Genomic DNA, 55,255 nt, shown 5'->3' on the forward strand with positions numbered 1-55,255 from the left:
AGCAAATCCTCGCGAAACGCCCCCGCCTGCACCTGGCGGTGCAAATCGTGGTGCGTGGCGCAGACCAGCGCGAAATCGACCGGATAGGCACTGCGGCTGCCGAGCGGCGTGACCGTTTTCTCCTGTAACACCCGCAGCAGCCGCGTTTGCAGGCCCGCCGGCATGTCGCCGATTTCATCGAGGAACAGCACGCCACCGTCCGCCTCACGGATCTTGCCGATATACCCTTTTGGGTTGGCGCCGGTAAACGCCCCCGGCGCATAGCCGAACAGTTCGGACTCGATCAACGGTTCAGGCAGCGCCGCGCAGTTGATTGCCACGAAGTTGCCGTGGCGCCAGCGGCTCTCCTGAAACAGACGTCGGCTGAAGTGCTCTTTACCGCAGCCGGTTTCGCCGGTCACACACAGGGAAAGGCCGGCATTGAGAATGCGCAGCGCTTTTTGATGCGGCTCGTCCTGCCTTGGTGCCGGCGGCGCCGAACGCAGGGCGCTGACGCGGCGCTGCGGCGCCTCGAGCAGCGAATAATAATGCCGTTGATTGCCGGCCAGCGTCCGGTGCGGTGCGCCGGAGGGATGTCGCAGTAGGTCGGGGAACAGCTGGGCGAACTCAACCGAGCCGAATGCGGCCGGTGACAGCTGGAACTCCAGCATCGCCAGCCGATTGGCAGCGACCAGCACTTCATCGTGAAACACCAGCAGCAGTTCCTGCGCGCTGCCCAGGCTACCGGCATCGGCGTGCAGCCGCAGCGTCCAGTGACGATCGGCGATCGCACTTCTGACCCAGCGGTGTTCGATATGCCGCACCGCCTGCATGATCAGGCGCTGTGCATCGCGATACGGCCGCTGCGTGGGTGCGGAAAGATCCAGAATGCCGGCAATGTGGCCATCCGGCCGATAGATCGGCGCGGCGCTGCAGTTCAATCCGGCGTTTTGGTTGAGGAAATGCTGATCGCCGCGCACCTCGCAGAAAGCGCCCAGCGCCAGCGCGGTGCCGATGGCGTTGGTGCCCCGCTCCGCTTCGCCCCACGGGTTGCCCGGCGCCAGCGCAAAGCGCGACGCCTTGTGCAGAAAATCGGTATTGCCGCAGGTTTCCAATACCAGCCCATCGGCGTCGGCAATGACCACGATGGCCGGTTGGCGCGTAATTTGTGCGCCCAGCTGCTCGATCAGCGGCTGCACCCGTTGCGGCACCCAGTCGTTGCGGCTACGCCGCTCTTCGAGCAACCCGGCTTTGATAAGCGGGATATGCTGATCGGCGCGCGTCAGGCCGTAGCCCCGGCTGCGCTGCCAGGATTCCGCCAGCGGGTAGGTCAACAAACTGGCGCCCTCAGTGGGCAAGCGGTCGTCAGGCAACATGCGTTTTTCCCCCGTTCGCAAGTGTTGCAAATATGTATCACATGTATGTATCAAGCGTTGCGACGCGGGACACAAAAAATCATCGGCGGCGGCGGCACCCTCCGATTCACCCAGCCATATCCATTTCTAACGCACTAATAAATAAGCTTTTTTAATGAGCACCTTCGCCATTCATCAATCTGGCACGGAGCGTGCTTCTCCGTGCTGCGGCGGCCTGCCGCACTCACAGGCGCAGCCCAATAGCGCCGGTTATCATCTGCAGAGAGGTGCTCCACATGAAATATGTCCACCCCGGTTTGCCTGGCTCGCTGGTTTCGTTCCGCAAACGCTATGGCAACTACATTGGCGGCAAATTCGTCGAACCGGTATCCGGCAACTACTTCACCAACACCTCGCCGGTGACCGGCCAGCCGATCGCCGAATTCCCGCGTTCCGACGCCAAGGACATCGAGCTGGCGCTCGACGCGGCGCATGCGGCGGCGGACGCCTGGGGCAAAACCAGCGTGCAGGAGCGCTCCAACGTGCTGCTGGCGATCGCCGATCGCATCGAAGCGCGGCTGGAGATGCTGGCGCTGACCGAAACCTGGGACAACGGCAAACCAATCCGCGAAACCCTGAATGCCGATCTGCCGCTGGCGGTCGACCATTTCCGCTACTTCGCCGGCTGCCTGCGCGCGCAGGAAGGCACCGCGGCGGAGATCGACCAGAACACCGTGGCCTACCACATCTATGAACCGCTGGGCGTAGTCGGCCAGATCATTCCGTGGAACTTCCCGCTGCTGATGGCCGCCTGGAAACTGGCGCCGGCGCTGGCGGGGGGTAACTGCGTGGTGCTGAAACCGGCGGAACAGACCCCGCTCGGCATCAGCGTGCTGATGGAAGAGATCGGCGATCTGCTGCCGCCGGGCGTGCTCAACGTGGTACAAGGCTTCGGCGCCGAGGCCGGCGAAGCGCTGGCGCGCAGCAAACGCATCGAGAAGATCGCCTTTACCGGATCCACCCCGGTCGGCCGCCATATCCTCGCCTGCGCGGCGGAGAACATCATCCCCAGCACCGTCGAGCTGGGCGGCAAATCGCCGAACATCTATTTTGAAGACATCATGCAGGCAGAACCGGAATTTATCGATAAGGCGGTTGAAGGGCTGGTGCTCGGCTTCTTCAACCAGGGCGAGGTCTGCACCTGCCCTTCACGCGCGCTGATCCAGGAATCGATCTATCCGCAGTTTATGGAGAAAGTGCTGGCACGCATCGCCACCATCCGCCAGGGCGATCCCTTCGACACCGAGACCATGATCGGTGCCCAGGCGTCAAAACAGCAGTACGACAAGATCCTGTCCTACATCGATATCGCTAAAAACGAGGGCGGCAAAATCGTGGTGGGTGGCGAACCCGCCCAGCGTGGCGACGAAATGCAAAACGGTTTCTACCTGCAGCCGACGTTGATTACCGGCAACAACAGCATGCGCTTCTTCCGCGAGGAGATCTTCGGGCCGGTGATTGGCGTCACCACCTTCAAGGATGAGACTGAAGCCCTGGAGCTGGCCAACGACACCGAGTTCGGTCTGGGCGCCGGGCTGTGGACCCGCGACATCAACCGCGCTTACCGCATGGGCCGCGCGATCAAGGCGGGCCGCGTGTGGACCAACTGCTATCACCTGTATCCGGCGCACGCCGCGTTTGGCGGCTACAAGAACTCCGGCATCGGGCGCGAAACCCACAAGGCGGCGCTGTCGCACTATCAGCAGGTGAAAAACCTGCTGGTCAGCTATGACGCCAAACCGCTGGGCCTGTTCTGAACCGGGCGTAGCAACAACGAGGCCACCCGCAGGTGGCCTTTTTTCGCGTGGCTTACTTGGCCATGCCGAGATCGATCACCATGCGACCGCGAATGGTGCCCGCCTTCATCTCGTCGAAGATGGCGTTGATATCGCCCAGCGGCCGCTTGGTCACTTTCGGGGTCACTTTTCCTTCGGCGGCGAACTGGAACGCCTCTTTCAGATCTTCGCGCGTGCCCACCAGCGAGCCAATCACCTGAATGCCATCCAGCACCAGGCGCGGAATGCTCAGATCCATGCTCTCCGGCGGCAGCCCTACGGCCACCACTTTACCGCCGGCGCGCACCGCATTGACCGCCGAGTTGAAGGCCGCCTTCGCCACCGCCGTCACCACCGCCGCGTGAGCGCCGCCGGTTTGCTGCTGAATGATCTCCTCCGCGTTTTGCGTTTTGGAGTTGATGGTCAGATCGGCGCCGATCTGTTTGGCGAACTCCAGCTGGCCATCGTTGACGTCGATAGCGATCACTTTGGCGTTAAACACGTTCTTGGCATACTGCAACGCCAGGTTGCCCAGCCCGCCCAGGCCATAGATGGCGATCCACTGCCCCGGCTTGATATCGGAAATCTTCACCGCCTTGTAGGTGGTGACACCGGCGCAGGTGATGCTGCTGGCGGCGAAGGAATCGAGCCCGTCCGGCACTTTCACCGCATAGTCCGCCACCACGATGCACTCTTCCGCCATGCCGCCGTCAACGCTATAACCGGCATTTTTCACCGAACGGCACAGGGTTTCGTTGCCGCTGACGCAGTATTCGCAGTGGCCGCACCCCTGGTAGAACCAGGCGACGCTGGCGCGATCGCCTACCTTTAACGAGGTGACGCCCTCACCGACAGCGGAGACCACGCCGATGCCCTCATGCCCTAACGTAATGCCCGGCACCTCGCCGAAATCGCCGTTTTTCACGTGCAAATCGGTGTGGCACACCCCGCAACACTCCATTTTCAACGCCGCCTCGCCGTGCTTCAGCGGGCGCAACACTTTATCCTGAATGTCTACGGTATGGTTTTTCGTCACTACGGCAGCTTTCATGGTGTTTTCCTTAGCAGAGTGGAAAGTACAGTTGTTAATGTAGTGACTGTATTCAGTGAGGGCAAGCGTCACGTGTTTTGTGTAAAAACAAATAATTAAATTTGAATCAGTATGATTATTTCATAAAAAACAATTAACAGACGGCGCGCTTGCATGCACCTGTTCGGCGGCGCCGCCATCCTTTGACTCATCCCCTAAATCGATTCACGGGGATTTTCAGATAGTGTTGCCCATCGTCTTCGCAGTCAGGCAAAACGCCGCCACGAATATTGACCTGCAGCGCCATCAGCATGAGTTCCGGGTGCGGCAGCGTGGCGTCCCGCTGCTTTCTTTGCGCAATAAAGCGGGATTTATCCATGTTGACCACCCAGGGATTGTTCTCGCGCTGCTCTCTCACGGTGCTTTCCCAGCGAGCCTCACGCCCCGCCGGGCGGTAGTCATGGCCGGTAAACAGGCGGGTCTCCGCCGGCAGGCTCAAGATGCGCTGCAATGACTCCCACAGGGCCTCCGCATTGCCGCCAGGAAAGTCGGCCCTTGCGGTGCCGCTGTCCGGCATGAAGAACGTATCGTGGATAAACGCCGCATCCGCAATGTAATAAGAGACGGAAGCCAGCGTGTGCCCGGGAGACAGCAAGACTTCAGCACGCAGGTTGCCGATAAAAAAGACGTCCCCGTCCGCGAACAGCGCATCCCAGACGGTATTGGCCGCAGGCAGGTCTTTTAAATTATAGATCTCTTCCCACAGCCCCTGCACGGCGCTGATTTTTTCACCGATGCCGGTGAAGGCGCCGGTTTTCTGCGCCAGCCAGGTGGCGGCCGAAAAATGGTCGGCGTGCGGGTGCGTATCCAGCACCCAGGCCACTCCCCATCCCCGTTGCTGGATAAAATTCAAAATAGCGTTGGCCTGTTGATGCGACACCGTGCCCGATCGGCGGTCAAAATCCAGCACCGGGTCAATAATCGCACAACGGCGCGCCTCGGGATCGGCGACAACATACTGCAGGCTGCCGCTTTCCGGCTCATAAAACGCGTGAACTTCCGCAGTGGCCCGCACGCACCGATGCTTGCCATACCAGCCGAGCGCCTTATCGGCGTCCGCGCCGTATTCGTCGCATTGGCGGCGAAATTGCGCTTCATCTATCTGACCTTCGCGCAGCGCATACAGCAGGGAAAGGCTGGCAGAGCGAGCCCCGCTTCGGCAATGCGCCAGGGTTTTCTTGCCTTGCCGTAGCAAGTACTGGAAGGCATAAACGGTCTCCCAGGTCAGCGTCTCGAACGTATAAGGGAGATAGACGTAACGCATCCCCCCTTGTTCAGCCAGCGCTTGCTCTTGCTGATGGTCAAGATATTCCCCCGGCTCCTCATCCGGCCGGTTGTTGACGATAAGGCGGTAGCCCTGTTGCGACAGCGCCTTGAAATCACTCGCTTCAGGCGCGCCCGAAAAGGAGAGCTGATGATGGTAAGTGCGGATGCGCATGTTTTTTTCCTTCCGTTTCATAGGCTTTTAAATAACATATACAGGGCCAGCGCCAAGAGCATGACGGCGTAGAGCACGTTGATAATGTCTTCGCGTTTTTTCAGGCGCTCAGCGAGCGCCACCCCCACCACGCCCCCCAGGACACCGCCGACGATGAGCCAGCATGTAATGGCGACCGACACCTTTCCGGACAGGGCGTAGCTGGCGCTGGTCGATAACCCCATGGCAGACACCACAACCAGCGAGGTGGCCACCGCTTCAACCATTGAGAAGCGGAAAAACCAGACCAGCGCCGGCACCACCAGAAATCCGCCGCCGATGCCCAAAAAACCCGCCAACCCGCCCAGAGCCAGGACGCTGGGCCATACGATGGCGGGATGCACGACAGCATGAGAAGACGGCAAGGCGGGGGCGGCGAGGTAATTTCTTTTCACCGTTAATCCGGCGACCACCAGCATCAGCAGGGAAAAAGGCAAGGTTAAGTGGTGCCCGTCGGCGATTTTTCCCATTTGCGCTCCCGCCAGCGCCCCCACGACAGCGACCAGCGAAACCGCAAGCCCGGTCTGCCACCTGACATTGCCTTTGGCAGCGTGCGCAGCCAGGTTAATCAGCGCGTTAATGGCTACAGACAGGGCGCTGGTTCCTATAATTAAATGTGTATCCGGCACTTTCACCATATACAGCAATAATGGCACGCAGACGATTGATCCCCCCCCGCCGGTCAGCGCCAAGAGGAACCCCACAATTCCCCCGGTGACCACTAACAGCATCACGATATAAAAACTGAAATGGAAAAAATCCACTGCGCTAATCCCTTAATGATGCTCATGTCATTTATTAACGATCAGTTCACCGGCAATGTCAAATAACTTATTTCTATTTGTTATTACATATAGCAAAATGGAATATGTGATTTTTTATATAACCACAAGTTCTATGAATTCGCTTTCAATCTGGGCAACAACCCCCTACTTTCTTATGAAAGGAGGCCTGCATGAAACCTGAAAAAATAAATACCAAGAAAAAAATTGTTATTATCGGCGGCGGTTCGTCTGGAATAGGCGTCGCGGCAAGTATAAAAAAAAGAGTGAAAGATGCGGATATAACCCTGGTTGAGCCCAATGATTGTCACTATTATCAACCGGCATGGACGCTGGTGGGCGGCGGATTATTTGATATCAATAAAACGCAGCGCGCAATGCGCACTGTCATTCCGCCGGGCACCGCGTGGATTCAGGACGGCGCAGCCCGAATAGACCCCGTGGGCAAATATCTCGAAACCCGCCAGGGAAGAAAAATAAGCTATGATTTTCTTATTGTTGCCTGCGGCCTGGTTTTGCGCTGGGATAAAATAGCGGGTCTGAAAGAAACACTGGGATTAAACGGCGTCACCTCTAATTATCGTTTTGACCTTGCCGAATACACTTGGAAACTGGTGCGGGAAATGAAAGGCGGTCAGGCGATATTTTCTCAACCGGCGCTACCCATCAAGTGCGCCGGCGCACCGCAAAAAGCCTTGTATCTGTCATGCGACCACTGGCGCCGCCAAGGTACCCTGAATAATATCAACGTCAATTTCTGCCTTGCGGGCACGGCGGTTTTCGGCATACCGCAATTTGTCCCCCCGCTGACCGAATATTTAGGAAAATACCGTGCACAGGTCAATTTCAGTCATAGTTTAATCCGTGTTGATGGCGAGGCTCGGCAAGCGACATTTACCGTGGAGACAAATGAAGAAGGAAAACGCGAGTTAACCCTGCCCTTCGATATGCTGCACGTGGTGCCGCCTCAATCCGCCCCGGCGTTTATTTCGCAAAGCGGGCTCGCCGATGGTTCCGGCTGGTGCGATGTGGATAAATTGACGCTGCAACATCAGCTTTGGCCGGATATTTTTGCGGTAGGTGACTGTTGTTCCACGCCAAATGCCAAAACCTTAGCCGCAGCCCGAAAGCAGGTGGTGGTAGTGGCGGAAAATATCGCATCGCTTATTCATGGCGCTCCCCTCACCGCCCATTATGATGGCTATGGTTCCTGTCCATTGACGGTAGAGAAAGGCAAAGTGGTGCTGGCGGAGTTTGGCTATGACGGTAAATTGCTGCCCACGTTTCCGCTGCTCGACGCAACCCACCCCAGCCGCATGGCCTGGTGGCTGAAAGCCTGGTTTCTACCCCGATTTTATTGGGCAGGCATGCTGCGTGGGGTGGAATGGTTTGCCGGCAGCAAGCGGCCGTGACGCACATGCGGACGTTCTTATCGTTCTCGCCTCGGCAGGCGCTTGACTATTTAGCGAGACAAAGCCACCATCGCTTGCAGGTCCATCAGGCTGATTGCGAGCCGTCACCACTACCGGTCAATCATCAATGAAAAATGCCCCCGCCGTCACCATCCACTATTGTTCACAATGCAACTGGCTGTTGCGCGCCGGCTGGATGGCGCAAGAGCTACTGAATACCTTCGGCGACGAACTCGCCTCCGTCACCCTGATGCCGGGCACCGGCGGGGTGTATCAAATCAGCGTCGATGGCGTGATGATTTGGGATCGCCAGATCGACGGCGGCTTCCCCGATGCGGCGCAGCTGAAGCAGCGCCTGCGCGATCACAGCTTCCCCGATCGTTCTCTCGGCCACAACGACGGTAAAAAAGCCAGGCACTGAACGCCGTTCGCGGCTATCTGGCCCGATTCCATCGTTTATTGTCCGTCAGGCTACTCACCGGTGCTCTGAGCGGTTGCCTATACTGGCACCACCTTAACCGCTCAGGATCCACCGATGAAATTAACGCACATTCGCAACGCCACCCTGCTGATCGACTACGCCGGCAAATCGTTCTTGATAGACCCGTTCCTGGCGCCGTCTGGCACCTACCCAGGGTTTGAAGGCTCGCTGAACGCCCATCTGCGCAACCCGCTGGTCGATCTGCCGGTCGACGTCAACAGCCTGCTGCATCCCGACGCGGTGCTGGTCACTCACACTCACCTCGATCATTGGGATGAGGCTGCACAACGCCTGTTGCCCAAGGACACGCCAATATTTGCGCAGCACGAACAAGACGCCGCGCTGATCCGCGCAGCCGGCTTTCGGCGAGTGCGGGTATTGCAAGCGCAGACCGCGTTCGACGGGATCATGCTGTACAAGACCGCCGGTCAACACGGCAGCGATCGCGCCTATGCCGATGCGCAGCTGGCGGCAATTCTCGGCGAAGTCTGCGGCATTGTGTTTTCACACCCGGCGGAGCCGTGTGTCTATCTGGCCGGCGACACCGTGTGGCATCGGCACGTGGACGAGGCATTGCGCGCTTTCACGCCGGACGTCATTATTCTGAACGCCGGCGATGCGCAAATTCCGGGCATCGGTAACATCATCATGGGGAAGGCAGACCTGTTGCGCGCGCACCGGGCCATGCCGAACGCCACCCTCGTGGCCACCCACCTGGAAGCCGTCAACCACTGCGTTCTCAGCCGCGAGGCGCTGCGCCAGTTTATCGCGGAGCAGGCATTGAGCCCCTGGGTGCGCGTGCCGGAGGATGGCGAGAGTTATTATCTGTAATCAGAGGGAATTTATGGCCGTTCCATCCGTCTCCATCGTTGCGACCCCCGGTTTCAGCCCGTTTCATTTTTCGGTGCCCTGCATCATTTTTGGCGAGATGCTGGCCGATGAACCGCTGTTCGAGCTGCGAATTTGCGCGCTCCAGGCGGGCGTTATTCGCTCCGATCTCGGCATGTCGCTGGAGGTGCTCGACGATCTGACGGCGTTGCAGCGTGCGGATATCATCGTGATCCCCTTCTGGCCACATCCGGAGGAACGCCCCGCGGTGGCGCTGATCGACGCGTTGAATGCCGCCTATCGACGCGGCGCGCAGATCGTCGGGCTTTGCCTTGGCACCTACGTGCTGGCCTATGCCGGTCTGCTCGACCAGCGCCGCGCCGCCACCCATTGGGAAAGCGAAGCGGACTTTTCGGCGCGTTTTCCTCAGGTACAGTTGGACGCCAACGCGCTGTACGTCAGCGATGAACGGCTAATCACCTCCGCCGGCACCGCCGCCGGGCTGGATTGCTGTCTGCACGTGGTCAGGCAGCACCACGGCAGCGCCATCGCCAACCGTCTGGCCAGACGCATGGTGATCCCACCGCACCGGGACGGTGGACAGGCGCAGTTTATCGCCCGCCCGCTGCCGGCCACGACGCAGGATCAACGCATCAATCGCTTGTTGGTTCATCTGCGCGAGCGCCTGGCGCAGCCGCACGATCTGGATACGCTGGCCCGCTTTGTCGCCATGAGCCGCCGCACTTTTACCCGCCATTTTCAACAGGCCACCGGCATGAGCGTCGGCGAATGGCTGAATGCCGAACGCCTGCTATATAGCCAAACCCTGCTGGAAAGCACACGGCATCCCATTGCAACCATCGCCACTCTGGCGGGTTTTCAGTCCGAAGTCTCCTTCCGCCAGCGTTTTAAACAGCGTTTCGCCGTCAGCCCCAGCGAATGGCGCAGAACCTTCCAGCCGCCGGGCGTAAGCGGTTGATTTCGCCCGGGCCACCTGCGTTATACTGAGCGCCCTTTTAGCCACGCATTTAAAACCATTTTATGATTGAACGTTTGCTAGAAAACGCGATGTACGCCTCCCGCTGGCTGCTCGCGCCGGTTTATTTCGGCCTTTCACTGGCTCTGGTCGCCCTGTCGATCAAATTTTTCCAGGAGATCCTGCATGTCCTGCCCAATATTTTCTCCATCGCTGAAGCCGATTTGATCCTGACCCTGCTGTCGCTGGTCGATATGGCGTTGGTGGGTGGCCTGCTGGTGATGGTGATGTTCTCCGGGTATGAAAACTTCGTCTCGCAGCTGGATATCACCGAAGGAAAAGAAAAACTGAGCTGGCTGGGCAAAATGGACGCCACCTCGCTGAAAAACAAAGTCGCCGCGTCCATCGTCGCCATCTCCTCCATTCACCTGCTGCGGGTGTTCATGGATGCCAAGAACGTGTCGGACAATAAGCTGATGTGGTACGTGATCATCCACCTTACCTTCGTGCTATCCGCTTTCGTGATGGGCTATCTCGACAAAGTGACCCGCTCCAAGCACTAAACCTGCCGCCACACCCGATCGCCAGGATCGGGTGCTTTCGTCACGCCCCTCCTTCGTCCGCTTCTCCGCCGCCTTTTTTTCATCTGGCACATGTGATGATAATTTTATTATAATGTCATTACACTTATTCATGGATCGAACGCCGGGATTGCACCGGTTTCGCCGCAGACAGGATCACGCGCCCATGCCACTGAATGGTCACCCCCTGCAATTCAACGATATTGAGGCGATTTTGCCCCATCGCTATCCCTGCCTGCTGGTTGATCGCGTGCTGCCCGCCGGCACCTGCGTTGCCGAAGGGCGGTTGAGCGCCATCAAGAACATCACCGCCAATGAGCCGACGTTCTGGCGCGGCCACGCGCACTGCGCCGTTTTTCCCGGCGTGCTGTTGGTGGAAGCGCTGGCGCAAAGCACCGGTCTGCTGGCCCATTATTATCTGGGGGCGCTGAACGAAGGGGAGCATTACTATTTCGCCGCTATTCAGCGGGCGCGGTTTTATCGCGCCGCGCGCCCCGGCGATCGGGTGCTGATGGAGGTCGCCTTTGTGCGCCGACGCGGCGCGCTCGCCCGCTTTACCGGCCGCGCCAGCATTGATGGCCGGCGCATTTGCACCGCCGATTTCATGTGCGCCCGTAAATAGGCCGCTCGCCAAAGGAGCCCTGCGAATACCATGTCTCTGGTTGACAGCTTACTCAGAACCCTCGATTTTTCCCCGCGCGGCCAGGTGATCGCCCGCGAAGCCGATGCCTGGGGCGAAATCATCGTTTCCGATCACAAGGACTACCGCACGTTGCGGTTTGACGGCATCTGCGAGCAAAGCAAGATGAGCCTCAGCCATCCCGCACAGCCGATCCACAACTACATCAAAGCGATGCTGATGGCGGTGGCCTGGCAGCCGCCGGCGTCGGCGCTGATCCTGGGATTGGGCGGCGGCAGCCTGCTGCGCGCGCTGTATGCCCTCGATCCGGCGATGCGGCTGGAGGTGGTCGAACTGCGCGCCAGGGTGATCGCCGTCGCGCGCCGTTACTTTACGCTGCCGGTCGCCGACACCATCAGCCTGCGCACCGCCGACGCCATGGACTTCGTGCGCCCGCCCGCCGAGACGCGCTACGATCTGATTTTCTCCGATCTCTATTCGGCATTCACCATGGATCCGCAGCAAGGCACCCAGACCTTCCTGGAGAACTGCGCCGCCCGGCTGAACGACGGGGGCTGGCTGGTGCTGAATTACCACGATCTGCCCGACGAAAACAGCCTGCTATACCACAGCCTGCACCGGATATTCGGCACCGTGCTGTTTTGCACCGCCCCCAGCGGCAACGTGATCATCTACGCTACGCCGGCCCGGGTGGCGCTGCCGCTGAGCGCGCTGCGCCAGCTGGCCGCCGGCAGCGGTGAGCTGTTCAACTGCGAGCTCAGCTATCTGTCGCGCAAAATAGAGCGGCTGCATTTTCGTTGAAGGCGTAAGGCGCCACGGTCTGGCTGGCCGCTTCGCCCGCATGGTATTATCATTCAATTATCATTCTCTGGAGGATCCTGATGGAAAAGAAAACGGCGCGGCTAACGGTGCTGATTGACCCGGACAAGAAGAAAGCCCTGGAAGAGCTGTGCCTGCAGCAGGACGTTACCCCTTCCCAGGTCGTGCGCCAGCTGATCCGCGATTATTTGCACAAACATCAGGTGGACTACCCCAGCCAGCCGACGCACGCCAACCCGCGCGTCGAGAGCAATTGATCCGGTGCTTATTTCAGCGGCGCGTACAACAGCCCGCGCAAAAATAGCATCAGGATTTTCCCATACGGCTCACCGCCGTGCATCGATTTCTGCAATGACAGGCCGTGCGCCATTGCCATAAACGCCGCCGCCAACTCGTCCGGCGCCGCTGGCGGCGTCTTTTCCAGACGCTGGAACAACGTCGCCAGCACTGACGCAATCGCCGCCTGATGGTGCCGCCAGATTTTTTGATACTCTGCGGCAAACGCTGGGCTACGTTGCGCATGCAATTGCAGCTCAACCGACAGCATGCCCCAATCCACGTCCAGATTCAGCGTCGCCGCCCACGCATCCAACGCGGCCAACACCTGCGTCGGCGTTCGCGCATCGTGCTGCGTCAAGTTCGACAATTGGTCCGCCTCCGCCTGCATATGGCGCTGTAAAAGCAGCAACAGCAACGCTTCCTTGGAAGCGAAGTTAGAATAGAATGCGCCCTGCGAATAGCCGGCCTGGCCGGCGATATCCCGAATGGAAGTGGCGCCATAACCGTTGGCGATAAATAGCTGCCGGGCCGTTTCAATCAGCCGCTCGCGCGTTTGCCGTTGGCTTTCCTCACGCGTTAGTCGTTTTTTTGTCGTTTTCATAGCGATCGTTTTGTCTCTCGGCCAATAATTGCCGTTCAAGATATCACTTGATATTTTAAATGCCCACCACTAGTTTAAATATCAAGTGAACTTCCAATAACCAATGAGATTCCAGTATGAGCGACACAAAAACGGCTTTCGTTACCGGCGCCACGGGGCTGCTCGGCAACCATGTGGTACACGCGTTGTTGGCACAGGGCTGGCAGGTTCGGGCGCTGGTGCGCTCGGAGGAAAAAGGCCGCCGGCAGTTCGGTGACATCGCCGGTATTGAACGGGTCACCGGCGACATGAAAGACGTCGCCGCTTTCGCCGACCGACTGGCGGGATGCGACGTTCTTTTTCATACCGCCGCTTATTTTCGCGATAACTACAAAGGTGGCAACCATTGGCATGAGCTGAAAGCGATCAATATCGAAGGCACGGGACACCTGCTGGAACAGGCCCACCGGGCCGGCATTCGCCGTTTCGTCCACACCTCCTCCGTCGCCGTGTTGACCGGAGCGCCCGGGCAATTACTCGATGAAACTTGCCTGCGCCGGCCGGAAAACGCCGATGATTACTACCGCAGCAAAATCTTGGCCGACGACGTCGTGCTCGACTTTTTGCGACGTTATCCGGACATGCACGGCTGCATGGTGTTGCCGGGCTGGATGTGGGGGCCTGCCGATTTAGGCCCCACATCCTCAGGCCAGCTAGCCCGTGATATCCTGCACGGCAAGCTGCCAGGCCTGATCCCGGGCAGCTTTTCGCTGGTCGATGCCCGCGATGTGGCGCAGGCGCTGATCCTGGCCGCGCAACGCGGACAATGCGGCGGCCGCTACCTCGCGGCGGGCAGGCATATGACGATGCAAGAGCTGGTGCCGATGCTGGGAAGTATCGCCGGCGTCAAGACGCCGACGCGGGTTTTGCCCATGATTCTGCTGTACGCGCTGGCGGTATTGCAGGAGGCCTATTCCCGCCTCAGCGGCAAGCCGATCCTGCTGAGCCTGGCGACGGTAAGATTGATGATGCGGGAAGCCGACCGTTCACACTACAACCCGGCCAAAAGCGAACGCGAGTTGGGACTAAGCTTCAGACCGCTGGAACAAACGCTCGTCGACACGCTGAGCTGGCTCCGTGCCAACGCACCTTGATGTCGCCGGATCTGTCCATTCGGGGATATCGCTGCTACTGTTTTATGCGTTCATTCTCTCTCTTCGGAAAGGAAGCGTGCCATGTTCAGCCATATTACCGTCGGCGTCAGCAATCTGGACGCCGCCGCCGCGTTCTACGACGCTATTTTGTTGCCGCTGGGATTACAGCGGCGGGAAGTGACGCCGGACGGCGGGCCCGCCGCCCGCTGCTGGGTGATGCCGGGCCAAACGCTGCCGCGTTTTTATGCCTATCAACCCTTCGACGGGCAGCCCGCCAGCGCCGGCAACGGCAGCATGCTGGCCTTTCTCGCCGCCGATGAGCTGGCGGTCAAACGGGCCTACGCCGCCGGCCTGCTGGCGGGCGGCAGCAGCGAAGGCGAGCCCGGCGAGCGTGCGCACTACGGTAAAGGCTATTTTGGCGCTTACCTGCGCGATCCGGACGGCAACAAGATTCATGTGGTTTACCGGGGAGATCTCGCCTGTTGAAATGTCCGGTTTACCTGCGCTTCCCCTGAGCAGCGTCTGCCGCTGCCGGCCGCACGGGTTTCGTACAGGCACGCTACGCGTTTCAGCGCGCGTCGTAACCCAGCGCCCGTCGGCGGCCGCCGAAGGCGATGAGCAATGCCGCCAGCGCCAACAGCGCCGCCGCGCCGTAGGTTACGCGCATGCCGTAAGCCGCGGCCGCAGCGCCGCCGGCCACCTGCTGGGAGGCCAGATAAAATAGCGCCCCCATCGCCGAAGCGCCGGTGATCGCGCCGAGATTGCGCGACAGGTTCACCATCCCGGCGATAAGCCCACGTCGTTCAGGAAACAGATCTTTCATCAGCGCGGTGTTGTTGGCCACCTGAAACAGCGCATAGCCGGCGGTCAGCAGCGCGATCGGCGCGACATAGCCAAGCACGCCCCAGCGGTAAAGCAATGACAGCAATGCCGCGCCGGCCGTCACCGCCGCCAACCCAAACTGGGCGATGCGCTGCGAGCCAAAGCGATCCACCAGATAACCGGCCGGAATGCCGGTCAGGATCGCCACCGCCGGCCCTGCCGACATCACCAAGCCGACCTGCACGGCGCTCAGCCCCAACGCCCGCGACAAATAAAACGGCCCGACCACCAGCGTGGCGGTCATGACCGTCATCACCAGCGCGCTGGCCGTCAGCCCCGTCGTCAGGGCCGGATGGCGGAACATCGCCGGCGCCAACAGCGGCGCTGTGGCGCGGCGCTCCACGCGGATAAACAACGCCCCCGCCAGCAAAGCGCCCAATATCAACGCCAGGTTGAGCGCGCCGAAGTCGCCGCGCCCGAGTGTCATCGCCAGCGAATAGCAGAGCAATGCGCCGCCCAGCAACAGCGTACCGGCGCGATCGAACGGTTCCTGGCGCGCTGCCGCGCGCGGCCCATCCGGCAAGTATCGCCAGCCGAGCCACAGCGCCAGCAGCCCCAGCGGCAGGTTGATCAGGAACATCGCCCGCCAGCCGAAACCGGCGATCAGCGCGCCGCCCAATGACGGGCCCAGCGCAGTGCCCACCGCCGACATGGTGCCGAGCAGCCCCATCGCGCGGCCGATTTTTTCCGTGCCCAGCGTCTCGCCCGCCAGCGCCATGGCGATCGACATCATGGCCGCGCCTCCCAGCCCCTGCGCCATACGCGCCGCCAGCAGCAGCCAAAGCTGCGGGGCCAGCGCGCAAGCCAGCGAGGCGGCGGTAAACAGCGCGATGCCCGCCAGCAGCAGGCGACGGCGATTGAGGCGGTCGCCCAATCGGCCGATGCCGATGATGCAGGTGGTGACGGCCAACAGATAGCAGAGCAGTACCCACTGTACCGCCTGGAACGAGGCATCAAACGCGACGGCCAGCGCCGGCAGCCCGACGTTGGCGATGCTGATGCCGAGCGATGACAGCAGCATGCTCAGAGAAAGTGCGGCCAGTATGCCGCGAACGCCCTGCGGCGAAGGATGGGATAACATGATAAACACTCCTGACATAGACTGAGGGTTAGCCTATGCCAGAGGGTGGGATAGCGGAAGACGCACGATATGCACTTTATCAATGCGTCTGGCGCCTTATCTGACGCGTTCCATCACCAGGCGGCGATCTCCGCCGCGGTGAGCGGCAGCGGCTGAGTCACGCCGGTTTCCGCCGCGCGGGTCGCCGCCTCCAGCACCGCCATCACCGCCAGCGCCTGCGGGGCGGTAACCGGATTGTTGCCGACGCCGCGCAGCGCATCGCGCACCTGGACGTAATATTGACGCTGGTCGCCATCCGGCGTCGGCAGCGTGCGCACTGGCTCCGTGCCGATAAACAGGCTCATCGCGTCGTCGTCTTTGCCCCACTCCGTCGCCCCCGGCGTCACGCCGGCCAGCAGTTGGCTCTCCTGCCCGTCGGCGCGCGCTTTGACCACGCTGCCTTTCTCGCCATGCACGGTAAAGCGCGCCACTCCCCCTGCCACCAGCATGCTGCCGTGCAGGATCACGCGGTGCGTCGGGTAATTCAGCACCACGTGGGCCCAGTCGTTAATCTGCGCGTTGGGACGCAGCGTGGCGATGTTGGCCTGCACGCTGTACGGCAAACCGAACAGCTGCAGCGCCTGATCGACCATGTGCGGCCCCAGATCGAACCACAGCCCGCTGCCCGGCAGGTTCTGTTCGCGCCAGCGCACCCGCACTTCAGGGCGGTAGCGATCGATGTGCGACTCAAAGTGCGTCACCCTGCCGATCAGCCCCTGTTCGATCACCTGCTTCACGCCCAGGTAGTCGCTGTCCCAACGGCGGTTCTGGAACACCGACAGCAGGCGATCGTGCTTTTCCGCCGCCGCAATCAGCGTGCGCGCCTGCGCCAAATCCAGCGTAAACGGCTTATCCACCACCACGTGCTTGCCCGCCTCCAGCGCGGCCAGCGCCAGTGGCGCATGGGTATCGTTAGGCGAGGCGATCACCACCAAATCCACCTCCGGCCGACGAATGGCCGCCAGCGGATCGGCGATCACCTGCGCGTGCGGCAGATCGGCATGCACCTTGGCGGCATCGCGCGAAGCCACCACGCTCAGTTCCAGCCCCGGCACCGCGTTAATCAGCGGCGCGTGAAACGCCTTGCCGACAAAGCCGTAGCCAATCAGCGCCACCTGCAACGGTCGAGCAGTCTCGTTCATCAGTGTTCTCCTCTAGCGGTCGTCGGCGACGACACAAAGCTCAGTCAATGAGTGTTCGTCCAGGTTGTCCCACGGGCGATCGGTAAACAAGCGCTGGATCTGCGCCAGATCCGCCACGTGATGCGGCTCGCAGCGATCCAGCTTCATATGGTCGGCCACCAGCCAGCGCTCGCTGCTGTTGGCCAGCATGGCGCGTTTGATCTCTGCATCGGCCTCCTCGCCGGCGCTCAACCCCAGCTGCGCATGCACTGCGCAGGCGCCCAGCAAGGCGATGTCCGCACGGTAGCGTTCCAGCAACGCCAGGGTGGCGCTACCGGCGAACAGCCGCTGGTGCGCATCCCACTGGCCGCCAAGCAGAATCAGGTTGATCTCCCGTCTGTCGCTCAAGCACTGCGCGATATCCAGCGAGGCGGTGATCACCGTGGCCGGCCCACGCAGCGCCTGCGCCACCGCCAGCAGCGTACTGCCCGCATCCAGCATCAGGGTGCTGCCGGGCGGGATCTGCGCGGCCACCGCGCGGCCGAGCCGCTGCTTGACCTGCGGCAACAGCGCCGCACGCGCCTGGCGCGGCATGTCGGACGGTTCGAGCGCGATCGCCCCGCCGTGATGTTTCTGCGCCAGCCCTTGCCGCTCGAGATCGGCCAGATCGCGGCGCACGGTATCGACGGAAACGCCGATGGCGCCGGCCAATTCCGCCACCGCCGCCTGTCCGCGTTCGCTGAGCAAGTCCAGTAAATGGCGCTGTCGTGCCGCTTTGTGCATGGGATTACTCCGCAATAAAAGCATGAAACAGCAATATACAGCAAGAAACAGCAATCGAGAAGCCGCAATGAAGCGCACCGCAGATCAAACATCTTTTCGCCTGCGGGACGATGATGAAGGCATAACGCATCACAATCCGGAGAAATGATGAGCATCGACCTGACGTTTGAAGACCTGAGCGCGCGCGCCGTGCAATACAACGCCCGCGCTTCGGTGGAGGATTTTGACGCCTGCATGCTGGAATACGCCGCGCTGGCCCAGCGTGCCAGGGCGCAGACCCCCGGCATTTACGATCTGCGCTACGGCATGAGCACCGCCGAACGTCTCGATCTGTTCCCGGCTAGCGCTCAGCCCGCCCCGCTGCTGATCTTTATTCATGGTGGCTACTGGCATTCGCAGCGCAAAGAGGAGGCCTGTTCGATGGCCGCCGCATTTGCCCGCCGCGGCGTGGCGGTCGCCACGTTGGAATACACGCTGGCACCGGAGGCGACGCTGGCGGAGATCGTGCATGAGGTGCGCAGCGCCGTCGCCTGGCTTTACCACCACGGAGCCCCCTTCGGCATCGATCCGGCGCGCATTTTCGTCAGCGGCAGTTCGGCCGGCGGCCACCTGTGCGGCATGCTGATCGCCGACGGCTGGCAACAACGCTATCGCCTGCCGCCCGACGCGATCAAGGGCGCGCTGGCGCTGAGCGGCTTATACGATCTGCGCCCGCTGTGCGATATCTACATCAACGACTGGCTGCACCTGACGCCCGAACAGGCGCAAACCCTCAGCCCGCTGTTTTTGCTGCCGGCGAAAGAACATGCGCCGCAGATATTGCTCGACGTCGGCCAGCGGGAAACCCTGGGGTTCAAAAACCAGACGCAGGCCTATTATGACGCCTGCCTGGCACGCGGCCTCGACGTCCGGCTGCTGGCCGATCGCCACTGCAATCACTTTACGTTGGTCAATGAGCTGGCCGATGCGGAAAGCGCGATGTTTCGGCAGGTGATGGCGATGATTGACGCCACAGCGCAATCTTAAAGGGGAAAGGAGATAAGAGAGCCGGGGGCTGAGCGCCCCCTGCGTGCTATCAGCCTTTTTTGCGGCCGATAGCGGAAAAGACGTTGAACACTTCACCCAGACCGTAAATCGAGCCGAGCAAGACGGCCACCATTACCGGCACCAGGACCACCACGGTGGCCAAGCTTTCAATCATTTCTAACATCGTTTTCTCCTGGTTTTAAACACAGCAAATCTGCGCCGGAATAAACGGTTTCCGGCCAATCGGTCAATTATCGCGGGGAGGCAGTCTAAAACGTGAGCTACATCACACTTGATGCGAGCTAATGTAACTTACACAATTACATTAAATCAATGCAAAAAATGCTCTGCACGACAGCGGGTTGGGTGCGGTTTTTATTGCGTATCCGATTGATATTGCGGTGAACATGGGACGAAAGGATAGCCGGCGCGCAGCTCGACCTGCCCGGCCATTTCGGCGATGCTGGTTTGCGCCAGACTGGCTTCCAGCGCGACGCCAATGCGCGCAAACTCTTGCTCCAGCACCGGGGTTATCGCATGGCCGATATAGCACGCATCGTTAGGCCGGGTGCGGTGCAGCATGAAAAAAGGCTGATCCTCCACCGCGCGGTACACGTCCAGCAGCGAGATCGCTTCCGCCGGCCGCGCCAGCAGCGCCCCGCCGCCTTGCCCCATCTGCGAATAGGTCAACCCCGCCTCCGCCAGCGCGCCGAGGATGCGCCGCACCACCGTCGGGTTGGTATTGACGCTGCGCGCGATATCTTCGGAACGCACCGTTTGGCCACGGCACAGCGTGATGTTGGTGAGAATATGGATGGCAACGGCGAATCGCGTAGAGGTAGACACCTTGGCACCTGCTCAGAGTTTCGTTATGTCGGATTAAAACATAAGGAAAACGTATCAATTTCCGGTAATGCACATAATGAGTAGGGATAAAAGGAATGTCAACCGGCCGCCGTCCGATGGCGGCAGCGGCTCACGCTTCGCTGCGGATCTCCGCGACTTTGTCGGGATAAAATGCCAAATAATCCTTAATCGCCACCACGGCGTTATAGGGCATTTCATAACTCCAGGCCACATTGGCCTCCTGCTCGCCGTTAAGCACAAGGGAGAAATAACTGCAGTCGCCCTTATAAGGGCAGTAGCTGACGCGTTCGTTTTTTTGCAGCAGCGCCATACTCACCTCCTCGCGCGGAAAGTAAAACACCGGCGGATAATGGGCCTCCTGCAGGACGAGCGCATTGCGGCTGTCGGCCAGAACGTGGCCGGCGGCTCGCACGACGACCCGCACCGGATGGCAGGCCAGCGTGATCGGATGGTCCGGGCCGGGGATTTTCACCGGCTTGCCGGATGCGGAAACAAGATCGGACATGGCGGCCTCCCGCGTGAGCGCCCCGCACTCTGCGAGGCTTATTCCCAGTATAGTCGGGCGATTTTGCCGGCGGCTGCACATTCGGCGAGCAAACGCTTTTCGCCGCCGAAAAATTAAGAATTTTTACCTGTTCGATTTTCTTACGGCGGAATACATTCATCCCAACGTCTACCGGCGGGTTAATCGGATTATTTTTAATCCATTAACCGGTCAATTTACCAGGAACTCATTATGAATATTAAACGTGCCGCAGGTGTATTGGTGGTGGTCATGGCTACGCTTTCCGTTACCGCATGCGGGCATATGTCCAATCGCGATCGCAACACGGCGATCGGCGCAGGCGTGGGCGCGGTCGGCGGCGCAGTGCTGACCGACGGCAGCACGCTGGGCACCCTCGGCGGCGCGGCGATCGGCGGCATCATCGGCCACCAGACCAGCCGTTAATCCTCCCGTCAAAAAATACTCTCCGCAGGCCGGCTATTTTTTAACTCACCCGCGCCGGCCTGCTTTTTTATTTATCCCGATGGATTTCCTCAGGGGAGGAAAAAATAATAAACCGCGTTAAACGCCGATTTATTATTCATTAATCGGCACCGTGGTTATTATTATGCGGGCAACCTGAAGCGCGCCATCGCTTTTTCTAACCGTTCCGACTCGCCCTGCAGCAGCTGCGAAGCCTCGGCCACGGCGTTCACCACCGTGCCGGTTTGCCGCGCTACCTGATTCAGCGCCGCGATGCGCGCCGTCACGCCCTGAATGCTTTCTCCCTGATTGAGCGACGCCTGGGAAATATCCCCCATCAGCGCACTGCATTTGTTCACCAGATCGATAATCTGGCGCAGGTTGCCCGTCAGCAGATCCACCGCCTGCGAACCTTGATCGATTTGCTGCAGCGAACGGTTGATCAACTGCTGAATGTCGCGCGTCGAATGGCTGCTCTTTTGCGCCAACAGCCCCACCTCTTTGGCCACGATGGCAAAGCCGCGGCCATGAACGCCGGCGTGCGCCGCCTCGATTGCCGCATTCAGCGCCAGAATATTGGTCTGGAACGCCACGCTGTCGATCAGCGCAACGATGCCGCGCATTTCGGCCGATTGGTTGACGATCCCTTGCATCGAAACATTAACGGTTTCCATCATCTGCTCGCCGGCGCCGGCGCACTGTCGAGCCTGTTCGGTTCGTTGGCTGGCCTGCTGCGCGTATTGGCCGTTTTCCTCCACCCGCGCCGCCAACTGCTGCACGTGCTCGGTCGCCAGCTGCAATTCACCGTTCTGCTTCGCCGATTGCGCCGTCAACTGCAGATTGCCGTCCGCCAACCGCCCGACGCCGTTCAGGATCCCGCTCGCCGCATCGCGCACCTCGCTGACCAGGCGCTGCAGGCCGCCCTGCATGTGGCCAATGCTGGTCTGCAGCTGGCGCATCTCGCGGTTGAATGCCCGCTCAGGCGGCAGCGGCCGCGAAAGATCGCCGGCGGCCAGCACGTTGAGGTGCGCGATCGCCCGCTGCAGCGGTGCGATCACCCAGCGGGAGACGCCGAACCACACCCCCGCGGCGATCAGCGCCAGCGCGGCCAGCGCGCCGAGCGCAAAGCTCTTGGCCTGTTCCAGCGCCGCCAATTGCCGCACGTTGACGTCATCGCCGCGCCGTTCGTTCAGCGCCTGGTAAGCGAGATACTTGTCGTTGAAATCCGCCTGAAACGCCTGGATCGGCACGGCGAAAAACGCCTCGATGCTACTGCCCTGCAACCCTTGCGCCTGCTCTTTCAGGCCGTCATAGAACAGGCGATAGCTGTCTTTCAGGGCCGCTGCCGCCGCGGGCGCATCCGCGCTCAAGCGCTCAAACTGGGTGAAGGCCTGCTCTGAAGCCTGCAACGCCGCCAACGACTCATCCAGCAGGCTGTGCCAGCTGCCGTCGGAGCCGGTGGCTTTGTCCTGCAGATAATAAATCCCCGCGCGGTTGAGGGTATCGCTGGCCGTCAGCAGCGACAGCCTGGCGCGATCCATCGTCGCCTGCTGGCGATGCAACGCGTCGCCCGTCACCAGGTTGAGCCTGGCGTCGCGCAAAATATTGGAAATAAATACGGTGGAAAACAATTGCAGCAGAGAAAATAACGCGATAACGCAAATTACGCCGCTTAATAAGCCCATGCTCTTGCCGAAGCCAAACGCGCGCGGCAGCGCCGCCGCAGATTTTACCCTGCGGCCCAGTGTCAGTTTTATGTTCATGATTTTTAGTCAGTAATACCAAGATGCCGCGAGTCTAACGGGCATTGATGACAGAATTATTTCACCGCTATTGGCACACCGAACTACCGACTCTTCATCACCGTTGTCTTTACCCTCCTGCGGCTAAAACCGGCAGCCGTCGCGGAAGGACATTAACCATTTTTGATCAGTGCGCCCAGCAGGGATGTGAAGACCGCCCCCGTTGCCAACGTATGTTCGGCGCCATGCATCTCTTTCCTGATATCCTTGAATCTCATCAGCGCAGCGGCTTCAGAAACGGCGGTCAGCTCTTCGTGCTGTTTTTCAAACCCCAGCTCCTGCAGGTCACGTTTGCGATCCTCAGCATCGTGGGCGGTGGCCTTCAACACCTCGATGCGCGAGCCTTTAACATAGAAATGGTAAGTGGTCATGTCGTTTGCCTCCTGGTTGCGCTTTTATGAACAAGCTATCACACAGATCGCGTTTAATCGTCATCGGGAAGAAAAATCAGCCGGCATGGGATCAGACCGTCTCTGGCCCCATGCCAAGGCGCGTTGATGGTCACCCCTTGACCGACGACACCACGTTAAGCGGCTGGGCGTCCGGCAGGATATTCATGTGCTCCAGCACCTGGGCCATGATTTTGCCGAACACCGGCCCGGCTACCGAACCGCCGAAGTGCTTGCCGGCTTTCGGGTTGTTGACCATCACCACCAGCGCCACCTGCGGATCGCTGGCCGGCGCCACGCCGGCGGTGTAGTTGATGTAGCCGCCGTCGTATTTACCGCTCGGGCCCATTTTCTCGGCGGTACCGGTTTTGATCGCCAGCCGGTAGCCCGGCACTGCGGCGTTCACCCCGCTGCCGCCCGGCAAGGCGTCGCTCTCCATCATATGTACCACCGTCTTCACCGTATCGGCCGGCAAAATGCGCTGCCCCATCACCGGCGGCGTCACCTTGGTAATCGACAGCGGCCGATAAACCCCGAAGGCGCCGATAGCGGCATACTCGCGCGCCATCTGCAGCGGCGTCACGCGCAGCCCATAGCCGAAGGAGAAGGTGGCGCGTTCGATATCCGCCCAGCGTTCGCGATGTTGCGGCAGGTAGCCGCTGCTCTCGTTGCCGATGCCAAGCTCGGTCGGCCGCCCCAGGCCAAAGCTGCGGTAGACCGCCGGCAGCACCGTAGCCGGCAGCGCCAGCGCAATATGCGATACCGCAATGTCGCTCGATTTTTGCAGCACGCCGGTGATGGTCAGCTTCGACCAGTGGCCGACGTCTTTAATCAGGTGACCGTTCACCCGATACGGCGTGGTGTCCAGCACCGTATCCGGCCGGATCAGCTTATGCTCCAGCCCCACCATCACCACCACCGGTTTCACCGTCGAGCCCGGTTCGAAGCTGTCGCTGCTGCATACGTTGCGGATGTCTTTCGCCGGGGTGCTGCCGTAGTTGTTCGGGTTGAACGACGGGTAGCTGGCCATGCCGAGGATCTCGCCGGTGTCGATCTTGACCAGCACCGCACAGCCGGAGTCGGCCTGGTTGGCCACCACGCCGTCGCGGATCTGCGCATAGAGCACGTACTGGATAAATTTGTCGATGCTGAGCGTCACGTTCGGCGGCGGCACCGGATCCACGCTTTTGAGCACGCCGATCACCGCGCCGCTGCCGTCCTTCTGGTAGACCCGCAGACCGTTTTTGCCCTGCAACAGCGGGTTGAAGCCCAGCTCGATGCCCTCCAGCCCCTGGTTGTCCTGGCCGACGATGCCGATCAGGCCGGCAGCGTCCTGGCCCATCGGATAAAAGCGGCTGAAATCCTGCTCGGTGCTGACGCCGGTCAGGTGCAGTTTGCTGATGTAGGCGGCGTTGTCGTCCTCCACCTTGCGTGCCAGGTAGACGAAACGCTTATGCGCGTTGCTCTGGATCAGATGCTGCACGTCCGCCAGCGGGATCTTCAGCACGTTGGCCATGCTCTGCCAGCGTTCGTTGCCGGTGTCGGTCTGGGTATCGAGAATGTGTTTCGGATCCAGCACGATATCTTTGGACGACACGCTGACCGCCAGCGCCTCATCGTTGCGATCGGTGATCATGGCGCGGTTGGTCGGCACCACCTGGGTACGGATCGAGCGCTGGTCGGCCTGATCCGCCAGTTGCTGATGTTCCAGCAGTTGCAGGTAGCCGACCCTGAACGCCAACAGGAAAAAACAGACCAGCATGCCGGCGCAAATCCAGCCGAAACGAACTGTGGAATAGGTTTTACCGCTTTTTTTGGTCGATGGCGCCACTGTTGTGTTAACCCTGCGTTTTTATTCGGTTTATGTTGTTATTTCAGTCTACCTCGCCGGAAATGGTCAGGAGATTGCAGTTTGTAAGAAAGTAAAAACAAACCGCATCACCGTTGCACATCCGCACTGTCGTTTAACTGCGGTTTACTTTGTGCCATCTCGCCGGGCTGCGGCGCGCTGGCCGGGTCAAAAATATGGTCGAGGATCGCGCGGGCGGTCGGCCCCGCCACCACGCCGTCGCCGCCGCCGTTTTCCAAAATCAGCGCCATTGCCACCCGGGGATTTTTGTAGGGCGCGAACAGCGTATAGAAGATGTGATCGCGCAGCCGCACCGGGATCATTTTGGCGTTGTAAGTCTGGTTTTGCTTCAGGCTGAACACCTGCGAGGTGCCGGATTTGGCGGCGATCTGGTACGGCGCGGTGTGGAACAGCTTGTAACCGGTGCCGTTCGGCAAGTTGGCCATGCCGTACATGCCGTTGCGCACGATGCCCCAGTAAGGCGAGCGGGGATCGCCGATCTGCGCCGTTTGCGCCGGTGGCTGGTAGCGCGTCACCCGGCTGCCCAGCTGCAGCGAATACAGCAGGTGCGGCGTTTTCACCTGGCCGTTGTTGATCAGCGTGGTCAGCGCTTTCACCATCTGAATCGGCGTCGCCACCCAATACCCCTGACCGATGCCCACCGAAACCGTATCCCCCTGATACCAGCCTTTTTTGTGCACCTCCAGCTTCCAGTCGCGGCTTGGCAGCACGCCGCGGTACTCTTCGTTCAGATCGATGCCGGTGGACTGGCCGTAGCCAAACTGGCTCAGCCAATGGTGGATACGATCGATGCCCATCTCATACGCCACCTGATAAAAGAAGGTGTCGGCGGATTCCTCGATCGCTTTGGTGACGTTGAGCATGCCGTGGCCGGTTTTCAGCCAGTCGCGGTAGCGGCGCTCGGTGCCGGGCAGCGTCCAGGTCGGCGCGCCGAAAAAGGTGGTGGTAGGCGTGATCACCCCGGCGAACAACGCCGAAACGGCCATGTAGGGCTTCACCGTCGACGCCGGCGGGTACAGGCCCTGAGTGACGCGGTTGATCAGCGGCAGATCGGGGTTGGTCAGCAGCGCCTTATAGGCCTGATAGCCGATGCCTTTGACGAAAGGATTGGGGTCGTAGCTGGGGCTGGAGACCATCGCCAGGATGCCGCCGTCGCGCGGATCTTCCACCACCACGGCGGCGCGCTGCCCCTTCAGCACCGATTCGATGTACTGCTGCAACGGCAAATCCAGCGTCAGGTAGATGTTCTTGCCGGCCTTCGGCGGCTGCTCCTTCAGCAGGCGGATCACCCGTCCGTGGTTATCGACTTCCACCTCCTGATAGCCGGTGGTGCCATGCAGTTCGGACTCGTAATAGGCCTCGATGCCCTGCTTGCCGATGTTGCGATCGGCGGCATAGTTCTCGCTCAGCCCGGCCTTGTCCAGGCGCTTGAGATCGCTGTCGTTGATCTTCGACACATAGCCCAGCACGTGCGCCAGCTGGGCGCCGTAAGGATATTCTCGCTGCTGATAGGTATCGATCGTCACCCCGTCGAAACGGTATTGATTGACGGCAAAACGCGCCACCTCGGTGTCGCTCAGCCCGGCTTTGAGCGTCACCGGCTTGTAGCGGCTGTTGTGGTGCATGTCGTCGCGAAACGCGCTGATGTCCTCCGGCGTCAGAGAGACGATCGGCGTCAGCGCCTGCAACAGCGCCGCCATGTCGGTGATTTTGCTGGGCGTGACCTCGATACGATACAGTGTCACGTTTCGCACCAGCGGAATGCCGTTGCGATCGAAGATCAGCCCGCGGCTGGGGGCGATCGGCAGCATCTTGATGTCGTTCTGGTTGGAGCGCGTCTGGTAAAAGCCATGCTGGCGTATTTGCAGCCGGTAGAGGTTGACGATCAGCGCGCCGAAACAGACCACCACCAGCGCCAGCGCCACGCCTGCCCGGCGGATAAACAGCCTCTCTTCCGCAGAGTGGTCGCGAATTTTTTCTTTTAACAGGGCCATGCGGTGCCGATACCTTTTGCGTCACATTTCCCCGTAAAATCAGGGAACTGAAAAGCCGGCAAGCATAGCGTTATCGGGCGCGTTGCCCCATGAAAAGGTTGCTAATGAAATGGCAGAACTGTTTCAGCATATTGGAATGTTACCGCCGGCGTTTTTTTCACCACGCTCCCCATTGAGCCGCCGTTCACCCCAATGCTACAATGTGATCTGAATCACATTATTCCCGTTATTCCCCCCGCATTTCCCTGTCGGCGCCCTGCCGCATGCGGCTTTTTGTTACATAGGATCGAGTTCGATGAGTGCCATTGCCACCGGTTTAGTCATGATGCGCTGGGAGTTGCTGAGCGCCGTGATGATGTTCTTCGCCAGCCAGTTAAACGTTGTTTGCCGTAAAACCAGCCGCAACGGCATGGCGTTCATGTTCAGCAGCCTGGGCCTGTTTACCGCCTGCTGGTTCGTGATGGGCCTGATGGGCATCCACCTTACCCTGGAAGCCTTCACCCAATTCTGGTCTTCGGCCTGGGATCGCTACGTGGACGTGGTCAGCACCATGCCGGTCGATTGGCCGATGCCGTAATCTCGCCGCAGGGGCGGCGCACCGGCCGCCCCGCCGATTATTCCGTTTCCGTTGACGGCGCCGCCGCCAGCCGCGCCATCAAGGCCCCCGCTTCAATCAACAGCGCCTGCTCCCGCTCCGTTAAACAGCTCTCCATCGCCGCCAGCAGCCACGCTTCGCGTCGGCTGCGGCTTTGCTGCAGCAGGCCCAGCCCGGCGGGCGTCAGGCGCACCCGCACCCGGCGTTTGTCTTCGGCGTCCGGCGTACGCACCAGCAAACCATCGGCCTCCAGCTCACGCAAGGCGGCCGCCAGGTTAGAGGAGCGCATGCGCTCCGATTCCGCCAGCAGCGACGGCGTCGCCTCGCCGCCGTGGCGATCGATAGCCCCCAACAGCATCAGCTGTGCCCAGGATTTTTCGTCGCTGCGCGATTCGCGCCGTAAACGGCGCACCAGCGACATTAACTGCGTGCGCAGCAGCGTCACGTCTTCAGGGTGATCTTTTTTCATTGGCACCAATCTAGCATTCAGTTTATCCCTGCTTTCACACCGCCGGATCGCGCGGTCACCGCGCCGCTCTGGCTTAACCTAGTTACCTATGATAATATAGCTATTAATATATAGCAAAAAAGACACTGCATCGGCAGGGTTACGTTTGCTCACGCATTTGCCCCTCGCCGATTAATTTGCAGTGTTATTATTATTTTGCTTAATAAATCCCTCCTTATTCAACGTGGTACGGTAAGCCGATGGAAGCGTGGAAAGTCAATCTGATCTCGGTCTGGCTCGGGTGTTTCTTCACCGGGCTGGCGATGAGCCAAATCCTCCCTTTTCTGCCGCTGTACGTCGAACAGCTCGGCGTCAGCGATCACCAATCCCTCAGCCTGTGGTCCGGGCTGGTGTTCAGCGGCACCTTTTTGGTCTCGGCGGTGGTGTCGCCGCTGTGGGGCAGCCTGGCCGACCGCAAAGGCCGCAAGCTGATGCTGCTGCGCGCCTCGCTGGGCATGGCGATCGTCATCGCGCTGCAGGGGCTGGCCACCAACGTCTGGCAGCTGTTCGCGCTGCGCGCCCTGATGGGGCTGACGTCCGGCTATATTCCCAACGCCATGGCGCTGGTCGCCTCGCAGGCGCCGCGCGATAAAAGCGGTTGGGCGCTGGGCACGCTCTCCACCGGGCAGATCTCCGGCGTGATCGCCGGGCCGCTGCTCGGCGGGCTGATGGCCGATCATCTGGGGCTACGGGTGGTGTTTTTCGTCACCGCCGGGCTGATGTTCGTCAGCTTCCTGGTCACGCTGTTCCTGATTAAAGAGCGGCGCATCACGGTGAAAAAAGCGGATCAGCTGAGCGGCAAGGCGGTGTTCCGTTCGCTGCCCTACCCGACGCTGATCGTCACCCTGTTCGTTTGTACCCTGATGATCCAGCTGGCCAACTCGTCCATCAGCCCGATCCTGACGCTGTTCATCCGCGAGCTGTCCGGCGACGTCAGCAATATCGCCTTTGTCAGCGGCATGATCGCCGCCGTGCCCGGCATCGCGGCGCTGATCTCGGCGCCGCGCCTCGGGCGGCTCGGCGATCGCATCGGCACCGCGCGCATCCTGATCGCCGCGCTGCTGTTCACCACCGGCCTGTTCGCCGTGATGGCCTGGGTCAATACGCCGCTGCAGCTGGGCATTCTGCGCTTTCTGCTGGGTTTTGCCGACGGCGCGCTGATGCCGGCGGTGCAGGCGCTGCTGCTGAAGTATTCCTCCGATCAGGTAACCGGACGCATCTTCGGCTATAACCAATCCTTTATGTACCTGGGCAACGTGGTTGGCCCGCTGCTGGGATCGGGCATTTCGGCGATGATGGGGTTCCGCTGGGTGTTCGCGGTGACGGCGGTGTTGGTGCTGTTCAATGCACTGCAGCTGCGCCATCAGTTCAAAAAAGTAGAGAGTCAGCGCGCGGGATAACGGGGAATGCGGGGAAACGCCTCAGGCAGTGGTGGGACAATGACGCCCATCAACCGTGCCACCACTGCCAAAGGCGGCCGTAGCCTACTCGACGCGGCGATCGTTTGGTATTTATGTAAGTAAATAAAGTGTTGCGGGCATGTTGAGGGCCGCCGCAGCGGCCCTTGCAGATCAGAACATGGTATTGTCGTTGGCCGATTTTTCCGGCACATCCTGATTGACGTCCCAATGTTCGGTGATTTTCCCCTGATCGTTCACCCGATAAATATCCACGCTGGCGGTGCCGCGATCCTGCGGGTTATTTTGGTATTTGACGTGAACATAGACCAGATCGCCGTTGACCGCGCTGCGGTATATTTTGGCGCTGTACTGCGGATTGTCTTTAAAGGTCTGGCTGAAGAAATCCAGGAACGGTTTGATGCCGTCGCCGACGAACGGGTTATGCTGCCTGTAGTTTTCCACAATCAGCTTCTGGGCCACGCCGATGTCGTGGCGATTGAAGAAGCCCGCATACAGATCTTCCACCACCTTCAGCTTTTGCTGAGCATGATGGTAGCCGCCTTTGCCGGCCGATCTTTGCGACGCCGCCTGATCCGTTGACAACGCAGGGTAACTCGCCAGCAAGCCGCCGACGATCGCACAGGCGATCAATGCCTTTTTCATAAACGCTCCTTATTTCCCTGACTGGCCTACGATTTTCAGCTGCCCTTTCAGATGGGTGAAGCTGCCGTCCTTGGCGGCGATGTTGGTGTACACCTCGCCGCGCTCAAAGTCCTCGATATGCGTCACGTTGTCGCCGGACTGAGGTTCGTGCCAATAGACCATATAGACCTTCGGCCGAATCTCCACCGCAGTGTATTGCACGGTGTCGGTGATGCCCTGCGACGCCTCGCCGATACCGGTGAAGGTCATGGTCTTGTCATCGGTAAAATCCAGCTTGAAGGCGAAATCGCCGAAGGTCACCTGCACCACTTTACCGACCGCAATGAACTGCCCGTGTTTTTCCGTCATCGTTGCCGCCTTACTGTTTGTCAGGGAGGGTTGCGCCGCCGTAGCGGCGGGCAATGCCAGGGGGAAAGTCAGGGCTATCGCCAGCGCGGTGCCCGTTCGCTTCACTGTTTTCATCGTTCCTTCTCCTTTCCGTGGTTGAAAACGAGAATCATTATTATTTCTTAACGATTGGCAGAAATATAAGAATAATCTCTAATCCTGTCAGGCACCTGGCGGCAAAAAAAGACGGCCGAAAATCGCCACGTAATGGCATGACAATAGCGCGTTCTGGCCATTGGTTTTTACGCAATGAACGGAATTACTGCTTTCAGGGAAGGAAATAACTCGGGGATTCGACAGGTCTATAGCGCAGATCGCTTTAAGCTAATGCGTATTTGTTCTTAAACCGCCCGCCGCCGGAAGGCGGCGGCGAACGGCGTGGCGTTTACCGCAGCCAGGGCGTATGGGTGACGCCCACCAGCAATCCTTCCGGGCTGAGCAAACGGGTAACGCTCTGCCCCCACGGCTCTTCGCGGTTGGCGACCAACAGCCGATAACCGCGCTCGATCAGCCCCTGGGTGGCGGCCGCCATGTCGGCCACGTCGAACTCGATCCACGCCTGTGGCACCGCGAGATCCGCCGGCCAGCGATCGTCGCCAAAGCAGGACTGCGCCGCCTGCGCCAGCGGCCACAGGGCGAAATGCTTCACGCCGTCCAGCGCGCCTTGCTCCGACAGCAGATAGGTTTCGTTGCCCGGCATCGGCTTGAGCGGCAGACCCAGCGCCTCGACATAAAACGCCTTGCTCTCGTCACTCCCACGCGTGATGGGCCCGAATCCGGCGACAAACAACACGCCCAGCCCGGCAAATTGTTGATCCATGCTGCACTCCCTTTCGGTTAGCGCCCCTGCCGCACCTGCAGCGGAGCAAATCCATAGGCCGCCTTGAAGCGGTTGCTGAAATGGCTGGCGGAGCTGAAGCCGCACGCCAGCGCGATCTCGGTGATCGGCTGTTGGCTGTGCCGCAACAGCTGTTCCGCCCGCTGCAGCCGCGCGCGCATCACAAACTGGTGCGGCGCCAGCCCGGTGGCGTGCTTGAACATGCGGGCGAAATGGTATTCGCTCAACCCGGCCTGCGCTGCCAGACTCGCCAACAGCAAAGGCCGATCGAGGTGGTTTTCGATATATTCCCGCACCCGCCTGGCCACCGCAGGCGCCAGGCCGCCCCGCGCCTGCGGCAGTTTCCACTGCAGCTGGCTGTAACGCTGGATCAGATGCGACATCAGCAGGTTAGACGCGCTGCTGAGCGCCAGCAGATTGGCGCTGTCCCGCCAGTCGCAGTTGAGCAAAAACTGGCGATACAGCAGCGTGATCTGCGGATCTTCGCCGAAGCTGCGCGGCTCTACGTTGATCGCCGCCGGGCTGCGATCCCAGGTCTGCTCCGCCAACTGCCGCAGATGCCCGTCGGTGCAATACAGATGCACGAACGACAGATCGCTGCGCACGTCCCAGGTAGAGGCGTATTGGCGCGGCATGATGCAGAACCGATCCGGCCCGCCGCCGTTGCGCCAGCCGCCCGGCACCTGCTGGTAGCACTCATAGCCGTCGGCGACATACAGGCTCAGAGTATGGTGATCGGCGCTTTCCTGCGTGACGCGATCGTTGCAGTTGGACCAGGCGGCCAGCTCCACGCCGGTGCCCAGCAGCACGCTGCCGTGCAGCCGCGCCTTGTGCTCACGCAGTGTTTCAAACGCCTGATAGTTGGACATCGCCGGCCCCGTTGTTCGACATGCCGACAGTGTAAAGAGTGGCGCCGCCGCATACCAGCCGCCGCCCCGCGCTTTTGGCAAAAAAAAGCGCAAGAATATGCAACTGGGCGCAAAGCGCTGCAAGCGCCGCCGCGCGCCAAAGCGGATACTGCGCCATCGGTTATTTCGGAGTAACAAATAGAATGAATACGCTGTTGTACCTCGCCGTGGTGCTGATTTGGGGCACCACCTGGATCGCGATCACCCTGCAACAGGAAGGCCCGGTGGCCATCCCCGTCTCGATCGCTTACCGCTTCGCCATTTCCGCTGCGGTGATGTTCGCCGTGCTGTTGCTAACGCGCCGCCTGCGCCGCCTCGCCCCGCGCGATCATCTGTTCTGCGTGCTGCAGGGCTGCTGCGTGTTCGGCTTCAACTTCTTCTGCTTCTACCACGCGGCGGCCTACATCAGCAGCGGGCTGGAATCGGTGATCTTCTCGATGGCGGTACTGTTCAACGCCCTCAACAGCCTGCTGTTTTTCCGCCAGCGCCCCAGCCCCAACCTGCTGCCGGCGGCGCTGCTGGGCTTGACCGGCATCGTCGCGCTGTTCTGGCAGGATCTGGCCACCACCCGCATGGCGCCGGAGCTGCTCAAAGGCATCGGCCTGAGCGCGCTCGGCACCTACGGCTTCTCGCTGGGCAACATGATCAGCACGCGCCATCAGCGCCGCGGGCTGGATATCTTTTCCACCAACACCTACGCCATGACCTACGGCGCGCTGTTGATGGCGCTGATCGCCTTGGTGCAAGGCGCATCGTTCCAGATGGAATACAGCAGCCGCTATATCGGCTCCCTGCTGTACCTGGCGATTTTCGGATCGGTGATCGCCTTCGCCGCTTACTTCAGCCTGCTCGGCCGCATCGGCGCCGGCGCGGCGGCCTACAGCACCCTGTTGTTCCCGCTGGTGGCGCTGAGCATCTCAACGATCTACGAAGGCTATCAGTGGCACTTCAACGCCGTGCTGGGCCTGTGCCTGATCCTGCTGGGCAACCTGGTGATGTTCGCCAAACCGGGGCTGAAATGGCGACGGGCGGGTATCTCAAAACAGAACTCAACCCTTTGAAGCCATTGGCGAATATCGTTATCATCAGGTTTTGTTAATAACGGATGATGGCCAATGCTCAGAAGTGATGATGTGACACCCCGCGCCTACAAACAGGTGGATGTGTTTACCCGAACGCCGCTGCAGGGCAACCCCGTGGCGGTGGTGCTGGAGGCCGAGGGGCTGAGCACCGCGCAGATGCTGGCATTGGCCCGCTGGACCAACCTTTCGGAAACCACCTTTGTGCTTAAACCGACGCACCCGGCGGCGGATTATAAGGTGCGCATTTTCACCACCGAAAAAGAGCTGCCCTTCGCCGGTCACCCGACGCTGGGCACTGCCCACGCCCTGCTGGAAACCGGACTGACGCCTAAACGGCCTGGAACGGTGATGCAGGAATGCGGCGTCGGCCTGGTGGCGGTCGATATCCAGCCGGAAGGCACATTGGCGTTCGCCGCGCCCGAAGTTGAGTTCCGCCCAATGGCGGCTGAGGAAACAGAACGGCTGATGGCCGCTTTACGGCCCGCGATGATTGCAGCAAGCCCTCTGCCGGTGATTGCCGAGATGGGCATTCGCTGGCTGATGGTGCGCCTGCCTGACGCACCATCCTGCCTGGCGGTGACGCCGGATCAGGCCACGATTAAACGGTTGCAAACGGCTTGCGATGTGGATGGCGTAGTGATCTATGGCGCCTGCTCCGCAACCGAACCGGCCGATTACGAAATGCGCGCGTTTATGGTGGAATGCGGCACCTTGATTGAAGATCCGGTGACCGGCAGCGCCAATGCCTGCCTGGCTCGCTTGCTAAAGGCCAACCGCTTCCCCGACGGCGGCCAGACCGCACAGGGCTACCAGGTGCGCCAGGGCACCCAACTGAATCGAGATGGCCGGGTGAGCGTGCGTTTTATTGCCGGCGAACCCTGGATCGGCGGGCACTGCCGCACCCTGATTAACGGCACATTGGGTATTTAGTTTTGGGGCGGTTTGTGGTTTGTAAGATAAGGAAGTTGAGGGGATGTCGACTCTATACAGCATTATCATAAACCGTCTGCGCGCCGACGCCCTGATTGTGGCTATACTCGGCTTTCGCCCGTTTTTCAGGAGATCAGGATGCTGAGATTAACCCGTAGCGCGCTGCTGTGTGCCACGCTGGCCGCGTTCACCGCCGGCGCCGCCGAAACGCCGAAGTTCGGCCCGGAGCTGCAGGGTTTCCACTACCCTTATCCGTTGCAGCAGTTCAGCTTCACCTCGCAGGGGCAGCCGTTAAAGATGGGCTATATGGACGTGCCGCCGGAAGGCGCCGCCAACGGCCGCACCGCGCTGCTGCTGCACGGTAAAAACTTCTGCGCCGCTACCTGGCAGGACACCATCAAGGCGCTGAGCAAGGCCGGCTTCCGCGTCATCGCGCCGGATCAAATCGGCTTTTGCTCCTCTACCAAACCGGCGCATTACCAGTACAGCTTCCAGCAGCTGGCACAAAACACCCACGCCCTGCTGCAGAACCTGAAAATCAGCCGGGCCATCGTTATCGGCCACTCCACCGGCGGCATGCTGGCCACGCGCTACAGCCTGATGTATCCGCAGGCAGTGGCGCAATTGGTTATGGTCAACCCGATCGGCCTCGAGGACTGGAAGGCGAAAGGCGTGCCGTGGCGCAGCATCGATCAATGGTTCGAGCGCGAGCTGAACACCACCGCCGAGGGCATCCGCAACTATGAGCAGCGCACCTACTATGGCGGCCGCTGGAAGCCGGAGTACGATCGCTGGGTGGATATGCTGGCCGGGCTGAACAACGGGCCGGGCCATCGCCTGGTGGCGTGGAACTCGGCGCTGATCTACGACATGATCTTCACCCAGCCGGTGTACTACGAGTTCAAGGATCTGCAAACCCCCACTACGCTGATGATCGGCACCGCCGACACCACCGCCATCGGCAGCGATATCGCCCCGCCGGCGGTCAAGGCCAGGATAGGTCACTACGCGGAGCTGGGCAAACAGGCGGCGAAGCTGATCCCGCACGCCACGCTGATCGAGTTCGCCGGGCTGGGCCATGCGCCGCAAATGGAGGAACCGGAGCGTTTCCATCAGGCGCTGCTTAAGGCATTGCAACCCTGAGGCCGGCTGGCGCAGCCGCCGCGCGGCGGCTAAACTTTCAGCTGGCACTCAACTGCAGGAAACAGCCATGCGACAGATTATTGCCAGCGCCTTCGTCAGCCTCGACGGTGTGATGCAGGCGCCAGGCCTGCCGGACGAAGATCGCGCCGGCGGCTTTCGCTTCGGCGGCTGGACCGCCCCCTACTGGGATGACACTATCGCGGAAACGATGGCCGAACTTTTCTCCGCGCCGTTCGATCTGCTGCTGGGGCGGCGCACCTACGACATCTTCGCCGGTTACTGGCCGCAGATCACCACCGACACCGCTTCCGATCTGTTCGACGACTTTGCCGCCGGCATAGCCCGCTCGTTCAATCAGGCGGTCAAGTACGTTGCCACCCACCACGGCGAGACGCTGAGCTGGCAAAACAGCCAGTGGCTGGGGCGGGATATCCTCGCCCGGCTGCGCGAGCTGAAGCGCGCGCAGGGGCCGACGCTGCTGGTGCAGGGCAGCAGCACGCTGATGCAGCAGCTGTTGGCCAACGATCTGGTGGACGAACTGCGGCTACTCACTTATCCGGTGTTGCTCGGCGGCGGCAAGCGGCTGTTCGATGACAACGCGGCGCCGGCGGCCTTTACGCTGACCAAAACGGTCATTGCTCCCGGCGGCGTGATCGTCGCCCACTACCGCCGTTCCGGCGAGGTGATGACCGGCTACTGCGCGGCGGAAGGCGCGGCAGTGGCTCAGCCGTAAAAAAAAGGGCCGTTCGGCCCTTTTCTCTTTTTCTTCCTCACCCTCAGGCAAACAAGATATCGCTCTGCTCCACCTGCCCGACCACATGGATCTTGAAGTCGGCGGCATAGCTGTTGCTTTGGGTGTTCATCAGCAGATCGGTAGTGCCGTTGAAGGCGTCGAAGTTAAGCTGGATCTCGCCTTTCTGGCCGCTGAAGGCCCTGCCGCTGTCGATAAAGCGCAACTCGCTCAGGCTGTTGTTGAAGCGCAGGCCGGAGAGATCGATCTTGTCGATGCCGTGCTCAAAGTCTTCAATCACGTCGAACGCCGACACCGTTGACTCTTTGGCGTTGAGATAGACGAAATAGTCGGTGAAGTTGTTGGCGTCTTTGCCGCCCCACAGATGGTCCGCCCCCAGCCCGCCGTACAGGATGTCGGAACCGGCGTTGCCCGCCAGCAGGTTGGCCTGATCGTTGCCGATGATCACATCACGCCCGCTGCCACCAATAGCGTTCTCAATGATCGCCCCGCGCGCGATGGCGACGTTCTGCGTGCCGCCGCCGACGCTGGAGAACGCGCCGTCGTTCAGGTTGATCATCTGCTGCTGGCTGTAGCCGGAGAAGTCCAGCGTGTCGTTGCCGCCGGCGTCCCACACCGCGAAGTTGACCGGTTTGCCGTTGTCCGCCGTGGCGGTCAGGAAATCGCGTCCGGTGTTGGAGTTGAAGCCGTACACCGTGTCGCCGGTACGGGTGCTCATGTTGGCACCGTACAATTTTTGGATCGCGGCGATGTCGTCCACCATCGGGCCATAGCCATACACCCCTTTGGTGTCGGCACCGGTGTAACCGGCGTTGAAATAACTCATGATCGAGTATTGCAGCGAATCCTGATAATAAGCGGCATCGTTCTGATAGCTCGGGTTGCCCAACGACGCGTCATAAGACCCAGGATGCGCCAGCCCCAGGGCATGCCCCAGCTCGTGAGTGAAGGTCTGGCTGCTGAAATCGCCGGCAACCGGCGCCTTATGGGTGGCGAAGTTTTTATTGAACCACACCGTGCCGGCAAAGGCGTTATCGCTGCCCGGCTTGGAGCTCGGCGGGTAATAGGCGTACGCGTTGATGGCATTCGGGCCGCTGCCGGCGGCGGTGCTGCCGTCGGCGCGCTGGGTGAAGTACGCGAAGGTGATGTCCGCACGGTGGTTGATATCGCTGGACGCCGTTTCGGTAAAGGTCACGTTCGCTACGTCGGCCCACGCCTGCATCGATTTCAGCGCCTGCGTCTGCGCCGCCAGGGTCAGTGGTTGCAGCCCCTTGTCGCCGTCACCGGTCTGGCCGATGCGATTCAGCGCGCTCTGCGTCAGGAAGGAATAGGTCAGCGCCACCGGCTGGTGATACACCTGATCGCCGTTGTGCGTCAGGCCGGGGCGTGTCAGCTGATCGGCGGCGCGATCGAAGCTGAAGTTATCGCGGATTTTACCCAAATTATTAATGGCTGCCCCGCCGCGCTGGTTGCTGTACAGGTTGGCGTTGTCCAGCGTAAACAGCGCGCCGTATCCCAGCCCATCATAAGGGCTGCCGGGTCGGTGATAGTAAAACTGATAGTTATGATCGTTGGGGGACGTGGCGGACAGGCTGGTGAACTCATCGTCATCTTGCAAAATGTCGTTGTGGCGACTGCTCATTGCATTCTCCTTTTACACAGTAGGAATCCACTCGCTTTGTAAGACTATTCATCAGTCGTTCTAATCTAAGCCAAGGCTTAGGATTGACCAGTATAGTAATTAACCTCGACGGCGCGAGCCCACGCCGCCGCGCATCATCACGCCGGACATCAAGACGGAAATAATCATAACGGTTTGTATTAGCGCAGTATTAATGAGAAAGATAAGCGTATCGGCGGGCTAATGACTCGTCTTTTTGGGCATGTTATCGCCGGTTAGATCAGAATAATCGAGGATTAAAAAACCTAATCCTTGCCTCATCATCCCGCAGGGAACATGCTAAGGTGTGAACGGACAGCCGAAAGGAGTGACCCGATGCCAACCCTTTTCCTTATGCGCGCCTTGCGTCGCGCCAGCCTGACAGGAGTCGTTATGAGCGTATTGTGCAGCAGTGCCCTGGGCAGTTCACTGCCGTTGCTGGAACCCGCCGCGCTGAAGGGCGACTGGCAGCTCGCCGCCATCGGCGACGGTAAAACCGTCTGCGAGGTGCAGCTCAGCGACGAAGCGGTGGCCAACACCAACGCCTTCCGCTTCAGCGCCTCCGCGCAGTGCCTGCAGCCGCTGGCGCTGCAAACGTTGCCGGTCGCCTGGCGGCCGACGCCGGACGGCATGACGCTGACCGACGCCGAAGGCGGCATGGTGGCGTTTCTGGCCCTGACCGCGCCAAAGCGCTATGAGCTGATCGATCGCGGCGGCCCTTCGCGCTTTGTGCTGATCCCGCGCTAATCCCTCAGGCGAACAGCAACCCGAGCAGCGCGCCGCCCGCCAGCACCCACAGCGGATGGAGGCGCTTGCTCATGCTCAATCCCGTCGCCAGCGCCACGATCGCCGCCAGCCGCCAGCTGGGCGCGGAAGCCTCGGCGATCAAGATGCCGCTGGCCGCCACCAGCCCCACGGTCAGCGGCACCAGCCCGGCCTGCACGATGCGGCGCCACGGGCGATCCTTAAAGCGCCGCCAGGCGCCCATCACCAGCAGCGTGACGATGGAAGACGGCCCGAACTTGGCGACCGAAGAAACCAGCAGCCCCGCCCAGCCGGCCACATGCCAGCCGACCAGCGGCACGATCATCATGTTTGGCCCCGGCGCGGCCTGCGCCATGGCGAACAGCGCGCTGAACTCCTGGGCGCTCATCCATTGATGCACCTCCACCACCTGCCGCTGCATCTCCGGCAGAATGGTCATGCCGCCGCCGAACGCCAGCAGAGAGAGCTCGGTGAAGATCAGCGCCAGCGCAATCAGAACCCCGCTCATGACGGCCACCGCCACATCAGCAGAATGCTCAGCGGCGCCAGCACCAGCATGGTCGGCAACAGCGGCAGGCGCAGCCAGGCGATGGCGATCAAGGCCAGCGCGACGATCGCCAGCGCCGGCCATTTACCGCGCAGCGGCAGCAGCATCTTGATCCCGGTCGAGAGCAGCAGCCCGGCGGCGGCGGCGGCCAGCCCGGCGAACACATGCTGCACATGCGGATCGTTTTGGAAGCGGGCGTAGACCACGCCCAGCCCCACCACGATCGCCGTCGGCGCGCTGATGAGGCCCAGCAAGGCGCACAGCGCGCCACGCAGCCCGCGAAACTCCATACCTACCGCCACCGACAGGTTGATCACGTTGCCGCCGGGCAGAAACTGGCACAGCCCGAGCAGCTCGGTGAACTGTTCGCCGCTCAGCCAGCGCCGGCGCTCCACCAACATGCTGCGCGCCAGCGGCAGCACGCCGCCGAAGCCGATCAGCCCCAGCCACAGAAAGCCCACAAACAGCTCCGCGTTGCCCGGCGCGGCCGCCGGGTGCGGTTTTAACGTATTGATATCTGACATCACATTGCCATTCCACATCGCTTGTTTTGATGTCTGGTATCATGCGCGCCGCCGTGCCATGATGTCTAATGCATTCCGGAACAACTAAAGATACCTTTGAGGTATGGCTATGATCGAACTGCGTCGCCTGCGGGCATTCGTCACCGTGGTGGAAGAAGGCAATATCACCCGCGCTGCCGAGCGGCTGTTTATCCAGCAGCCGCCGCTGACCCGCCTGCTGCAGGGGCTGGAAGATGAACTGGGCGTAACCCTGTTACAGCGCCTGCCGCGCGGCGTGCGCGTCACTGAAGCGGGGGGTGTGCTGTTCGAAGAGGCCCGCGCCCTGCTGGCGCGCGCCGAACGCCTGCGCGAAGCGGTGCAGCGCGCCGCTCGCGGCGAGCAGGGGCACATCGCCATCGGTTTCACCAGTTCCGCCGCGCTGCACCCGTTCGTGCCCAACCTGCTGCGCCGCTACCGCGACATCCTGCCGGGCATCACCACCCAGCTGGAAGAAGCCGGCAGCGGCGAACTGATGGAGGCGTTGCTGGAACAGCGCCTCGACGCCGCCTTCGTGCGTTCGCCCGCCAGCGGCATTCCCGGCCTGAGCGTAGAGCCGGTGCTCAGCGAGCCAATGATCGTCGCCCTGCCGCTGGGCCACCGGCTGGCGCAAGAAACGCAGCAGCCGCTGCCGCTGGCCGAACTGGCCCACGAGGCGTTTATTCTCTATCGCCGCCCGGCCGGCCAGGGGCTGTACGACGCCATCCTGGCCGCCTGCCACCGCGCCGGCTTCAGCCCGCGCATCGTGCAGGAAGCGCCGCGCCTGCCGGCCACCCTCAGCCTGGTCGGCGCCGGGCTGGGGCTGTCAGTGGTGCCCGGCTCAATGCGGCGGCTGGGCGGCGACGGCATCGTCTACCGCACCCTCGCCGAAGAGGCACAGCTCAGCGCCCCGCTTTACCTGGCGCTGCGCCGCAGCCCGGCTTCGCCGATCGTCGAGCGCTTTCGGCAGCTGGTGCTGGAGACCGTGGGGGAGTCATGAAATAGCTGTCGTTTATTATTTATTTAAACCGGTCGACGACTAAATTTAATTCCAATTAATGACTATTCAACTTCCGATGAATTAATCAAACCCGCTCTCACTTAGTAACAAACACAAACAAATAAGCGCCTACCCAATAAATTCCAGCCACTAGGATTTAAGGGTCACAGCCTGTTCCCGCCGATGACAAAAAATCATTTCAATGGCGCTCGCGCCTTCCCTGTCGCCTGTCTCCGCAGGCGCACGGTTTTATATTGGAGAAAACGCTATGCTATCGCGTCGTGATATATTGAAAGTCTCCGCCGTCAGCGCCGCAGCCGCCGGCATGATAGGCGGTATCGCGAAAAATGCCGCTGCCGACGACCATCGCAATATCGTGCCCCCCAGCAGCTATCAGCCGCCTGCTAATGCGCAGCACCTCTATAAGTACAAATTCACCGACAGCAAAAAACGCAGCCTGCCCAGCGGCTGGGCACGCGAGGCCACCGTCGAGCAGTTTCCAATCTCCGAAGGCGTGGCGGGCGTCGACATGACGCTGGAGCCGGGCGGCGTGCGCGAGCTGCACTGGCACGCCATCGCCGCCGAATGGGCGTTTATGCTGGAAGGCCATGCGCGCATCACCATCCTCGATCCCGAGGGCAAATGCGAAGTGGCGGATTTCGGGCCCGGCGACGTGTGGTATTTCCCAAAAGGCTACGGCCATTCCATTCAGGCGCTGGCGGACGGCGCGCATTTTATTCTGGCATTCGATAATGGCCATTTCTCCGAATTCGGCACCTTCAGCATCACCGATTGGGTGGCGCATATGCCGAAAGAGGTATTGGAAAAAAGCGTCGACATGCCGGCGGCGGTATTTTCCAAGGCCAAACAGGGTGAGGCCTATATTGTTGGCGGCGCCGTTCCGCCCGCCCTGCCATTACCGAAAAACGACGGTGGATTAAATAACGCCCCGCTGACCCACCGCTATGAATTAATGAAGAAAAAACCGTTCTTTGAAAATGACGCCGGCAGCGTGCATTTGGTGTCATCGAAAGAATTTCCCATTTCCACCACCATGACCGGCATCATCGAGATCGTGAAACCCGGCGCGATCCGGGAATTGCACTGGCACCCCAATGCCAACGAATGGCAATACTATATTGCCGGCAAGGGCCGCATGACGGTGTTCAGCTCGCACGGCCACGCGCAGACGGAAGAATATGCCCCTTCGGACGTCGGCTACGTGCCGCAGGGCTTCGGCCATTACATCGAGAACATCGGCGATGAGGATTTGAAGGTGCTGATCGTGATGGACAACGGCATTTATCAGGATATTTCGTTGTCCGACTGGCTGGCGAAAACCCCGGCCTACCTGCTGGCGGATAACTTCAACAATCAGGTTGAGGACTGGCAGGATCGGCCGAAAGACAAGCGGGTCATGTCACGGCGCAGCCGCTGACGCCACGGCGAGGGAGAGACTCCCTCGCCCTCCGGCCTGCGCTTACAGCGTGGCGTTAAAGAACGGCACCAGCTTCTCCAGCGCCTGGGCTACCGGCTCCGGTTTGTCGTAGAGATCGTAATGCGACCAGCCTTCCACCACCACCAGCTCTTTGTGCTGCGACTTGGCGCGGCGCACGATCTCATAGCCGTCGCGCAACGCGCCGAACAGGCCGGGTTTGCTGCCGACGATCACCAACAGCGGCTGGGTCAGCAGCACTTCCGCCAGGTGGAACGCATCCCAGCCCACGGCCACCGCGTTGTGGGAATACAGCGTCTTGTTTACGCCGTTCGGCTTCTCGCCGCGCGCCGTGCGGTAGTATTCCGTCGCCTCGCGCAGATCGATATCGGCACCGTCTTGTTGCGCCGCCTCAACGCTCGGGTACAGGCCTACGTCCACGCGCAACGCCGCGCCGCGCGCCTCTGCGGTGCGCTGCCGGGCAATATCCTCCAGAAATGCCACAGGATCGCCGTTGGCCAACACGCCCTCGCGCATCACCCGGCCATAGTTGGCGCCGGTGATGGTCGCCACCGCTTTGATGCGCCGCTCCGTCATCGTGGCGTTGATGGCGTAACCGCCGCCGCCGCAGATGCCGAGCACGCCGATACGCTGGTCATCAACGTAATCCAGCGTCACCAGATAATCGGTCACGACGCGGAAATCTTCCACGCGCTGGGCGGGATCTTCGATAAAGCGCGGTTCGCCGCCGCTCTCGCCCTGGAAGCTGGCGTCGAACGCGATGACCACAAAGCCGGCTTTCGCCAGCACCGCACCATAGACATTGCCCGAGGTCTGCTCTTTGCAGCTGCCGATCGGGTGGGCGCTGATGATCGCCGGATACTTTTTCCGCTCGTCGAAATCCGGCGGGAAATGAATATCCGCCGCGATGTCCCAATACTGACGCTTGATTTTGACCGTTTTCATCATGAGTTCCTCACAGGGTTGCTGGCTCGGGAAACGCGCTCGGCATCGCTTCCGCTGGGATAACGCTCACTTTAGACGCCGTATTGTTCTTTGAGAAGCGCAGAGAATGGACTACAGTGTTAAGCTGTGATTTACAATGCGGAGCGTCTCGATGGATCCTTCCCTGCTTCCCTCACTGGCGTGGTTCGCGCATATCGCGCAGCACCGCAGCTTCACCAAAGCGGCGGCCCAAATGGGCGTTTCCCGCGCCGCGCTGTCGCAAAATCTAAAGGCGCTGGAAAAACAGCTGAATCTCAAGCTGCTCTACCGCACCACCCGCGATATGTCGCTCACAGAGGAAGGGCAACGCCTGCTCGAGGCCCTGGCCCCCGCCCTCAACGCGATCGAACACGCCGTCAGCACGCTGGAAGAGAGCCGCCACGAGCCGGCGGGGCTGCTGCGGATAAACGCCTCGCGCACGGCCGCCAAGCACTTTATCGAACCGCATGTCGGCGAATTTCTGGCGCGCTATCCCAGACTGAAGCTTGAGCTGGTGATGGACGACGGCATGGCCAGCATCATTTCCGAAGGCTACGACGCCGGCGTGCGGCTGGGTGAAAGCCTCGCCGAGCATATGGTGGCGATCCCCATCACCCCGCAGGTGGAACTGGTGGCGGTGGCCACGCCGCAGTACCTCAGCCGTTACGGCACGCCCGCCACGCCGGCGGATCTGGTCAACCACAACTGCATCGCTTTTCGCCACGCAACCAGCGGGGCCATTTATCAATGGGAGTTTTCCACCCTTGAGCGGCACGCGCGCCATACCTTTTCCGTCGAGCCGCAAGGCAGCATGATCACCAACGACGACGACGGCATGATCCGCGCCGCGTTGCAGCATGTCGGCATTATTCAGCACTTTGATTTCGCCGTGAAGGCGCAGGTGGAACGCGGTGAACTGGTGCGGATCCTGCAGCCCTGGTCGCAGCCGTTTCCCGGCTTCTACCTGTATATCCCCTCTCGTGAGCACATGTCTTCCAAGGTCAGGGCGCTGCTGGATTTTCTGGTCGAGAAGCGCGCAGGCTAAGCCGGCCCGCGCGCCTTTTCGCTTTACTGCTTGCGCTGCTCCGCCACCTGTTTGGCGGTGACGTTGCCCTGCTTATCGCCGAAGTGGCCGACCACGAAGTTGGCGACCGCCGCCACTTCCTCGTCGGAATAGGCGCTGCCGAACGCCGGCATCATTTCATGCCGCTCGCCGATGCTGATGCTCGTCCCCTTCAGAATGGCCTGCACCACGCTGCGCCCCTGCGGATCGTTCACCGCCGTGCTGCCCACCAGCGAGGCGTACTCGCTCTGGCGGCCCGGCCCGTTCCACTGGTGGCAGCCGCTGCAGTCGTTGGCGAACATCCGCCGCCCGAGCGAACGGTCTTGCCCGCCCGGCAGGATCGGCGTGGAGGCCCCCGCGCCCTTCGGCTGCAGGTTCACCGCCGCCGCGCCGTCGCCGGCGATCGGTTCGATATCGCGCAGGTATTTCACCAGCGCCAGATTGTCTTCCGGCGTCAGGAACTGCAGGCTGTTTTCCACCGCTTCCGCCATCGGGCCTGCGGCGCTGCTGCGCCCCGGCGCATGGCCGGTGGCCAGATATTGCGACAGCTGCTGGTCGCTCCAGCCGCCGATGCCGGTCTGTTTGTCCGGCGTGATGTTGGCGGCGAACCAGCCCTGCACCACTTCACCGCTCAGGTGCTTGCTCTGATTGAGGCCGAACCCCAGATTGCGCGGCGTATGACACTCGCCGCAGTGGCCCAGCGCCGTCGCCAGATAGGCGCCGCGGTTCCACTGCTCGTCCTTGTTGAGATCCGGCGCAAAGCGTTGCTCATGGAAGAACGCCAGGTTCCAGAATTTCATGCCCCAACGCTGGTTGAACGGGAACGACAGATCGTTTTGCGGGTTGGCCTGTTTCACCGGCGGCAGGCTGAACAGATAATCCTTGATCGCCAGCACGTCGTCGCGGCTCAGTTCGGTGTACGAGGTGTACGGCATCGCCGGATACAGGTTGCCCTGCGGGCCGACGCCTTCACGCACCGCGCGCACGAACTGATCGTCGCTCCAGTTGCCGATGCCGGTCTCTTTGTCGGCGGTGATGTTGGTGCCGTAAATGGTGCCGAACGGCAGCTTGAAGGCGAAGCCGCCCGCATACGGCGTGCCGCCCGGCGCGGTGTGGCACGCCACGCAGTCGGCGGCGCGCGCCAGGTACTCGCCGCGCGCCAGTTTATCGGTGATGCCGGCCGGCGCCCCGGCGATCGGCGCCGCAGGCTCCGCGCCGGTGGGCCGCAGCAGCGTGTACAGCACGTATCCTCCCGCCAACACCACCACGGCGATAATCAGCCATAACAGCCCTTTCAAGGCGTTGCTCATCGCATCTCTCCCTAACCCAACGCCTTGGCGGCCTGGTGGATGGCGGCGCGAATGCGCACATAGGTGGCGCAGCGGCAGACGTTGCCGCCCATCGCCGCGTCGATGTCCGCATCGCTCGGATCCTTGCTTTGCGCCAGCAGCGCGCTGGCGCTCATGATCTGGCCGGACTGGCAGTAGCCGCACTGCACCACGTCCAGACTGAGCCAGGCTTCCTGTACCGCCTTGCCTTCCGGCGTGGCGCCCACGGCTTCGATGGTGGTGATTTTTTTGCCGACGGCGGCGGAGACCGGCGTCATGCACGATCGCACCGGCACACCGTCCAGATGCACGGTACAGGCACCGCACATGGCGATGCCGCAGCCGAACTTGGTGCCGGTCAGGCCGGCTTCGTCACGCAAGAACCACAGCAGCGGCATGTGCGGATCGCCCTCGAAGGTCAGCGGCTGCTCGTTTACGGTTAATTGAATCATCAGGTTCTCTCCTTGTCAGACGCCGGGTTCGCGGTAGGATTATGCAGCGGCAGGCTCAGCGAGGTGCGCGGCCGCCCGAGCAGCGCCAGCGCGTTGCCGACTGCCGGGGCGATGGTCGGCACCCCCAGTTCGCCCACGCCGGTCGGTTTCTCGCTCGAAGGCACGATGATCACCTCGATCTCCGGCATCTCATCGATGCGCAGCGGGCGGAAGTTATTGAAGTTGGACTGTTCGACCACGCCGTCTTTCAGCGTGATATTGCCGTACAGCGCCATGCTCAGGCCGTAGCCGATGCCGCCCTCGATCTGCGCGCGGATCACGTCGGGGTTCACCGCCACGCCGCAGTCCACCGCGCACCACACCTTGTGCACTTTCGGGATGCCGCCTTCGCCGATCGAGACCTCGGCCACCTGCGCCACATAGGTGTCGAACGCCTTGGCGACGCCCACGCCGCGCGCGCGCCCGTCCACCACTTTCGCGCCCTGCCAGTCAGCGGCTTTCGCTACCGCGCGCAGCACGCCCGCCGCGCGCGGCGCATCGCCCATCAGCGCCAGCCGCCCTTCGACCGGATCCTGGCCGGTTTCCTGCAACAGCTGATCGATAAAGCTCTCCACCGCGTGGCCGGTGTGGGTGCTGGCCACCGACCGCAGCGAGGTGGTCGGCACCTTGCCCGGCACGATGTGCGCATCGCAGCGGAAGGCTTCGAAGGTGTATGACACCTCACTGGCGCCCTCGACCATCATCTGATCGAGGCCGTTGACCACCAGCGCATCCATCGCGCTGTGGCGCGTCCAGGAGTGGCCGACGACGGTATCGGTCCAGCCCACCACCTTGCCGCCGCGGATGGCCCCGCGCAGGCGGTGCAGGATCATCGGGCGATACCAGCCGTTGCGAATGTCGTCCTCGCGCGTCCATACCACCTTCACGCCGTGGCCGGGGCCGATGCCCTTGGCCGCCGCCGCCATGTCGGCCGCCAGATCCGGCCCCAGCGTCGGGTTGCCTAAATCGATGCGCCGGCCGAAGCTGCCGCCCGCCAGAATGGTTTCAATCTGTACCTTGTCCGGCGGCAACGCGAACAGATCGCACAGCTGCTTGTGATCGAGCGTCTGGATTTGGCAGCCGTAGCGCGCCTTGACGCTTTCTCCGTCCCAGAACAGATAGCCGTCCAGCGGCTCCATCGGCGCGTGGGCGACATAGGGGAAGGTGTATTCGGCCTCGATCACCTTGTCGGCCTTGTCGAACACCTCGTCCGGCTTGCCGAGACTCTTCGCCACCACGCCGGTTTTCTGCGCCACCTGGCGGAATTCGGCGTAGATCGCCTCGGTGTTGCGCCGTTCGGCCTGCGCGTCGTCCCACGTCACCTTCAGCCGCTCCCGCCCCTGGATCGCCGCCCAGGTGTTTTTGGCGTAAACCGCCACGCCGGTGGCGACTTGCTTCACCGCCACCACCCCCGGCACCGCCAGCGCCCGTTCGGCATCGAAGGTCGCCACCTTGCCGCCGAAGCGCGGCGGCTTCTTGATGGTGACGGTCAACATGTCCGGTTCGTGGATATCCTGTGAGAACTGCGCGCTGCCGTTGGTTTTCGCCAGCGAATCGACGCGGTGCAGGCCGCGCGCTTTGCCGATCAGGGTGAAATTGGCCGGATCCTTCAGCGTCAGGCTAGCGGGATCGGGCGGCGGCAGCGTGGCGGCCAGCGCGGCGAACTCGCCGAAGCCCGCCTCGCGCCCGCTGGCGGCATGGCGGATCTTGCCCGCCTGCACGGTAATTTCCTGCGCCGAGGTTTTCCAGCGCTGCGCGGCGGCTTGCACCAGCAGCGCACGCGCCATGGCACCCATGCGCCGCATCTGCTCATAGGCATTGGCCACCGAGCTGGAACCGCCGGTGCCCTGGAATCCGAAGGTCAGGTTTTTGTAGATATTGGTGTCCACCGGCGCGGCAACGACCCGCACCTGCGCCCAATCGGCATCGAGCTCTTCGGCAACCAGCGTCGCCATGCCGGTATAGACCCCCTGGCCCACTTCGGTGTGTTTACTGATCACGGTGACGACGCCGTCGGCGCCGATCTGAACGAAGGCGTTGGCGTCAAACGCCGCCGCGCCGGAGGCGGCCGGGGCAGCCGAACGCGCCAGCGCGCCGGTGGACGGCAGATAGGCGCCGATCACCAACGCCCCGGCGCCGACGATAAAACGCCGCCGCGAAAGCGGAACTTGGGATATGCTCATTGCTCATGACTCCAAAAAAGCCGAAGGCGTCACTGCGTTCGGCGCAACCGATCTTGTTATGGGAATGGCTTGTGGCGCCCGTCAGGCGACATAGCGCAACAGAGCAATAATTAGCTTAGCCTATTATCCAGCAGGCCTAATCTTGATAAGGGATTTTTCGTTGAGGGATCGTGCGCTGTGGGTGGTCTACGCCGGTCTGCCGCGTCTTTACATGCATTTGTGCTATAAATGCAACACTTCCAATCTCTATGAGTCTTACCGCTATGTCGGAACACAAAAAATTTCGCTTGTATCGGCCGTTGCAAGGCCTGACCCATACCTTCGGCGATCAGTGGTTTGCCCTGAAAGCCGAAGCGTTCGCCCGCTTTTTTGGCACGCCGACTTTTTTGGTGGGGCAAACGGTGGTGGTCGGCGTCTGGATCTACCTCAACCTGGCCGGCTTCACCAAGTTCGATCCTTATCCATTTATTTTGCTTAACCTGGCGTTCAGCCTTCAGGCGGCCTACGCCGCGCCGTTGATCCTACTGGCGCAAACTCGCCAGGCCGAGCGCGACCAGGCGCATGCCCTGGCCGACGCCCAGCACCGGGAAGATCTGGACGAGGCGATGGCGCAGCGGCAAACCCTGGCCGAACGGCAGTCCGAGCAGTTGCTTGAACTGCTGAAGCAAAACACCGAACTCACCGCGCTGACCAAACAAATGGCCGAACGCATTGAGAACCTTACCCTCCAGTTAACCCAACGCGAGCGCCTGTAACGCATGCTTCCTCAGCTCTGCGTCGTCGCCAGATAGGAGAAGACGCTGAGCAGGCAGATTGGCGCCGCCATGTTGTCACTGTCGAAGGCCACGGTCAGCGCGTCCTGGCGCTGCACGCCGGGCACCAGGCTGAACAGATCCGCCAGCACCGGTTTGGCCGCCATCAGCGTCAGCCGATAAGGCGGCATGAAGCGGCGTTCCACCGGCAGCTTCCCGCCCTGGCGCACCTGTTGCATCGCCCGCTCGCGGATCTCGGCGCGCGCCCGCTGCGGGCTGAGCGATTCGGCGGCGGTTTGTGAGATGGCGCGCTTCACGCACACATAGCCAGATTGAGGATAACGTTCAGCAATCCAGCGTTGCAGCTCGTCGTCACCGCTCACCAGCCACAGCGGCACGTTCAATTCGGCCGCCGCCGCTGCATACAGATCGCTTTCGCCCACCGCTTCGCCGTTCAGGCTGACGCGGTAAAAGGCCCGGCCGTTGATGGTGTGCGCCAGCACGCCATGTTCGCCGGCGGCGCTGTGATAGCCGATAAACATCAGGCCGTCGTAGCGTTGGTGTTGCAGCCCTTCCACCATCGACAGCCCGCGCGGCTTGCCCTGTACCAGCCGCGCGCGCCCATCGATGCGATCGGCGCGCAGGTTCTGCATCATGGCGTGGCTGTCGGCCACCGTCACCTCGGTGGCCCCGCCGGCGAAAGCGCCGTCGATGGCGGCGTTGACCTCCTGTTCCATCAGTTCGCGCGCCGCCGCATAGTCGGCGTGGGCCGGGTTGCACTGTTCCGGCCGCATCACGCCGGCAACGCCTTCGATATCCGCAGAGATAAAGACCTTCACATCACACTCCCGTCATTTAATTTGCCGCCGCCAGCCGATCGAGCAGCGGGCCCAGCGCCGCGCGCGCATGCTGCTGGAAGCCGCTGACGCCTTCGGCGCTCAGCAACGCATCGAGCACCGCGTATTCGGTGGCGTCCGCCGCCGCCGCAAACAGCGGCTCCAGCCGTTCGTCCGGTAGCGTGGCCCCCAGCAACCGGGTGGAAAACGCCAGCGCGATGTCGCCGGAGCCGTGCCCCCAATGGCTGCCCACCCGCCCCAGGCCCGCGCCCGCTCTGCGGGCGATGCGGCTCAGCTGGCGGCTGTCCAGCGCCCGATCGCAGGCGATGATGATGATGACCGAGCCGGCGTCCACCTGCGGCGGCGGATCCGCCAACAGCTTGCCCAGCGCCGGGCCAACGCGCACGCCGCTCAGCGTCAGCGAGTCGAGGGTGCCAAAGTTGGCCAGCACCAGCACGCCGAGCATGGTGCCTAACCCCGGGCAATAGCGCGAGGCGGTGCCGATGCCGCCCTTCAGGCCGAAGCTGCTCATGCCGCGCCCGGCGCCGACGCTGCCGCGCGCAAAGCGGGTGGAATGGTTATCCAGCGCGCTGAAGACGTGTTCCTCACGCACCGCCATCGCCTGAATATCGTTGAGGTAGCCGTCGTTGCACTCCAGTACCAGCGGGTTGATGGTGGCACTGCCGCGGCCGATCTGCGGGTAGCGCAGGCAGCTGCGCCGCACCATGGCGTTGAACAGCGTGCCGACGGCGAAGGTGTTGCTCAGCAGAATAGGCGTTTGCAACTCCCCCAGCTCATTCAATTGCACCAATCCCAGCGGCTTGGCGAAACCGTTCAGTACCGCGCTGCCGCACGGCAGCGGCTGGTTGAACAGATCGCCCGGCGGCACGATGGCGGTGACGCCGGTCTGGCATTCGCCGTCGGCCAGCGTGTGGTGCCCGACGCTGACGCCCGGCACGTCGCACAGGCTGTCGGTCGGCCCGGCCGGATAGCGCGCGCCCGGCAGGCGGCGATGGCGCCGCCAATAGCTCAGCAGATTGTCGAGGCTTTGTTGTTCAAACACCTGGCTGTCTGTCATGGTTCCCTCATCCGCCGTTAGCCCATCAGAAAACCAGAATATCGCGCAATGCGCCGCGCCGTAAATTGAAAGCCGAAGGCGTAGGTAAAATTTACCGCCTAATGCATCCCCCGCCACACAATCTCCGCCCCCAACAGCAATAGCCCGCTAAAAAAGCAGCGGCGAAAAATCAGCGGGCTGCTGTGACGACGCACGATCCCGCCCAGCCACATGCCGCCCAGCGCCGGCAGCAGCGCCAGCAGCGAACCGCCGAGCAACGCGCCGGGCAGCGCCTGATGCCAGGCTAATCCGGCGGCCAGCGCCAGCGTCGAGACGGTGAACGACAGCCCCAGCGCCTGCACCAGATCGTCACGCGCCAGGCCCAATGCGTTCAGATAGGGCACCGCCGGTATGACGAATACGCCGGTGGCGCCGGTCAGCGCACCGGTCGCCAGGCCGCACAGCGGCCCCAGCCATGGCTCCACCGTGGCGGAAACCCGCCAATCGAAACGGGTGAATCCCAACAGCGCATAGCCGATCAGGCAAACGCCCAGCGCCAGCGGCGCCAGGCGGCCGTCGCTGGCGGTGAGCGCGCCGGCGCTCAGCAACGTGCCCAGCGTGACGCACAGCATCATCGGCCAGAGCCGGCGGCACAGCGCCCCCAGCCGCGGCCCGCACAGCAACTGCCACAGATTGGTGATCAACGAAGGCAACAGCAGCAGCGCGGCGGCCTGCCCCGGCGGCATCATCAGGCTGAGCAGCCCCATCGACACCGTCGGCAAACCCAGGCCGATCGCCCCCTTGACCGTGCCGGCCAGCGTAAAAATGCCCGTCAGGGCGATAATCTCGAGTAACGTCAGCGACATGCGTCTATCCTTATGGCAATCAACGGCCCGATTGTGGCCGGCGGCGCGGCGCGGCACAATGCGGCAATGGCAGAGCCTGCCTGCGGCAAAGACAGAGGGAGAACGCATGCATTTTGACTTTATCGATCTGCGGCTGTTGGCGGCGGTGCTCGAGACCGGCAGCATCACCGCCGGCGCCGAGCGCGTCGGGCTGTCGCTGGCCGCCGCCAGCGCACGCATGCGCGGGCTGGAGCAACAGGCCGGCGTGGCGTTGCTGACGCGCAATCCGCGCGGCGTCCAGACGACGCCGGCCGGTGAACGCCTGTTGCAGCAGCACGCGCGCGTGCTGCTGCAACAGCGCGACCGGCTGCGGGGCGAGATGGCCGAATTCGCGCCGGGCCAGCGCAGCCAGCTGCGCATCGTCGCCAATACCGTCGCCGCCGACGCCTTTCTGCCGGAGCTGCTGGCGGATTTTCTGGTGCTGCACCCGCACACCGACATCGCGCTGGAGGAGCTGCCCAGCCCGGTCATCGCGCAGGCGATCGCCGAACAGGCGGCGGATATCGGCATCGTGGCGGATCACGCCGATCTGCGCGGGCTGGCTAGCTACCCCTTCCGGCAGGATCGTCTGGTGCTGGCGCTGCCGCCGGGGCATGCGCTCAGCGGCCGCCGTCAGGTCAGCTTCGCGGACACCCTGTCTTTTGAGTTTATCGGCCTGCCGGAACAGAGCGCGCTGCAACAGCATTTGGAACAGTTGGCGATACGCAGCGGCGGCCCGATGCGGCTACGGGCGCGCGCAGCTAATTTCGACGCCATCTGCCGCATGGTGTGGCGCGGCGCCGGGCTGGCGGTGGTGCCGGAAGAGAGTGCCCAACGCCATCCGCAGATCCGACACGGCGCCCTGTCGCTGACGGACGACTGGGCGACCCGGCGCCTGTCACTGGTGGTGCGCGAATGGGCGCAGCTGCCGCTGCCGGCGCAGCGGCTGGTGGCGTTCCTGCGCCAGGGGGAAGGCGGTATTACAGGTGATCGTTGAACCACGCGATCTGACGGCCGATGATGCCGGCGAAATGCGGGCCGGCGTACATGTCATAGTGCTTCGCATTCTGCTCGACATGCAGCGCCTTCTTCGCGCTGCCTACCGCCTCATACAGCGCGATGCCCTGCTCCGGCGGATTCACGGTATCGCCGCCCGCCACCACCACCAGTACCGGGCATGTGACTCGCGCCGCATTGTCACGCGGCTGATAGCGCAGCGTTTCGCGCACGGTCAGGAACGGGATCTTGATGTCCATCGCCGGGTAACGCACCTTGTTCTCCTCGAAGAACGCCTTCGACTCGTCATCGCTCAACACCCGGGTGACGGCGACAAACATCTCTTTGCCGGTGGCCTGCTTCTTCTCCGCCATTTTGTCCAGCGTGGCGATGAACGCCTGTTTTTCGTCGGCGGCCATTTTCCCCGTCACGATGGTTTCCCCGTCGGCGAAGGCCAGCTGGCTAACGATGCACTTGATGGCCGGATCGGCCGCGGCGGCGCCGAACACGTGGCAGCCGCCAAACGACGTGCCCCACAGGCCGATACGCTCGCTGTCGATCTGCGGCTGCGTTTGCACCCACCGGCTCACCGCCAGGATATCCTCAATCTGCAGCGCCGGTACCAGCCGCCCGCGTTCGCCCTCGCTGGCACCGAAGCCGCGATAGTCAAACGTCACCGCCGCAAAACCGGCCTTGACGAAGGCCTCGGCAAAGGCCGGCAGCAACAGCTCCTGAATGCCGCAGAAGCCGTGACACAGAATAATCGCCGGAACCTTGGCCGGGTTCTCAGGTAAACGAACTGTTACGGCCAGGCCGCTTTCCATTTTATGCGTGGTTAATGCCATGTTAACTTCCTGTTTTTTATAGGTAAGGTAAAAATCAGGCTAACATTAATCCCCGAATGAGCGCCGCCAGTCAATAACCCAATGTAACAATTTACAATGTTAATGATTCCCTGGTTCCGCGCGCAGCCGCGCCACCTGCGCCTCCACGTCACGCCAGGCCGGTTTGTCGCCGGCATAGCGTTGGCGCAGATAATTCACCAACGCCGTCACCTGCCGATCGGAAAAGCTGTCCTTAAAGCCCGGCATAAATCCCAATTCGGCGGTGGCCGGTTTGGGGATCCCTTGCAGGATCACCTTGATCAGGTTATCGGGGCGATCGCTGAAGATATTGGTGTTATTGGCCAGATCCGGGCTGACGCCGAACAGCTGCGGCCCACCGGCAGCGGCGCTGTGGCAGGCCTGGCAAGCGCCCTGGAACAACCGCTCGCCGGCCAGCTGCCCCGCCACCGGCAAGGCGCGGGCCGCCAACTGCGCCTGCGGTTCCACATTCAGCGTCGCCTTGGTGCTCAGCGACATCACATAGTTGGCCATCGCCCGCAGATCGCTCTGCGGCAACGTCGCCAGTTCGCTGACCACCGGCCCCATCGGCCCGGCCGCCACGCCGTGCTCGGCGGAATGCCCGCTGCGGAAGTACTGAAACAGCTGCTCCTCGGTCCAGGGCTTGTCCGCGTTGGCCAATTGATTCAGCGCCGGCGCTTCCCAGCTGTCCACCCTCCCACCCGCCAGGAAAGCCGCGCCGCCCTTTTCCGCCCCCAGCAGATTGCGCGGCGAATGGCAGGCGGCGCAGTGGCCGAGCCCGTTGACCAGATAGGCGCCGCGATTCCACTGCGCGCTTTGTTGCGGATCGGGTTGAAATTCCCCCTGGCGCAGGAACAGCGCGTTCCAGCCCGCCATCAGCGGCCGCAGGTTAAACGGGAAGCGCATCTGATTGGCCGGATTGCTCTGGCGCACCGCCGGTTGCGACATCAGATAAGCGTACAGCGCCTGCATGTCGCCGTCGGTCATTTTACTGAATGCGGTGTAGGGAAATGCCGGATACAGATGACGGCCGTCGCGGGCGATGCCCTGGCGCATCGCCCGATCGAACGCGGTAAACGACCAGTTGCCGATGCCAGTTGCCACGTCCGGGGTAATGTTGGTGCTGTAGAGGGTGCCGAACGGCGTCGCCATCGCCAGCCCGCCGGCGTTGGTCGCCCCTTCCGCAGCGGTATGGCAAACCGCGCAGTCGCCGGCGGCGGCCAACTGGCGGCCGCGCTCCAGCGTGGCCGCCGACCAGGTGCCGGCGCCGGGCGTCGCCACCGGCGCGATCTCCACCCGCCACGGCAGGGCGCTACCCGCGATGCCCAGCACCGCGCCGAACAGCCCCGCGGCACCGCCGAACCACCATTTGCCGCGCTTCTTTTTCTTGGGCGGCGCGGCCTGCCGCTCGGCGTCCGCCCCGTTCAGCGCCTCTCGCAGCTTATCCGAGGTGATGGGCAGCTCGCGAAAACGAATGCCGGTGGCGTCGAACACCGCGTTGGCGATGGCCGCCGCGCTGGGCACCGACGCCGACTCCCCGGCGCCCAGCGGCGGCTCGTCAGGGCGCGGCATCATCAC

Annotated in this window: 59 protein-coding genes (2 of these 59 only partly in view); 26 read left to right on the top strand and 33 right to left on the bottom strand. The window is 61.7% G+C overall.

Features of this window, described 5'->3' with window-relative positions; translation table 11 throughout:
* Positions 1–1,355: the 5' portion of a sigma-54-dependent Fis family transcriptional regulator gene (locus M6G53_RS01215; RefSeq protein ID WP_253328404.1), read on the bottom strand. It extends 427 nt beyond the left edge of the window; only the first 1,355 of its 1,782 coding nucleotides appear in the window; the start codon lies at positions 1,353–1,355; its stop codon lies off the left edge, out of view.
* A gap of 275 nt (positions 1,356–1,630) precedes the next feature.
* Between M6G53_RS01215 and exaC the strand changes: the two genes are divergently transcribed.
* Positions 1,631–3,151 (top strand): acetaldehyde dehydrogenase ExaC, encoded by a 1,521-nt coding sequence (gene exaC / locus M6G53_RS01220; RefSeq protein ID WP_253328405.1) that lies wholly within the window; start codon positions 1,631–1,633, stop codon positions 3,149–3,151.
* A 52-nt stretch (positions 3,152–3,203) separates the two neighbouring features.
* On the opposite strand, the gene adhP is transcribed toward exaC, so the two are convergent.
* The 3 genes from adhP to M6G53_RS01235 form a co-directional block, all read right to left on the bottom strand.
* Positions 3,204–4,220 carry an alcohol dehydrogenase AdhP gene (gene adhP / locus M6G53_RS01225; RefSeq protein WP_253328406.1) on the bottom strand — a complete coding sequence of 339 codons (1,017 nt, stop codon included), beginning with the start codon at positions 4,218–4,220 and terminating at the stop codon, positions 3,204–3,206.
* A gap of 187 nt (positions 4,221–4,407) precedes the next feature.
* The gene (blh, locus tag M6G53_RS01230; protein ID WP_253328407.1) at positions 4,408–5,697 is read right to left on the bottom strand and encodes a bifunctional sulfur transferase/dioxygenase Blh; all 1,290 of its coding nucleotides are present in this window, start codon (positions 5,695–5,697) and stop codon (positions 4,408–4,410) included.
* A 17-nt stretch (positions 5,698–5,714) separates the two neighbouring features.
* The gene (locus tag M6G53_RS01235) at positions 5,715–6,500 is read right to left on the bottom strand and encodes a sulfite exporter TauE/SafE family protein (RefSeq protein WP_253328408.1); all 786 of its coding nucleotides are present in this window, start codon (positions 6,498–6,500) and stop codon (positions 5,715–5,717) included.
* Positions 6,501–6,691: 191 nt separating this feature from the next.
* Here M6G53_RS01235 and M6G53_RS01240 point away from each other — a divergent pair, with 191 nt between their 5' ends.
* The 8 genes from M6G53_RS01240 (at position 6,692) to M6G53_RS01275 (ending at position 12,512) form a co-directional block, all read left to right on the top strand.
* Positions 6,692–7,930, top strand: a complete 1,239-nt coding sequence (locus M6G53_RS01240; protein WP_253328409.1) for an NAD(P)/FAD-dependent oxidoreductase — start codon at positions 6,692–6,694, stop codon at positions 7,928–7,930.
* A gap of 127 nt (positions 7,931–8,057) precedes the next feature.
* The gene (locus M6G53_RS01245) at positions 8,058–8,351 is read left to right on the top strand and encodes an Rdx family protein (RefSeq protein WP_253328410.1); all 294 of its coding nucleotides are present in this window, start codon (positions 8,058–8,060) and stop codon (positions 8,349–8,351) included.
* Between the two features lie 114 nt (positions 8,352–8,465).
* Positions 8,466–9,242: an MBL fold metallo-hydrolase gene (locus tag M6G53_RS01250; RefSeq protein ID WP_253328411.1), complete on the top strand. Its 777-nt coding sequence runs from the start codon at positions 8,466–8,468 to the stop codon at positions 9,240–9,242.
* A gap of 13 nt (positions 9,243–9,255) precedes the next feature.
* The gene (locus M6G53_RS01255) at positions 9,256–10,218 is read left to right on the top strand and encodes a GlxA family transcriptional regulator (protein ID WP_253328412.1); all 963 of its coding nucleotides are present in this window, start codon (positions 9,256–9,258) and stop codon (positions 10,216–10,218) included.
* A 65-nt stretch (positions 10,219–10,283) separates the two neighbouring features.
* Positions 10,284–10,778, top strand: coding sequence for a TIGR00645 family protein (locus tag M6G53_RS01260; protein ID WP_253328522.1), 495 nt, complete (start codon positions 10,284–10,286; stop codon positions 10,776–10,778).
* A 184-nt stretch (positions 10,779–10,962) separates the two neighbouring features.
* Positions 10,963–11,418 carry a 3-hydroxyacyl-ACP dehydratase FabZ gene (gene fabZ, locus M6G53_RS01265; protein WP_253328413.1) on the top strand — a complete coding sequence of 152 codons (456 nt, stop codon included), beginning with the start codon at positions 10,963–10,965 and terminating at the stop codon, positions 11,416–11,418.
* Positions 11,419–11,448: 30 nt separating this feature from the next.
* Positions 11,449–12,237 carry a spermidine synthase gene (locus tag M6G53_RS01270; protein ID WP_253328414.1) on the top strand — a complete coding sequence of 263 codons (789 nt, stop codon included), beginning with the start codon at positions 11,449–11,451 and terminating at the stop codon, positions 12,235–12,237.
* 80 nt (positions 12,238–12,317) lie between these two features.
* Entirely contained in the window at positions 12,318–12,512 is a 195-nt protein-coding gene (locus M6G53_RS01275) for a ribbon-helix-helix protein, CopG family (protein ID WP_004928567.1), read from the top strand.
* Between the two features lie 8 nt (positions 12,513–12,520).
* Here the strand turns inward: M6G53_RS01275 and M6G53_RS01280 are convergent, their stop codons facing one another.
* Positions 12,521–13,135 carry a TetR/AcrR family transcriptional regulator gene (locus tag M6G53_RS01280; RefSeq protein ID WP_253328415.1) on the bottom strand — a complete coding sequence of 205 codons (615 nt, stop codon included), beginning with the start codon at positions 13,133–13,135 and terminating at the stop codon, positions 12,521–12,523.
* A 116-nt stretch (positions 13,136–13,251) separates the two neighbouring features.
* Between M6G53_RS01280 and M6G53_RS01285 the strand changes: the two genes are divergently transcribed.
* Both M6G53_RS01285 and M6G53_RS01290 read left to right on the top strand, forming a co-directional pair.
* Positions 13,252–14,268, top strand: coding sequence for an SDR family oxidoreductase (locus M6G53_RS01285; RefSeq protein ID WP_253328416.1), 1,017 nt, complete (start codon positions 13,252–13,254; stop codon positions 14,266–14,268).
* Positions 14,269–14,349: 81 nt separating this feature from the next.
* Positions 14,350–14,754, top strand: coding sequence for a VOC family protein (locus M6G53_RS01290; RefSeq protein WP_253328417.1), 405 nt, complete (start codon positions 14,350–14,352; stop codon positions 14,752–14,754).
* 82 nt (positions 14,755–14,836) lie between these two features.
* Here the strand turns inward: M6G53_RS01290 and M6G53_RS01295 are convergent, their stop codons facing one another.
* The 3 genes from M6G53_RS01295 to M6G53_RS01305 all read right to left on the bottom strand — a co-directional run bounded on the left by M6G53_RS01295 (position 14,837) and on the right by M6G53_RS01305 (position 18,174).
* Positions 14,837–16,231, bottom strand: coding sequence for an MFS transporter (locus tag M6G53_RS01295; RefSeq protein ID WP_253328418.1), 1,395 nt, complete (start codon positions 16,229–16,231; stop codon positions 14,837–14,839).
* Positions 16,232–16,344: 113 nt separating this feature from the next.
* Positions 16,345–17,412, bottom strand: coding sequence for an oxidoreductase (locus tag M6G53_RS01300; protein ID WP_253328419.1), 1,068 nt, complete (start codon positions 17,410–17,412; stop codon positions 16,345–16,347).
* 12 nt (positions 17,413–17,424) lie between these two features.
* Complete coding sequence (locus M6G53_RS01305; protein WP_253328420.1) at positions 17,425–18,174, bottom strand: DeoR/GlpR family DNA-binding transcription regulator; 750 nt, start codon at positions 18,172–18,174, stop codon at positions 17,425–17,427.
* Between the two features lie 22 nt (positions 18,175–18,196).
* Between M6G53_RS01305 and M6G53_RS25485 the strand changes: the two genes are divergently transcribed.
* Positions 18,197–18,322, top strand: a complete 126-nt coding sequence (locus tag M6G53_RS25485; RefSeq protein ID WP_301286072.1) for a hypothetical protein — start codon at positions 18,197–18,199, stop codon at positions 18,320–18,322.
* Positions 18,322–19,200, top strand: coding sequence for an alpha/beta hydrolase (locus tag M6G53_RS01310; RefSeq protein WP_253328421.1), 879 nt, complete (start codon positions 18,322–18,324; stop codon positions 19,198–19,200). Before M6G53_RS25485 ends, M6G53_RS01310 begins: the two co-directional genes overlap by 1 nt.
* Before the next feature lie 49 nt (positions 19,201–19,249).
* On the opposite strand, the gene M6G53_RS01315 is transcribed toward M6G53_RS01310, so the two are convergent.
* The 3 genes from M6G53_RS01315 to M6G53_RS01325 form a co-directional block, all read right to left on the bottom strand.
* On the bottom strand, positions 19,250–19,384 hold the full coding sequence (locus M6G53_RS01315) for an AcrZ family multidrug efflux pump-associated protein (RefSeq protein WP_253328422.1): 135 nt from the start codon (positions 19,382–19,384) through the stop codon (positions 19,250–19,252).
* A gap of 191 nt (positions 19,385–19,575) precedes the next feature.
* Positions 19,576–20,046, bottom strand: a complete 471-nt coding sequence (locus tag M6G53_RS01320; RefSeq protein ID WP_253328423.1) for an Rrf2 family transcriptional regulator — start codon at positions 20,044–20,046, stop codon at positions 19,576–19,578.
* Between the two features lie 130 nt (positions 20,047–20,176).
* Positions 20,177–20,572: a DUF427 domain-containing protein gene (locus M6G53_RS01325; protein ID WP_253328424.1), complete on the bottom strand. Its 396-nt coding sequence runs from the start codon at positions 20,570–20,572 to the stop codon at positions 20,177–20,179.
* Positions 20,573–20,803: 231 nt separating this feature from the next.
* Between M6G53_RS01325 and osmB the strand changes: the two genes are divergently transcribed.
* Positions 20,804–21,016: an osmotically-inducible lipoprotein OsmB gene (gene osmB / locus M6G53_RS01330; RefSeq protein ID WP_253328425.1), complete on the top strand. Its 213-nt coding sequence runs from the start codon at positions 20,804–20,806 to the stop codon at positions 21,014–21,016.
* Positions 21,017–21,177: 161 nt separating this feature from the next.
* Here the strand turns inward: osmB and M6G53_RS01335 are convergent, their stop codons facing one another.
* From M6G53_RS01335 to mrdA, 4 genes are all read right to left on the bottom strand, one after another.
* Positions 21,178–22,719, bottom strand: a complete 1,542-nt coding sequence (locus M6G53_RS01335; protein WP_253328523.1) for a methyl-accepting chemotaxis protein — start codon at positions 22,717–22,719, stop codon at positions 21,178–21,180.
* 230 nt (positions 22,720–22,949) lie between these two features.
* Positions 22,950–23,207, bottom strand: a complete 258-nt coding sequence (locus M6G53_RS01340) for a hypothetical protein (protein WP_253328426.1) — start codon at positions 23,205–23,207, stop codon at positions 22,950–22,952.
* A 130-nt stretch (positions 23,208–23,337) separates the two neighbouring features.
* On the bottom strand, positions 23,338–25,056 hold the full coding sequence (locus M6G53_RS01345; protein WP_253328427.1) for a penicillin-binding transpeptidase domain-containing protein: 1,719 nt from the start codon (positions 25,054–25,056) through the stop codon (positions 23,338–23,340).
* Between the two features lie 107 nt (positions 25,057–25,163).
* Complete coding sequence (mrdA, locus tag M6G53_RS01350; protein WP_253328428.1) at positions 25,164–27,089, bottom strand: penicillin-binding protein 2; 1,926 nt, start codon at positions 27,087–27,089, stop codon at positions 25,164–25,166.
* Between the two features lie 295 nt (positions 27,090–27,384).
* Between mrdA and M6G53_RS01355 the strand changes: the two genes are divergently transcribed.
* Complete coding sequence (locus M6G53_RS01355; RefSeq protein WP_253328429.1) at positions 27,385–27,666, top strand: YjcB family protein; 282 nt, start codon at positions 27,385–27,387, stop codon at positions 27,664–27,666.
* A 37-nt stretch (positions 27,667–27,703) separates the two neighbouring features.
* Here the strand turns inward: M6G53_RS01355 and M6G53_RS01360 are convergent, their stop codons facing one another.
* Positions 27,704–28,153 (bottom strand): MarR family winged helix-turn-helix transcriptional regulator, encoded by a 450-nt coding sequence (locus M6G53_RS01360; protein ID WP_038875187.1) that lies wholly within the window; start codon positions 28,151–28,153, stop codon positions 27,704–27,706.
* A 239-nt stretch (positions 28,154–28,392) separates the two neighbouring features.
* On the opposite strand from M6G53_RS01360, the gene M6G53_RS01365 reads away from it, so the two are divergent.
* Positions 28,393–29,592 carry a multidrug efflux MFS transporter gene (locus M6G53_RS01365; RefSeq protein WP_253328430.1) on the top strand — a complete coding sequence of 400 codons (1,200 nt, stop codon included), beginning with the start codon at positions 28,393–28,395 and terminating at the stop codon, positions 29,590–29,592.
* 171 nt (positions 29,593–29,763) lie between these two features.
* Here the strand turns inward: M6G53_RS01365 and M6G53_RS01370 are convergent, their stop codons facing one another.
* The 5 genes from M6G53_RS01370 to M6G53_RS01390 form a co-directional block, all read right to left on the bottom strand.
* Entirely contained in the window at positions 29,764–30,255 is a 492-nt protein-coding gene (locus M6G53_RS01370) for a nuclear transport factor 2 family protein (protein ID WP_253328431.1), read from the bottom strand.
* Between the two features lie 9 nt (positions 30,256–30,264).
* Entirely contained in the window at positions 30,265–30,717 is a 453-nt protein-coding gene (locus M6G53_RS01375) for a MoaF-related domain-containing protein (RefSeq protein ID WP_253328432.1), read from the bottom strand.
* 310 nt (positions 30,718–31,027) lie between these two features.
* Positions 31,028–31,462, bottom strand: coding sequence for a VOC family protein (locus M6G53_RS01380; protein WP_253328433.1), 435 nt, complete (start codon positions 31,460–31,462; stop codon positions 31,028–31,030).
* 17 nt (positions 31,463–31,479) lie between these two features.
* A complete protein-coding gene (locus M6G53_RS01385) occupies positions 31,480–32,349 on the bottom strand; it encodes a helix-turn-helix domain-containing protein (RefSeq protein WP_253328434.1) in 870 nt (289 codons plus the stop codon).
* Positions 32,327–32,506 (bottom strand): hypothetical protein, encoded by a 180-nt coding sequence (locus M6G53_RS01390; protein WP_253328435.1) that lies wholly within the window; start codon positions 32,504–32,506, stop codon positions 32,327–32,329. Before M6G53_RS01390 ends, M6G53_RS01385 begins: the two co-directional genes overlap by 23 nt.
* A 25-nt stretch (positions 32,507–32,531) precedes the next feature.
* On the opposite strand from M6G53_RS01390, the gene M6G53_RS01395 reads away from it, so the two are divergent.
* The 4 genes from M6G53_RS01395 (at position 32,532) to M6G53_RS01410 (ending at position 36,276) form a co-directional block, all read left to right on the top strand.
* Positions 32,532–33,449 (top strand): DMT family transporter, encoded by a 918-nt coding sequence (locus M6G53_RS01395; RefSeq protein ID WP_253328436.1) that lies wholly within the window; start codon positions 32,532–32,534, stop codon positions 33,447–33,449.
* Between the two features lie 54 nt (positions 33,450–33,503).
* On the top strand, positions 33,504–34,400 hold the full coding sequence (locus tag M6G53_RS01400; RefSeq protein ID WP_253328437.1) for a PhzF family phenazine biosynthesis protein: 897 nt from the start codon (positions 33,504–33,506) through the stop codon (positions 34,398–34,400).
* Positions 34,401–34,538: 138 nt separating this feature from the next.
* On the top strand, positions 34,539–35,543 hold the full coding sequence (locus M6G53_RS01405) for an alpha/beta fold hydrolase (protein WP_253328438.1): 1,005 nt from the start codon (positions 34,539–34,541) through the stop codon (positions 35,541–35,543).
* A 67-nt stretch (positions 35,544–35,610) separates the two neighbouring features.
* Positions 35,611–36,276 (top strand): dihydrofolate reductase family protein, encoded by a 666-nt coding sequence (locus tag M6G53_RS01410; protein ID WP_253328439.1) that lies wholly within the window; start codon positions 35,611–35,613, stop codon positions 36,274–36,276.
* Between the two features lie 43 nt (positions 36,277–36,319).
* Here the strand turns inward: M6G53_RS01410 and M6G53_RS01415 are convergent, their stop codons facing one another.
* A complete protein-coding gene (locus M6G53_RS01415; protein WP_253328440.1) occupies positions 36,320–37,936 on the bottom strand; it encodes a serralysin family metalloprotease in 1,617 nt (538 codons plus the stop codon).
* Between the two features lie 411 nt (positions 37,937–38,347).
* Between M6G53_RS01415 and M6G53_RS01420 the strand changes: the two genes are divergently transcribed.
* Positions 38,348–38,701 (top strand): AprI/Inh family metalloprotease inhibitor, encoded by a 354-nt coding sequence (locus M6G53_RS01420; protein ID WP_089185945.1) that lies wholly within the window; start codon positions 38,348–38,350, stop codon positions 38,699–38,701.
* Between the two features lie 4 nt (positions 38,702–38,705).
* Here the strand turns inward: M6G53_RS01420 and M6G53_RS01425 are convergent, their stop codons facing one another.
* Both M6G53_RS01425 and M6G53_RS01430 read right to left on the bottom strand, forming a co-directional pair.
* Positions 38,706–39,227 (bottom strand): chromate transporter, encoded by a 522-nt coding sequence (locus M6G53_RS01425; RefSeq protein WP_033634482.1) that lies wholly within the window; start codon positions 39,225–39,227, stop codon positions 38,706–38,708.
* Positions 39,224–39,790, bottom strand: a complete 567-nt coding sequence (locus M6G53_RS01430) for a chromate transporter (RefSeq protein ID WP_033634481.1) — start codon at positions 39,788–39,790, stop codon at positions 39,224–39,226. The genes M6G53_RS01425 and M6G53_RS01430 overlap by 4 nt, the downstream gene beginning before the upstream one ends.
* Positions 39,791–39,893: 103 nt before the next feature.
* Here M6G53_RS01430 and M6G53_RS01435 point away from each other — a divergent pair, with 103 nt between their 5' ends.
* Both M6G53_RS01435 and M6G53_RS01440 read left to right on the top strand, forming a co-directional pair.
* Positions 39,894–40,805 carry a LysR family transcriptional regulator gene (locus M6G53_RS01435; RefSeq protein WP_060439994.1) on the top strand — a complete coding sequence of 304 codons (912 nt, stop codon included), beginning with the start codon at positions 39,894–39,896 and terminating at the stop codon, positions 40,803–40,805.
* Between the two features lie 268 nt (positions 40,806–41,073).
* On the top strand, positions 41,074–42,243 hold the full coding sequence (locus M6G53_RS01440) for a cupin domain-containing protein (protein WP_253328441.1): 1,170 nt from the start codon (positions 41,074–41,076) through the stop codon (positions 42,241–42,243).
* A gap of 42 nt (positions 42,244–42,285) precedes the next feature.
* On the opposite strand, the gene M6G53_RS01445 is transcribed toward M6G53_RS01440, so the two are convergent.
* The gene (locus M6G53_RS01445) at positions 42,286–43,206 is read right to left on the bottom strand and encodes an alpha/beta hydrolase (RefSeq protein WP_253328442.1); all 921 of its coding nucleotides are present in this window, start codon (positions 43,204–43,206) and stop codon (positions 42,286–42,288) included.
* A 151-nt stretch (positions 43,207–43,357) separates the two neighbouring features.
* On the opposite strand from M6G53_RS01445, the gene M6G53_RS01450 reads away from it, so the two are divergent.
* Complete coding sequence (locus tag M6G53_RS01450; protein WP_253328443.1) at positions 43,358–44,269, top strand: LysR family transcriptional regulator; 912 nt, start codon at positions 43,358–43,360, stop codon at positions 44,267–44,269.
* Positions 44,270–44,292: 23 nt separating this feature from the next.
* On the opposite strand, the gene M6G53_RS01455 is transcribed toward M6G53_RS01450, so the two are convergent.
* Genes M6G53_RS01455 through M6G53_RS01465 form a run of 3 tightly spaced genes read right to left on the bottom strand, consistent with a single transcriptional unit; the run spans position 44,293 to position 48,289 of the window.
* Positions 44,293–45,597 (bottom strand): c-type cytochrome, encoded by a 1,305-nt coding sequence (locus tag M6G53_RS01455; RefSeq protein ID WP_253328444.1) that lies wholly within the window; start codon positions 45,595–45,597, stop codon positions 44,293–44,295.
* 11 nt (positions 45,598–45,608) lie between these two features.
* Positions 45,609–46,067, bottom strand: a complete 459-nt coding sequence (locus tag M6G53_RS01460) for a (2Fe-2S)-binding protein (RefSeq protein ID WP_253328445.1) — start codon at positions 46,065–46,067, stop codon at positions 45,609–45,611.
* On the bottom strand, positions 46,067–48,289 hold the full coding sequence (locus M6G53_RS01465) for a xanthine dehydrogenase family protein molybdopterin-binding subunit (RefSeq protein ID WP_253328446.1): 2,223 nt from the start codon (positions 48,287–48,289) through the stop codon (positions 46,067–46,069). The genes M6G53_RS01460 and M6G53_RS01465 overlap by 1 nt, the downstream gene beginning before the upstream one ends.
* 263 nt (positions 48,290–48,552) lie before the next feature.
* Here M6G53_RS01465 and M6G53_RS01470 point away from each other — a divergent pair, with 263 nt between their 5' ends.
* Positions 48,553–49,044: a DUF1003 domain-containing protein gene (locus tag M6G53_RS01470; protein ID WP_253328447.1), complete on the top strand. Its 492-nt coding sequence runs from the start codon at positions 48,553–48,555 to the stop codon at positions 49,042–49,044.
* Positions 49,045–49,055: 11 nt separating this feature from the next.
* Here M6G53_RS01470 and M6G53_RS01475 read toward each other — a convergent pair whose 3' ends face one another.
* From M6G53_RS01475 to M6G53_RS01485, 3 genes are all read right to left on the bottom strand, one after another.
* Entirely contained in the window at positions 49,056–49,880 is an 825-nt protein-coding gene (locus M6G53_RS01475; protein ID WP_253328448.1) for a M55 family metallopeptidase, read from the bottom strand.
* Positions 49,881–49,896: 16 nt separating this feature from the next.
* Positions 49,897–50,955, bottom strand: a complete 1,059-nt coding sequence (locus M6G53_RS01480; protein WP_253328449.1) for a P1 family peptidase — start codon at positions 50,953–50,955, stop codon at positions 49,897–49,899.
* A gap of 98 nt (positions 50,956–51,053) precedes the next feature.
* The gene (locus M6G53_RS01485) at positions 51,054–51,800 is read right to left on the bottom strand and encodes a sulfite exporter TauE/SafE family protein (RefSeq protein ID WP_253328450.1); all 747 of its coding nucleotides are present in this window, start codon (positions 51,798–51,800) and stop codon (positions 51,054–51,056) included.
* Between the two features lie 106 nt (positions 51,801–51,906).
* Here M6G53_RS01485 and M6G53_RS01490 point away from each other — a divergent pair, with 106 nt between their 5' ends.
* Positions 51,907–52,815: a LysR family transcriptional regulator gene (locus M6G53_RS01490; RefSeq protein ID WP_253328451.1), complete on the top strand. Its 909-nt coding sequence runs from the start codon at positions 51,907–51,909 to the stop codon at positions 52,813–52,815.
* Here M6G53_RS01490 and uilS read toward each other — a convergent pair.
* A complete protein-coding gene (gene uilS / locus M6G53_RS01495) occupies positions 52,799–53,659 on the bottom strand; it encodes a UilS family quorum-quenching N-acyl-homoserine lactonase (protein WP_253328452.1) in 861 nt (286 codons plus the stop codon). The genes M6G53_RS01490 and uilS overlap by 17 nt on opposite strands.
* A 99-nt stretch (positions 53,660–53,758) precedes the next feature.
* A protein-coding gene (locus M6G53_RS01500; protein WP_253328453.1) for a molybdopterin cofactor-binding domain-containing protein crosses the window boundary here: on the bottom strand, positions 53,759–55,255 show its 3' end. It continues 2,076 nt past the right edge of the window; 1,497 of the gene's 3,573 nt are visible here — the last part of the coding sequence; its start codon lies beyond the right edge, outside the window — the gene reads right to left on this strand; the stop codon is at positions 53,759–53,761.

Origin of the sequence: Serratia nevei (genome assembly GCF_024160145.1) — a bacterium.
In the GTDB taxonomy this organism is placed as follows: domain Bacteria; phylum Pseudomonadota; class Gammaproteobacteria; order Enterobacterales; family Enterobacteriaceae; genus Serratia; species Serratia nevei_A.

Coding starts and splice junctions, on each gene's coding strand:
- exaC (WP_253328405.1), top strand. CDS start 1,631: ATGAAATATGTCCACCCCGGTTTGCCTGGCTCGCTGGTTTCGTTCCGC.
- adhP (WP_253328406.1), bottom strand. CDS start 4,220: ATGAAAGCTGCCGTAGTGACGAAAAACCATACCGTAGACATTCAGGAT.
- blh (WP_253328407.1), bottom strand. CDS start 5,697: ATGCGCATCCGCACTTACCATCATCAGCTCTCCTTTTCGGGCGCGCCT.
- M6G53_RS01240 (WP_253328409.1), top strand. CDS start 6,692: ATGAAACCTGAAAAAATAAATACCAAGAAAAAAATTGTTATTATCGGC.
- M6G53_RS01245 (WP_253328410.1), top strand. CDS start 8,058: ATGAAAAATGCCCCCGCCGTCACCATCCACTATTGTTCACAATGCAAC.
- M6G53_RS01250 (WP_253328411.1), top strand. CDS start 8,466: ATGAAATTAACGCACATTCGCAACGCCACCCTGCTGATCGACTACGCC.
- M6G53_RS01255 (WP_253328412.1), top strand. CDS start 9,256: ATGGCCGTTCCATCCGTCTCCATCGTTGCGACCCCCGGTTTCAGCCCG.
- fabZ (WP_253328413.1), top strand. CDS start 10,963: ATGCCACTGAATGGTCACCCCCTGCAATTCAACGATATTGAGGCGATT.
- M6G53_RS01270 (WP_253328414.1), top strand. CDS start 11,449: ATGTCTCTGGTTGACAGCTTACTCAGAACCCTCGATTTTTCCCCGCGC.
- M6G53_RS01275 (WP_004928567.1), top strand. CDS start 12,318: ATGGAAAAGAAAACGGCGCGGCTAACGGTGCTGATTGACCCGGACAAG.
- M6G53_RS01280 (WP_253328415.1), bottom strand. CDS start 13,135: ATGAAAACGACAAAAAAACGACTAACGCGTGAGGAAAGCCAACGGCAA.
- M6G53_RS01285 (WP_253328416.1), top strand. CDS start 13,252: ATGAGCGACACAAAAACGGCTTTCGTTACCGGCGCCACGGGGCTGCTC.
- M6G53_RS01290 (WP_253328417.1), top strand. CDS start 14,350: ATGTTCAGCCATATTACCGTCGGCGTCAGCAATCTGGACGCCGCCGCC.
- M6G53_RS01295 (WP_253328418.1), bottom strand. CDS start 16,231: ATGTTATCCCATCCTTCGCCGCAGGGCGTTCGCGGCATACTGGCCGCA.
- M6G53_RS01300 (WP_253328419.1), bottom strand. CDS start 17,412: ATGAACGAGACTGCTCGACCGTTGCAGGTGGCGCTGATTGGCTACGGC.
- M6G53_RS01305 (WP_253328420.1), bottom strand. CDS start 18,174: ATGCACAAAGCGGCACGACAGCGCCATTTACTGGACTTGCTCAGCGAA.
- M6G53_RS25485 (WP_301286072.1), top strand. CDS start 18,197: ATGAAACAGCAATATACAGCAAGAAACAGCAATCGAGAAGCCGCAATG.
- M6G53_RS01310 (WP_253328421.1), top strand. CDS start 18,322: ATGAGCATCGACCTGACGTTTGAAGACCTGAGCGCGCGCGCCGTGCAA.
- M6G53_RS01315 (WP_253328422.1), bottom strand. CDS start 19,384: ATGTTAGAAATGATTGAAAGCTTGGCCACCGTGGTGGTCCTGGTGCCG.
- M6G53_RS01325 (WP_253328424.1), bottom strand. CDS start 20,572: ATGTCCGATCTTGTTTCCGCATCCGGCAAGCCGGTGAAAATCCCCGGC.
- osmB (WP_253328425.1), top strand. CDS start 20,804: ATGAATATTAAACGTGCCGCAGGTGTATTGGTGGTGGTCATGGCTACG.
- M6G53_RS01335 (WP_253328523.1), bottom strand. CDS start 22,719: ATGGGCTTATTAAGCGGCGTAATTTGCGTTATCGCGTTATTTTCTCTG.
- M6G53_RS01340 (WP_253328426.1), bottom strand. CDS start 23,207: ATGACCACTTACCATTTCTATGTTAAAGGCTCGCGCATCGAGGTGTTG.
- mrdA (WP_253328428.1), bottom strand. CDS start 27,089: ATGGCCCTGTTAAAAGAAAAAATTCGCGACCACTCTGCGGAAGAGAGG.
- M6G53_RS01355 (WP_253328429.1), top strand. CDS start 27,385: ATGAGTGCCATTGCCACCGGTTTAGTCATGATGCGCTGGGAGTTGCTG.
- M6G53_RS01360 (WP_038875187.1), bottom strand. CDS start 28,153: ATGAAAAAAGATCACCCTGAAGACGTGACGCTGCTGCGCACGCAGTTA.
- M6G53_RS01365 (WP_253328430.1), top strand. CDS start 28,393: ATGGAAGCGTGGAAAGTCAATCTGATCTCGGTCTGGCTCGGGTGTTTC.
- M6G53_RS01370 (WP_253328431.1), bottom strand. CDS start 30,255: ATGAAAAAGGCATTGATCGCCTGTGCGATCGTCGGCGGCTTGCTGGCG.
- M6G53_RS01375 (WP_253328432.1), bottom strand. CDS start 30,717: ATGAAAACAGTGAAGCGAACGGGCACCGCGCTGGCGATAGCCCTGACT.
- M6G53_RS01380 (WP_253328433.1), bottom strand. CDS start 31,462: ATGGATCAACAATTTGCCGGGCTGGGCGTGTTGTTTGTCGCCGGATTC.
- M6G53_RS01385 (WP_253328434.1), bottom strand. CDS start 32,349: ATGTCCAACTATCAGGCGTTTGAAACACTGCGTGAGCACAAGGCGCGG.
- M6G53_RS01390 (WP_253328435.1), bottom strand. CDS start 32,506: ATGGCGCAGTATCCGCTTTGGCGCGCGGCGGCGCTTGCAGCGCTTTGC.
- M6G53_RS01395 (WP_253328436.1), top strand. CDS start 32,532: ATGAATACGCTGTTGTACCTCGCCGTGGTGCTGATTTGGGGCACCACC.
- M6G53_RS01400 (WP_253328437.1), top strand. CDS start 33,504: ATGCTCAGAAGTGATGATGTGACACCCCGCGCCTACAAACAGGTGGAT.
- M6G53_RS01405 (WP_253328438.1), top strand. CDS start 34,539: ATGCTGAGATTAACCCGTAGCGCGCTGCTGTGTGCCACGCTGGCCGCG.
- M6G53_RS01410 (WP_253328439.1), top strand. CDS start 35,611: ATGCGACAGATTATTGCCAGCGCCTTCGTCAGCCTCGACGGTGTGATG.
- M6G53_RS01415 (WP_253328440.1), bottom strand. CDS start 37,936: ATGAGCAGTCGCCACAACGACATTTTGCAAGATGACGATGAGTTCACC.
- M6G53_RS01420 (WP_089185945.1), top strand. CDS start 38,348: ATGAGCGTATTGTGCAGCAGTGCCCTGGGCAGTTCACTGCCGTTGCTG.
- M6G53_RS01425 (WP_033634482.1), bottom strand. CDS start 39,227: ATGAGCGGGGTTCTGATTGCGCTGGCGCTGATCTTCACCGAGCTCTCT.
- M6G53_RS01430 (WP_033634481.1), bottom strand. CDS start 39,790: ATGTCAGATATCAATACGTTAAAACCGCACCCGGCGGCCGCGCCGGGC.
- M6G53_RS01435 (WP_060439994.1), top strand. CDS start 39,894: ATGGCTATGATCGAACTGCGTCGCCTGCGGGCATTCGTCACCGTGGTG.
- M6G53_RS01440 (WP_253328441.1), top strand. CDS start 41,074: ATGCTATCGCGTCGTGATATATTGAAAGTCTCCGCCGTCAGCGCCGCA.
- M6G53_RS01445 (WP_253328442.1), bottom strand. CDS start 43,206: ATGAAAACGGTCAAAATCAAGCGTCAGTATTGGGACATCGCGGCGGAT.
- M6G53_RS01450 (WP_253328443.1), top strand. CDS start 43,358: ATGGATCCTTCCCTGCTTCCCTCACTGGCGTGGTTCGCGCATATCGCG.
- M6G53_RS01455 (WP_253328444.1), bottom strand. CDS start 45,597: ATGAGCAACGCCTTGAAAGGGCTGTTATGGCTGATTATCGCCGTGGTG.
- M6G53_RS01460 (WP_253328445.1), bottom strand. CDS start 46,067: ATGATTCAATTAACCGTAAACGAGCAGCCGCTGACCTTCGAGGGCGAT.
- M6G53_RS01465 (WP_253328446.1), bottom strand. CDS start 48,289: ATGAGCATATCCCAAGTTCCGCTTTCGCGGCGGCGTTTTATCGTCGGC.
- M6G53_RS01470 (WP_253328447.1), top strand. CDS start 48,553: ATGTCGGAACACAAAAAATTTCGCTTGTATCGGCCGTTGCAAGGCCTG.
- M6G53_RS01480 (WP_253328449.1), bottom strand. CDS start 50,955: ATGACAGACAGCCAGGTGTTTGAACAACAAAGCCTCGACAATCTGCTG.
- M6G53_RS01485 (WP_253328450.1), bottom strand. CDS start 51,800: ATGTCGCTGACGTTACTCGAGATTATCGCCCTGACGGGCATTTTTACG.
- M6G53_RS01490 (WP_253328451.1), top strand. CDS start 51,907: ATGCATTTTGACTTTATCGATCTGCGGCTGTTGGCGGCGGTGCTCGAG.
- uilS (WP_253328452.1), bottom strand. CDS start 53,659: ATGGCATTAACCACGCATAAAATGGAAAGCGGCCTGGCCGTAACAGTT.